Here is a 52,555-nt window from a genome sequence, read left to right on the forward strand (position 1 = left end):
ATACCTTATCAACATGAATGGACAGTCGTACAGAGTTAAAGAAACTAAAAAAATGTTACAACCTGATGAAGAATAAATATCTTTAGCCAATCTCATCCGAGACACTTAGTGGTATACTTTTCAATTACTAAGTGGACTACTTTTCAATTATATTATACAGTTTCCGTAAATAATCTAAAGGATGTTTCTTTGAAGTGACTAAACTAATAAGAAATGTATCCGACAGACATAATGGAAACCCAGTGGCAATTTATCGAAAAAGTTCTATTACTACAAGAAAGAAAAAGAAAACATGAAATCAAAGCCATATGGAATGGCATATTCTATTTAGTACGAACAGGTTGTCAATGGCGGATGCTCCCCAAAGAATATCCTAAATGGGAATTGATCTATTATTACTTTCATAAATGGTCTGATTTAGAGAAATTCGACTTATTATTAAGTAGTTTACGGGAAAAGATTCGGATTAAACGTCATCAAAAAGCGTCCGTCTCTCTGGCTATAATGGATAGTCAAAGTGTACGATGGGGTAATAAACAAGTCACTCAATGGAATTGATGGCAACAAGAAGGTGAAAGGCATAAAACGACATGTTGTAGTTAACAAGAAAAGATTTTAAATAGCAGTAATGGTTACGGTAGCTAATGTTCATGACAGTAAAGCGGCAAGTCTTTTGATGCGTGGGCTTAAAGAATTATGCTCGCCCGTAACAACGATAATCGCTGATAGCGGATATAGAGGAGAACTGGCTGAAAATATAAGGGATACATGTGGATATGTCTTACAAGTGGTCATTAGTGGATATAAGAATCAAGGATTTAGACCAATTAAAAAACGTTGGGTCATTGAACGTACTTTTGCCTGGTTTGATTATAACAGAAGGTTATGTCGAATCTATGAAACAACTTTTGACTCAGCTGAAGAGATGGTCAAAATTGCTTCTATAAAATAATTGTTGAATAAAATTTAAACAGACTCTAAGAAGATTATGTTTTCTGCAAAAGGATTCATAATCTTCTTTTTTAAAAGAAAATCAGTATTTTGTCCAAGACGAAGGAAAATACTATCTCTTCATTCTTGGAAGTTTATTGATCATCATTATAGGTTTGCCCACTCTTCCAAAGTAAATAGATGAGCAATAGCAGTATTAAGAAGTATATCCAGACATAAAATTATATATGTTTTATTAAAAAAAAGATTGCACCCCATGAGCGATACCGAGTTGCATGATTTTTTTTGTATTTGTCACCAACTGACACTCCCTAATCTCTTTCCTCTATATAACCTATAATCTAGGTAAAAATCCATATTTTTTTCAGACTTATGATATTCTAAATTAAAATATACACACCTATAAGTATCTCGAGTATTTATAATGATAGGATTGTTGTCTTTGTTAATTGTCTCTCCAGATTGTCCATATCTTTATTCAGTTTCAAATCAGTTATTTTTGCATAAATTTGAGTTGTTTTAATGTTTGCATGCCCTAGCATTTTAGCCAGACTTTCAATTGGCAAGCCATTTTCAAGCCCAATAGTGGTAGCCATTGTATGACGGGCTACATGGAAGGTTATATCCTTTTTAATATTGCATAGGTCTGCAACCTCTTTCAAATATGCATTAACTTTTTGGTTACTGGGGACAGGAAATAAATATTCTGATTGAGGATCATTATATTTTAGGATTAATTGTTTAGGGATATCAAATAATCTTATACTCGACATTTCTTTTGTTTTCTGTCTGTTTATTCTTATCCATAAGTTTCCGTCGATAGAAGCATATAAGTGTTCTTTCTTAAGGTTTTTCAGATCGATATAAGCTAACCCTGTGAAAGATGAAAAAATAAATAAATCCCGAATAATCTCCAATCGCTTTATTGGAAACTCTTTGTTGATAATCTTCTCTAATTCTTCCATTGTTAAAAATTCTCGATCAACTTGTCGAAGTTTTATTTGATAATTCTGAAAAGGATTTATTTTTATATAATTATCATTCAGTGCTATAATAATAATTCGCTTAAAAAGTTGCATAAATTTAGCTGTGGTATTATGCCCACATTTTGCTTCTGTTTTGAGATAAGTTTCAAAATCGCAGATAAAGCGATAACTTATTCTAGTTATAGGAATATCCTCTGTCTTCCATCCATTCTTAATATAGGAGGCTAAATGTTTACGTGTTACTTCATATTTTTGATATGTTGCCGCAGACTTGCAGATATCAATTTGCTTTTGTATTTTTTCATTATGTTTTGAGAATAGGGATAATATATAATGAAAATCTTTATCTGCACCAGTATAGCAATCTTTAATTGTTTTTGCCGTAGTAGATTCGGCATACAAAGTTTGTTTATAATAAATTTGATTAATTTTAATTCGAACATTGTCCAACGTCCTGTTTTTCTGATTTGTTTCTTTTGTTTTGCCAATAATTTGGTGTCTCTTAGCATTCCACTGATGAATATAACTTTTTACACCTGTATTCACTTCTACACTTTTTCCATTTACGGTAATACGTGCAATAATTGTTTGAGGATATTCCATTTTTGAAGAGTTCTTCTTTATAAAAAACAAGATTGAAAAAGTGTTTCGCATATGACTAGACATTTAATTGTTAGTCAGAAATATATGGAATATCTTCAAAAAAACGATTGGTTTTATCAAATAGTTATAAATATTCATTAAACAATTGATAATAAGACATTAGTGGCTTAATCGTGGGAAATTACTAATTGAAAGAATGTAACGATTTTGTAACGAATTTATGTGAATAAAGGTGCTATTTTATGACTTATTTTGAGAAGATTGAATGTCTTCAACTATCTAAAATATTAATAAACAATCACTTAGATCGTTTAAATCTCCGAGGGTTCGATTCCATACATCTCCTAAAGAAAAACCCTTGAAAATCAATGATTTCCAAGGGTTTACATCTTATCTTTTTGTTCCAGCGGAGAGAGAGGGATTCGAACCCCCGGTACCTCACAGTACAACGGTTTTCAAGACCGCCGCAATCGACCACTCTGCCATCTCTCCAGTGCTTATTAGCACAGTGCTTTCCTTCAAAAGCGATGCAAAGATATGTACTTTTTTTAAACTTCAAAATAAAAACGAAGCTTTTTTATATTTTTCTTCTACAAATCATATCGCCTACCCTACTCCATACTCACAAATAGTAATATATAACATCTAACACACATGCTATTTTGATATCTTTATGTATATTTGCGCTTCGTAATTTAGGGTTATTAGTATAAGTATAAAAAGACATCAAAATAGAACTCATTATATCGGATGAATAGAATACGAAATTTTTGCATCATTGCTCATATCGACCACGGAAAAAGTACACTTGCCGACAGACTACTAGAATATACAAGAACTGTCGAAGGAAAAGAAATGCAAGCCCAAGTGCTTGACAACATGGATTTGGAGCGCGAACGTGGAATCACGATAAAAAGCCATGCCATACAAATGAAATATATCTATAAAGACGAAGAATATATCTTGAATCTTATAGATACTCCCGGGCACGTCGATTTCTCGTACGAAGTGTCACGCTCTATCGCAGCCTGCGAAGGTGCGTTACTTATTGTTGATGCTGCACAAGGAATACAAGCTCAAACAATATCCAATCTATACATGGCGATAGAAAATGATCTTGAGATTATTCCCATACTAAATAAAATAGACCTTCCGAGCGCTATGCCCGATGAAGTAGAAGATCAGATCATCGAACTTCTAGGTTGCAAGCGCGACGAAATAATTAGAGCCAGCGGTAAAACTGGAGAGGGTGTATACACTATACTCGATGCGATTATAGAACGCATACATGCTCCCAAAGGCGACCCTGAAGCTCCCCTGCAAGCTTTGATTTTCGACTCGGTATTTAACTCATTCCGTGGAATCATCGCATACTTCAAAGTAGTCAATGGTAGTATCAAAAAAGGCGATCTTGTAAAATTCTTTGCTACCGGAAAAGAATATAATGCTGACGAAGTAGGTGTTCTTAAACTTACCATGTCACCTCAAAAGGAAGTTACCTGTGGAGATGTAGGTTACATTATATCCGGGATCAAAACATCGAAAGAAGTTAAAGTTGGTGATACGATAACCCATGTGAAAAATCCATGTAAAACTGCAATTGATGGATTCGAGGAAGTAAAACCAATGGTATTTGCCGGAGTATATCCCATCGAAAGTGAAGATTTCGAAGATTTGCGTGCTTCGTTAGAAAAACTTCAACTGAATGATGCTTCCCTTACCTTCCAACCCGAATCATCCGTAGCTCTGGGCTTTGGATTCCGTTGTGGATTCTTAGGTCTATTGCATATGGAGATAATACAGGAGCGATTGGATAGAGAATTCAATATGGATGTGATAACCACTGTACCAAACGTATCGTACCTTGTCCATGACAAAAAAGGAAATGTAAAGGAAGTTCACAACCCATCAGGTCTTCCCGAACCTACCTTGGTTGACTTTATCGAAGAACCATATATACGCGCGTCGGTAATTACCAATACAGCATATATCGGATCGATAATGAGCTTGTGTCTGGGTAAACGAGGAATTTTACTGAAACAAGAATATATATCGGGCGACCGTATCGAAATAACTTACGACATGCCTCTGGGCGAGATTGTAATTGACTTTTACGACAAATTGAAAAGTATATCGAAAGGTTATGCTTCATTCGATTATCATATGAATGACTACCGTGAAGCAAAACTTGTAAAAATGGATATCCTCCTAAATGGCGAGCCTGTAGATGCACTCTCTACGTTGACACACGTAGACAATGCCGTAAACTTTGGTCGTCGTATGTGCGAGAAACTGAAAGAGCTAATCCCACGCCAACAATTTGATATAGCAATACAAGCGGCCATAGGAGCAAAAATAATAGCTCGTGAAACAATTAAGGCTGTACGTAAAGATGTTACGGCAAAATGTTACGGGGGCGATATTTCCCGTAAACGTAAACTATTAGAAAAACAAAAAGAAGGTAAGAAACGAATGAAGCAAGTAGGTAATGTAGAAGTTCCTCAAAAAGCATTCTTGGCAGTATTGAAGTTAGACTAAACAGTATGAGCAATTTCATAGAAAAAGATATAAAGGACTTTACCCTCAATCCATTTGAGATCAAAAATAAATGGATGCTTATCTCGGCACAGAAAGATGGTATAACCAACACCATGACTGCCAGTTGGGGAGGTTTCGGGGTGATGTGGAACAAAGAAGTAGTCTTTGTTGTTATACGTCCACAACGATACACGAAGGAATTTGTAGATAATGCCGATTCGTTTTCGCTTACATTCTTTGATAAAAAACACCTGAAAACACTAAGTTATTTAGGTAAGACATCAGGCCGAGACGAAGATAAAATAGCAAAAGCAGGATTCACTGTTGCTTTAGACAATAATATTCCTTATTTTGAAGAAGCCGAAACAGCTATCTTTGCTAAAAAATTATACGCACAACCTATGGGTGGTGAATTCTTTCTGGATAAAGCAATCATAGATCGCTGGTTTCCCGAAAAAGATTTCCATATATTGTATATAGGTGAAATAACCAAAGTTTTGGAAAATAAATAAGATTATCCACTATTAAAACAGCTTTTTATAGAAAGAAATGAGAAAATGGCGCATTGAGGACTCGATAGAGTTATACAACATCTCGGGATGGGGTATAAATTACTTTTCAATCAACGAGAAAGGTAATGTAATAGTAACACCTAGAAAAGACGGAGTTGCTGTTGATTTGAAAGAGCTTATAGACGAATTACAACTTCGTGATATATCAGCTCCTGTTTTGGTTCGTTTTCCGGATATTCTGGATAACAGAATCGAAAAGATATCGACGTGCTTTAAACAAGCCGCTAAAGAATATAACTACGAAGGACAGAATCACCTTATTTACCCTATTAAAGTAAATCAGATGCGTCCGGTAGTAGAGGAACTTGTAAGTCATGGTAAGAAATTCAATATCGGACTAGAAGCCGGCTCTAAACCCGAACTTCATGCTGTAATAGCAATAAACACCGATCCCAATTCGCTAATTATATGCAACGGATATAAAGATGAAAGCTATATCGAACTTGCCCTTCTTGCACAAAAAATGGGTAAGCGAGTGTTCATTGTGGTTGAAAAACTAAATGAGCTTTCTCTTATAACAAAAATAGCGAAGAGACTTAAAATAGTTCCTAATATAGGTATTCGTATCAAACTAGCCAGCTCTGGTAGTGGTAAATGGGAAGAATCGGGTGGCGATGGTAGCAAGTTCGGATTAAATTCGAGTGAACTATTAGAAGCTCTTGCATTCCTTGAAAAGAATAATATGAAAGAATCACTTCGTCTTATTCATTTCCATATCGGTAGTCAGGTAACTAAAATACGCCGTATAAAAACAGCTCTTCGCGAAGCAGCACAATTTTATGTTCAATTACACGAAATTGGGTATAAAGTAGAGTTTGTCGATATTGGCGGAGGTCTTGGCGTAGACTATGACGGTACACGTTCATCATACAGCGAAAGCAGCGTTAACTATTCGATACAAGAATATGTGAACGACTCTATCGCGACGATGGTAGAAGCTGCAAACAAGAACGAAATCCCACATCCTCATATTATTACAGAATCGGGACGTTCTCTTACAGCCCACCACTCTATTCTTGTTTTCGAGGCGCTTGAAACAACAACGCTTCCTGAATGGAAAGAGGATGAAGAAATCGCAGAAGATGATCACGAACTGGTAAAAGAGTTGTATCAGATATGGGATGATCTAAGCCAATCTCGTATGCTCGAAGCATGGCATGATGCCCAACAAATAAGGGAAGAATCTCTCGATTTGTTCAGTCTTGGTATGCTTACGCTTAAAACAAGAGCGCAAGTAGAACGTTTATACTTCTCTATTGCACGTGAAATATTCCAAATAGCAGGTCGTTCGAAACATTCTCCGGAAGAGTTGAAACAATTGTCGAAACTTCTTCCAGACAAATATTTCTGTAATTTTTCGCTATTTCAATCCTTACCCGATTCGTGGGCAATAGATCAGGTATTCCCAATTATACCGATACATCGTCACGACGAACGTCCTGACAGGACAGCTACACTTCAAGACATTACGTGTGACTCGGATGGCAAGATCGACAACTTCATATCGAATGGTAACCAATCATCTTATCTTCCTGTTCACAACAAGAAGAAGAACGAAAGCTACTACTTGGGTGCATTCCTTGTAGGTGCATATCAAGAGATATTAGGCGATTTACACAATCTATTTGGTGATACCAATGCTGTACACGTTTCGGTAGACGAAAACGGATACAAGATAGAGCAAATGATCGATGGAGAGACTGTAGCCGAAGTACTTGAGTATGCTCAATATAACGCGAAGAAACTTGTACGTACAGTAGAAACTTGGGTTACTACCTGTGTGAAGCAAGGTTCGATCACGGTAGAAGAAGGAAAAGAATTTTTGTCTAATTATCGTTCAGGGCTATACGGATATACTTATTTAGAATAATAGATGAAAACGATACTATATACGCTATTTTTTACTTCCACCTTATTATTAACCAGCTGTTCCATCTATGAAGATGTTTACTTCAAACAGGATGGTCAGGTAAGGTATGAGATAAAATTCGATGCCAGCGAAATACTTGCTATGATCCCCGACGCTGCCGATAAAGCAGGAGACTTACCGTCTGATAGTATCATCTCGGTAGTCGATCTCTTGAAGCAAAAAGGAGGTTCTTCGAAGCTACTGATAGAAAACAAGGAAGATATCGAAAATATTACTCCTCTTTTTCTTGAGATGCGAAACGATAAGGCTAATCAAATTCTTACAATTACTATGTTTGGTGACTTTACGAATGTAGAAGCTCTTAACAAAGCTCTGGTTTCGATTAATAAGTTGCAAGAGAAAGGTAAGAAAGAAGGTATGAAAAATAGTAATATCGGTATTGACAGGCTTACTAATACATCTTCTTTTACATGGGACGGCAAGACAATGAAGAGAAAATTAGATCTTTCTCAGATTGTAAATGAAGCTGCCGGTAACAAGAATGATATGATATCAAAGATGTTTTCGCAAGGTAAGATGACCATTAAGTATCACTTCCCCGAAAAAGTCGATAAAGCAAATAATTCAGATGCTTTAATATCGCAAGATGGAAAGACTGTTATAGTTGAATATTCTGCATCTAAATTCTTAAAGTCAGACAATAGTCTCGACATTGAGATTACTACTAAAAAGTAAAAATCAAACAATTGATAAAGAAAGGCGTAAATTAATTTACGCCTTTCTTATTTTATAATATCTGCATCTTTATTCCAAAAGATAGTCTCAGATAATTCTTCGGTCCCCAATAACTATCTGTAAAAGCGTTAACAAGATAAAGATCATTCGAACTAATCTCATAATAGAAGGTAAATGATTTGGCTATACTGCGCTTGTCATGAGGAATATTATAGGTTATTCGTTGACCTGCATAAATATTAAAACGCATTTTTGTAGAAAAACCATAATAACCCTTCGGGTAACGATCCGGTTCGTGAACCCAAAAATCATCTCCCAGAATAGTATTTACATACAAACCTGTTGCTAAAGGCTCGAATGAGAATTTATCATTTATTTTTGTATTCCAAGGCATAAAATTCTGCCTCAACGTAAACGTAATTTTCGAGTTGTCAGTCGAAAATTTTGGCAGATACTCCATAAATACATCAGTCTCCCATTGCTTATTCTTGCCATAATCCCAACCTGTTCCTAAAGATAAGAAACCCATTCCTCCAGCATATTGCATTTTCATATATCTGGGAATAAGCTTTTGCCACGTAGAATTATATTTTTCAACACGTACATCATAACCGTTCTGAGCAGTAGACACGATGAAAGGAGAAATCGACAATACAAAAACGATGCATATTTTGCGATTAAAATTCAACCACTTCAAAATCATAACTGTTATCAGAGTTTAATGTAAAAAGAAAGTATTTGCGTTTGGCCATACTCGGCGAACCATAATAGATGATTCCATCACCAAACAAGTCGTCTATGTTTATATTATGGTCATGCGCATTCATACAGAATTGTAAATCAGGAAATTTCTTTATATAGTCCTGAAATATTTCGGCAACATTGTTATTAAATTGTTCTGAAGAAGGTCTTACATGCATTGCAAAAACTGTCTTCTCGTGAGCATCGCATTGTTCCTCCAATTGCTCTTTCATAAATGCAAAATCAGGTACGGGGCGGGAATAATCGTATTCTAAAGCATTAGTATTAAGGCATATAAACTTGGTATTGCCTGCCATAAATGAAAAATTCGGATTACCGAATATTTGAGTGAATACCTCCTCTCCATTAGCCAAACAGTCGTGATTACCAATTAATACGACATAAGGAACAACCAATTTGTTCATTATATCTCGTGTCCATATAAATTCTTTGGTAAGTCCGAAGTCAGCTACATCTCCACCGTGTATCACAAAATCGATATCCGTGCGATTATTAATTGTTTTCACGAAATCTTCGGTGTCGGCTAAAGCCCGTTGGGTGTCACCCATGAAAGCATATCGGATAGTCGTTTTTCCGGCACAAGCATTTTCTATACGTACTATGTTTTTGTTGTTGATGTCTGTTTCTCCGGTTATTCGTCCGTCATAAGGATGATATTCAATCATATCACATCCATAGCTCAAAAAAAGGAGTAATGGAATAAGTAAAATTTTGTTCATTGCATGTCTATTAAAATACACACAATGTTACGAATTATTAGGCAGGGAAAGGGTTTGAGCCGTATTCAAAAGAGAATATCGAGGGTATTTTCTCTTTTATTTTAACATAATAATAATGTATAATTGATCTAAATAGGGCAGGTTTAATAAATTAACTCAGGGCTTCTAATGCATCGGCTACAATAAAATTACTACCCCCGATAAATATAAAATCGTTCGGTGCAGCCCATTCTTTTGCAGCAATAATAGCGTCAGCAACAGTAGGATATGAATACCCTGTCAGCCCTAATTTTCGTCCCATAGTTTCTAATTCACGTTCGTTGATAGCCCGTGGAATAGATGCTTTAGTGAAGTAATATATCGCTTTCTTAGGTAGCAAAGATAATACAGACGAAATATCCTTATCGTTCACCATACCCAGCACAATATGCAGCGTGTTGTATTTTTCGTTAACCAACTGTTCAACTATATATTTTATTCCGGCTACATTATGTCCTGTATCACAAACAATCTTAGGGTGCAGCTCTTGAATGATCTGCCAGCGTCCCATCAACCCTGTCAATTCTGTTACGTAAGCAAAACCGCTATAAACAGCCTTCGATGGTATTTTATATCCTATTTTTTGCAGTTCTTTAATGGCACATAATACAGTTGCTGCATTTTTTAGTTGCGCATAACCCGACAGTTCGCCTTTGAGATGCGAATAATGCTTTGTGTCGAACAACCAGCCGCTCGCAGTCTTTAAACTGGATAAAATTAGTTTTTCATCTTCGGCAAAAAAGATAGGAGCTCCTACCCTTTCGGCTGTATTTTCAAAGACTTCTCTTACACTTTCTTTTGCCTCGCCGATAATTACAGGAATATTTTGCTTTATTATACCAGCCTTCTCCACCGCAATCTTTTCGATAGTATCTCCTAAAAACTGAACATGATCGAGGCTGATATTAGTTATCACACTCAAATCGGGTGTAATTATATTCGTACTATCCAATCGTCCGCCTAAACCAACTTCGATGATAGCGACATCTACATCCATTTCGGCAAAATAGAGAAAAGACATCATCATAGTCAATTCAAAAAAAGAAGGTTGAATCGGTTCGAATGCTTCACGGTGTTCCTCGACGAAATCCACAATATACTGTTCCGATATTTTCTCACCGTTAACACGTATGCGTTCTCTGAAATCGACTAAATGAGGTGAAGTATATAATCCGACCTTGTAACCCGATTCCTGCAAAACAGCAGCTAATAAATGTGACGTAGAACCCTTGCCGTTAGTACCTGCCACATGTATGGTTTTGTACTTACGATGGGGATGAGAGAAATAAGCATCTAATTTCAGGCTATTGTCTAGTCCTTCTTTATATGCGAGCCCCCCTACCTTTTGATATACGGGTAGTTGGTTATATAGATATTCAATTGTTTCTTTATATGTCACGACTTTAATTATTAGTTTAAGGAATCTTGCCCGTAGACAATGATGCATATCCTGTTTTCTCTACAAGAGATTGTCCCTGATCGGAAATTATCCAATCTATAAGCTTGGTCACATTTTCGTTTTGGGTATCTAAAGTTACAGCATAGAAGTCACCTACAAAAGGATATTCGTTATTCTTTATAGATGCTTTATCCGGATAAACACCATTTACTTTCAGCAGCTTTATTTGATTATTACCAATCATCTCTGTTGCAAAGAACAGAAAAGTATAACCGATAGCACTATTGAAGTTTTTATATTCCGCCGTTTGATGAATTATACCACCCATCCCTGTTGCCACATCTTTTAGAGGTGGCGATATGAGTGGTGCACCTTCCATTATTTTTTCGAGCATTGTCTGACTTCCGCTATTCTTTGGTCGCTGAAATGCCTTAATATACTGATTATCTCCTCCAAGTTGACGCCAATTCGTTATTTTTCCGGAATATATGTCCTATATCTGTTCCACTGAGAGTTCATCCACAGGATTATTAATATTTACGAAAAATACAAAGGCTTCGCGACCAATGGGACGGAGGATAAAAGTTTTACCTTCACTCTCTGCCTCTTCTATTTGTGCTTTCGATGGCGCAGCACAGAATATAACATCTACTTCTCCATCTAAAAGCCGTCGATAGGCTTCGGGAGTAGTATTACTCATTACAATACTCCTGTATGGGTTATATTCACCCTCAGGATATGTTGCCTGAACGAATGCCGAATATAAAGGATATAACGCTGTCGCTCCATCTATACGTGGTAAGTTGTCTTCAAATTTCAGTGTCGATTCACCATCAAGCAGTGCAACTTTACTGTCTTTATCAAAAGGCTGATAATCAACTAGATTTACACCCTGATCATCTATTGTAGGAATACTATTTATATAGCTCTTCCGAACTTCATATATTGTCACAGCAATGGCGGCAGATAAGAGAATAGCAATAAACGAACCCACTACTATCTTAGTTTTCAAAAACTTCAGTGCCCAAACAATAAGCCATATACTTAACAATGAAAACAATGTAAGTATGAACGGACTATAAAATGCAGATTGTCCGCTAAAAGCAAAACCGATAAGTGCGCAAAAGCCGACAAATGCTAATAGCAATATCAGTACAATCGATACAATAACCCTCAGTGCTTTTTTTTGCATTTTACTTAATTAATAAATTAATTTGCGATAATACAATCATTGAGTATATCCAGAAATTGAGCGACATGCAGCCCATCCATCAACGCATGGTTTACAGTTATCGAAACAGGCAATTTCAAGCATTGCCCATCTTGATACAATTGCCCTGTCGATATCTTTGGCGGAGAACCTACTCTACCAAAAGAAGTTGCATGCTTCATATCTGTAAAACGAAACCACGGAACAGGAGAGAAATGTACCACATCCAGTCTGTTCATATCTTCAGAAAGCATAAGACCCGACGATTTTTTAACCTTTTCAATAGCTTGGTGCGCATTTTCGATAAAGATATCCTTATTTATATCATATTCAAACAACGAAAAGCCAAATGTACCATCATCACGCCCTATCGTCGACGAGATATGAATCTTATCGTAACAAACCACTTTATCATCTTCGATACGATAACGGAATGGTTCCGATTGGTTTACAGCACACATTATGGTGTATAGCGAGTCGATAAAGAATGAACCTTTCTCCCTCTTCGTTTTATTATATACATTCGTAAAATCAACATCGACAGTCAATCCGAAAAATGGATCATCGAAGCCTTTGAAGAAATGAAAATGCTCTTTTCTATTCCACGAATCTATATCTAAATATTTTTTCATCTTAATTTAATCTCCTATCCAAATAATTGTCTGAAAGCTTCTTCGACTTTCCTCACCTGAATAATTTCGATATTAACTTTCGACGTAAATCCTTTCAAATTATTTTGCGGCACTAATATTTTAGAGAAGCCTAATTTCTCAGCTTCCAGAATACGTTGTTCTATACGGTTTACCGGACGTATCTCGCCTGACAAACCAACTTCGCCTGTCATGCAAACATGTTTCTCTATCGAAATATCGAGGCTGGACGACAGTACAGCACTAATAACCGATAAGTCCATTGCAGGATCGTTAACCTTCAATCCTCCTGCTATATTAAGAAATACATCTTTCTGAATAAGCTTAAAACCTGCACGTTTCTCCAATACGGCCAAAAGCATGTTCATGCGGCGAAGATCGAATCCCGTAGCCGAACGCTGTGGCGTACCGTAAGCTGCTGTACTTACCAGTGCTTGTGTCTCTATCAGAAACGGACGAATACCTTCTATAGCAGCAGCAATAGATACGCCGCTAAGCCCTTCGTGATTCTGGGTCAATAGCAATTCAGATGGATTGCTTACTTCACGCAATCCGCTTTGGCGCATTTCGTAAATACCAAGCTCGGCTGTGCTACCAAAACGGTTTTTGATACTGCGAAGAATACGGTACATATAGTGTTGATCACCTTCGAACTGCAATACTGTATCTACAATATGTTCGAGTACTTTAGGACCTGCTATACTACCTTCTTTATTGATGTGACCGATAAGGACTACAGGTGTGCTGGTTTCTTTCGCAAATTTGAGTATCGCTACCGAACACTCGCGTACTTGTGATACGCTACCCGGCGAAGATTCTACAGTATCGGTAAAGATTGTCTGTATAGAATCTATAATAACAAAGTCGGGCTTTGTATTCTGCAAATGGACAAATATTTGTTCCAGATTCGTTTCACAGACAATAAAGCAGTTCTCGCTATTGGAGTTGATACGGTCGGCACGTAGTTTCAACTGGCGTGCGCTCTCCTCTCCCGATATGTAAAGAGTCTTTACATCTTTCAGTCCTAATACCGTTTGTAGAACTAATGTCGATTTACCAATACCCGGTTCACCGCCAATCAATACTAACGACCCCGGTACAAGGCCGCCACCTAATACCCGATTGAATTCGCCATCCTGTAAATCGATACGGGGTTCATCAGCAGTTTCTACATCTTTCAATAGAAGAGGTTTGGCTTTTGATGTCGCAAATATATTGAGTCCACCCTTTGCAAGGCTATCTTTTCCGGTACTTATAATTTCTTCGACATAGCTGTTCCATTCTCCACAGACAGGGCATTTGCCGAGCCATTTAGGAGAATCGTTACCACAGCTGGTGCATACAAATGCTGTCTTCGTTTTAGTCTTTGCCATTCGAGTATTACTTTACCACTTTTTTTGTTTTCGAGATACCACTTTGTGCATCCACTGATACAATATAAACACCTCTATTCCACGCACTGGTAGGAATGCGGTGTGTCGACGAACTAAACTCCCTCTGAGAATAAACTTCGTATCCCGACAGATTATAAACTCTGACTGTTTTTAATATATCTTTTGCTGTTACATAAAGATCTTCACCATCCCAAAAGACTACAACATTTGGTCTGTCAATAGGCTGCGGATCGGGGTCTGTCGCACCCGACGAGTCCATTCCCGACAGCTTTGTTATGCCTGTATTATTAGGGTCTAAGTATTTCTTCATCCAAAGGTCAGGATCACTCGATTTATTCCAATGATAAGCGAATTTACCATAAGAATCTGTGGCAGATGTATTAGTACAACTAGAAGATCCTCCTGTCAGCGTACCTACTACAAGCCCATTCTGATTGAAAATAGGAGAACCCGACGAACCACCCTGAGTAACACCTCTAGAATATCTTACCAACCAATGAGCATTCGGCGCAGACGAACCCTCCGATTCAGCCCAGCTGGTTGTAACTAACGGTGTCGTAAATAAAGCTATTTTTTTTACATCACCTAAAGGATGTTGAATAACAGCACCACTTAGATTTACATAATCCTGATTTTCGGTATCCCATCCATTGTAATGTACCTTCCACGCAGGATCGATCTCTTGTGTCAGTTTTATCAATGCACCATCCGAACCTCCTACTATAGGATTCATCACTAAAGACTCTGCCCCGATCAGTTTCTTTGATTCAGGTCTCGTTGTTTGATTTTCACATGTTACAAACTCATCGTCAAAATATATTTCCGTGCGTTCCATTGTAGCTGTTCTACCATTAACATTGAAACAATGATATGCAGAAAGCAAATAAGGCGTTTTATCTTTATTAGCATTATTTACTAATGTACCTGAACAGAAATAAGTAGAGCTTCCTATTGTTGTTAACAAACGGACAACACCTTTTTTCTGATTCTGCCATTCATCCCCTTCAGGGCAATTGATATTAGGGATACACACATTACGTGAGTCGTTAAACGATCTCAATTTACTATCAGGTGTAACGAAAACATCGCTTAGATCCCTGTACTTATACCCTATGCTACTTATTTGAAACCGTGGCATTTCAGTCTGATCGGAAGAAGTTACATATTCCAATGTTATTTTATCCCCCGACAGTGTTTCAGTAGAATAAAAACCGCCATTGGGATTACTTTTGTGGGCATAAACTTTCGTATCATAAGATGAATCTTCGTTATAAACGTACAATGTACCGCCCTGTGGAATATAAAAATCATCATAACGCACAGTCACACCATGAGATTTAGGTGCCTCTATCGTCAGTTTCCATGTTTTTTTCGAATTGGATAAAACGTCCCATTTACCGATGCTGATAGCATCTAAGAATAAAGGATAAAGAATAGCTATACGCATAGGAGTTCCGATTTGCTTCGCCATTTCATCTTCCTTATCCAATCTGGCTTTGTCTACATCGATCTGGAGTGTAACAACTGATTTATCACTATTAAATGTATGTGCAGTTTGCTGGGCTGATATATTCAGACTAAACAGTAGGAATAAACCTAAAAGCAGTTTATTCACAGAATTATTTCTCATAATTTGGCTATTAATTGTTGAATATATTTGTCCACATCCTCTCTATTGACAAGCTCTTCGGTTTCGAATATTATATCGGCTTTCGAATAGAACGGCTCCCTCTTTTGCAAACTTTCTACCACGAAAGTATACAACTCTTCTTCGTTTTTATCTCTTATGAGGGGTCTTTTTTCTTTACATGTATTGAGCCGCGAGGATAAAGCTTCGGGTGATGCCTTCAAATAAATTGTTGTCCCTACCCGATTCATATAGTCTATGTTGTCAAAAAAACAAGGTGTACCACCACCCGTAGATATAACAACATCTTCAAATTCTCCAACCTCTTTCAGTATATTACTTTCTATCTTTCGGAATTCGGCTTCGCCTACATCTTCAAATAACTGACTGACTGACTTTAAATAGCGAGCTTGAATGAAATGGTCTATATCGACAAACTCCACTCCCAAAGCTTTTGCTAATTCGCGTCCGGCGGTGGTCTTACCGGTTCCCATATATCCGATTAAAAAAATTCTTTTCATTTCATATAAGTAAAAGAATGCATTTAATGTCGCATTTTGAAGCTATAACTACCAATCTTTTTTATACTTGGATAGCAATAATTTAGGTCTGCGACCTTAATATAGTCTAAGCTATTACACAAAAATAGGAAATAATATCTATCAGATATAACGATGAGTAAATATTATGTTATTTTAAAGGGAGAAAAAATAACATAATCACATTTTGGATAATTAACGTGAGTTCAGCATAGGGAAAAGAACAATAAAATCTCGATTCGAAAGAAGCCATCTATTCATTCTAGACCTAAAGAATAGCAGGAGATCTTCGCCGTATATCGCAATGACAAAAAAAGCTGATAAAGAAAACTGGGTATCAACTCATAGATACTTTATTTAATGCTTATCTATTTGATAAATTTAAAATATATAATTATATTTACAACCGTTAAGGATATATAAATAAAACAAATAAAATGAACAATTTATCTCGAAATAAAATAGCTATTTTCTCCATCTTTTCCGCTGAAAATTTGGAGGTTAGCTATATTTTATTAGAGAGAGAGAGAGAGAGAGAGAGAGAGAGAGAGAGAGAGAGAATGATCTACTAATCTACCTATTTTTATTTTTTCTAATTCGTAATAACAATTCTCCTTTTGTTATTTGTTACCATCTCTTTTCACATATTGCGTATATATTACACAATAAAAATTACAAAACAAACTTTCTATATATATTTATTTCTACTAAAAGGGTATGCTGCATTGAGTGTGCCCTTATTTTTTATGCTGCCAACCAAAAGTATGTAGTTGACAGACTTTACATGCCTATATCCAAAATCGTGGATTACTTAACAATCTTAACATCTAAGCAGCTTTATCTGCTATATGCGAACTATAATTTGCTCAAATTAAAAACTTTATTCAAAAACTTTATGAGGAAGACAAAACTATTTTATGTGCTAATTACTGCCTTTTTATTGTCGTGGAAGGTGAATGCCCAGGTAACAATCGGTAGTGGCGAAGCTCCTTCAGCAGGCGCTCTGCTCGATCTGAAGGAAAACAAGGAAGGTATGTCCACTAAGGGGCTAGGTATGCCTCGTGTACCACTTAGTGATTTAACCAATCTTTACCCTATGCTCACAGGTAGTGAAACTGATTATGAGACACTAAAAGCCTCTCATGTCGGTCTGATGGTTTACAATACTACTACACAAGAAACAGCCAATCGTATCTGTCCCGGGCTTCACCTATGGACTGGGGAAAAATGGGAGTCGCTTATCCCCTATCCTATACAACCTGTCGGCAGCAAGATTCTTAAATCGGATAAATTAAATGGTTTTACGTTCCTTGATCCGAATTCGCCTACAAATTGGCCTGCCGATAAAGACCGCAGCCAATACCCTTTAGGCTATATCGGCACATTTACCGACAGCCGTGGGGGCGATACGCCACAGACCTACAATTATACCCGCTTTTATGTCGGTCTGGCTAATCGTACCAAGACTTATGAGGTACAGGAAAATTATTCATGCAGCAATACTCTTGTCTCCGGCAACGCTGTCACTACAATTGAAACAGGCGACTATTTTGAAGATGGTGTATGGATGAATGATAATCTTCGTGCCGAGGTTATCGACCCTGTGCGTGATAACGGCGATATTATTTTGATTCTGACCGAAAATTATACTTACAGTCATTCTGAAACCTATTTTGGTTACCCCAATAAAGTATCTGCCAATAAAAACACGTTAGGTGTACTTTATAATTGGGCGGCAGCCACTAATGGCAAGGGTGGAGCGACGGGTCAGGAAGGTACAGTTAGTGAAGGTGAACTTGCCGAAGGAACTCAAAGACAGGGTATCTGCCCTTCGGGATGGCATTTACCGAGCGACAGGGAGTGGACTAATCTGGAGAATGCGATTATCATTAACACATCTCTTTTCAGTACTACGCCTAATATCGGTAGTGCTAATATATTAGACTACGCTCTTTACAGTTGGCGTGGCACAACCCATGGTACTGCTATGAAATCCACTACATCCGCCGACGGAACCACCGCCACTGGCGGCACATCCAATCCTGTAACGCAAGGCGGCTTCAACGGCCTTCTTTCCGGTAACAGTGATAGCTCGAACAAATTCGGCACGCAAGGCTATTGGTGGTCTAGTAGCAATTCTAGCGCAACTTTGGCTTGGCGTCGGAGTCTCCAGAATACCGAGGCTAAGGGATACCGCTGGAACAACTCTGCGCGGAACGCCATGCACTCGGTTAGGTGTAAGAGAAACTAGTACTTTATAGATTTATCATTTTAACTCTTTAAAGAGATTTTTTTTGTCCGATATCTTTATAAAAGGAGGCATTTGTTATTTTACGATTATAAATAATAAACGCCTCCTTATTTGTTTTAACTAAATATCAAAAGCCAAAGAGGATTCCTCATCCAATACAATTAATATAGTAAAAATTAAAATGATTTTCCATTTTTTCACCTACCTGCTTGACGAATTAAAATATATAATTACATTTACAGTCGTTAAGGACATATAAGTAATTTTCATGAACAATTTTCCTCAGAATAAATTAAGTTTTTCTGTTGTATTTTCATTTGAAAACACAAGAGTTAGCTCTCTTTTATTAAAGAGAGGGTTATCAATATTAATATGACCTACCTATTCTTATTGGTTCTCATTTACAGTAACAAATCTCCTTTGGCTGATTGTCATTGTCTCTTTACATGTATTAAGTATATATTACACTATAAAAACCATAAACCAAACTTTTTAGAAAGATTCCCTTCTTTTATACGGACACGCCAAGCTCAGTGTGTCTTTTTTTACTCATATCCAAATTCTTGAATTTCTTAACTATCTTAACAACTAAGCAGTTCTGTCTGCTTTATTCGAACTATAATTTGCTCAATCCAAAAACTTTATTCCAAAAACTTTATGAAGAAGACAAAACTATTTTATGTGCTGGTTACAGTATTTCTCCTGTCGTGGAAAATGAATGCTCAGATAACCATCGGTAGTGATGAAAGACCTTCGTCTGGCACTCTGCTTGATCTAAAAGAAAATTCTGATGGTATGTCCACTAAAGGTTTGGCTATGCCTCGTGTATCACTTAAAGACTTAACAAACCTTTACCCTATGTTCACCGGTAGCGAGTCGGATTATGCCACACTAAAAACAACCCATGCCGGTTTGATGGTTTATAATACTAAGACACAAGAAACAGCTGATCGTATCTGTCCCGGAATTCATGTATGGACAGGCGATAAGTGGAAACCCTTGGTTTCTTATCCTGTTTGGCCTGCCGAGAGCAAGACGCTTAAATCGGATGTTTTAGTCGGTTTTACGCTTCTTGATCCGAATTCGCCGACAAACTGGCCTGCCGATAAAGACCGTAGCCAATATCCTTTGGGTTATATCGGTACATTTACCGACAGCCGAGCAGGAGATACCCCACAGACTTATAACTATACACGCTTTTATGTCGGTCTGGTAAATCGTAACAAGACCTATGAGGTGCAGGGAAATTATTCATGTGGCACGACTCCTGTCTATGTTTCTACCATTACAACGGAAGCAGAAAATACCTTTGAAGACGGTGTATGGATGAACGACAACCTTCGTGCTGAGATTATGGACCCTGTCCGTGATGACGGTGATCCGGCTTTAACTCTGATTAACAGTACGGCTGGTTCATTTAACATTGCTGCTTGGGGCTATCCCATTAATTCTGCCAACAAAAACACTTTAGGTTTACTTTATAATTGGGCCGCTGCAACCAATGGCAAGGGTGGAGAAACTGGTCAGGAAGGCACTGTTAATGAAGGAGGCCTAGCCGAAGGGGTTAAAAGACAGGGAGTTTGCCCTTCGGGCTGGCATTTACCGAGCGATCGCGAGTGGACTACTCTGGAGAATGCTATTATTACCAATACCTCAATCTTTAGCACTATGCCTACTATCGGCACTATATTAGACTATACATCTAGCAGCCGGGATGGTATAAACCATGGTGCTGCCATGAAATCCACTACATCCACCAACGGAACCACCGCTTCCAACGGCACATCCAATCCTGCGGCACAAGGCGGCTTCAACGGCCTTCTTTCCGGCTATGGCACTGGCATCGTAATGGGTTTCGGCACGGCCGGTTATTGGTGGTCTAGTAGTATCGGTTATCGCGACGTCATCAATAATGTCGAAACGGCCTGGTATCGGACTCTCACTGCTTCCTCCGCTTCGATAATCTGTAATAACGCCACTCGGAGACTCTTGTACTCCGTTAGGTGTAAGAAAAACTAACTCTTTAATCGGCAGAATCCACTTTTTCGCAAAAAAGATATAATTTTTGTTTGATACTTTATACACAGGAAGGCGTTTGTTATTTATAGTGGTAAAATAACAAACACCTTCCTTATTCATTCAATAATGTAATAATTTTCGAGTGACACCAAATATCACAGATCAGTTATCGGCTTAAATTTAGGTGCAAGCGTCTTCATTACCACCCATCCCAACAGATAGGCTACGGCACAGTATCCGAATACGATGGAATAACCCAATGATATATCTCCCCAAACATCTCTTGCATGGTCGAAAAGCCGACCGCTGATAATCATCAGTAAAAATGAACTTACACCTCCTGCCAGACCAGTAGCTGATGTTATAGAAGCAACCGCTTTCTTGGGGAACATATCGCTGCCTGCCGTATAGATATTTGCCGACCATGCCTGATGTCCTGCACAACCGATCCCTATCAATATCACAGGAATCCAATATCCATAATCTCCTAAGAATTCGAGATGTGCCAACGGCTGAGCAAATAGTACAACTAGCGGAATCATGGCTATGAATAACATTGCCCGCATGCGTCCTTCGTATGGCTTCATGCCCTTGTTGATGAAATAAGTAGGAAATTTACCTCCTAATACAGAACCAAATACTGTGATGGTATATAGTACTCCGAGAGGCAATGCTATTTGTGTACCTTTCAGTCCAAATTCAGCGTCTAAGTACGCAGGAGTCCAGAAAAGAAAGAACCACCACACACCGTCTGTTATAAATTTACCTAAAAAAACTGACCAAGTTTGTCTGTAACTCATACATTTTAAGAACGAAACCGATTCTTCTTTCTTTTTGGGATCGGGTGCTTCTATCTCTCCTTTGGCAATCAACTCTTGTTCCAAAATTGTATCCTGATTGATATAGTTGCGTTCAGCATCATTCATATGAGGATTTTTATCCGGTTCTTTATATAGGAGCCACCAAAAACCCAACCAAACAAATCCGATAGCACCAACTATAAGAAATGCAATTTCCCATCCCCATTCTTTTGCAATAAACGGTACGGAAAGCGGAGCTATAATAGCACCGACATTCGCTCCCGAATTGAAAATACCTGTGGCAAACGAACGGTCTCGTTTAGGGAAATACTCTGCCGTAGCTTTTACAGCCGAAGGGAAGTTTCCCGCTTCGCCCACAGCCAGAACTACACGAGCAAAAAGGAAAGCACCCAAACTGACAGTAGCGATAACAGGAACTATACTACCGGTAGCATTTATTAACCCCTCTGCATTTTCAATACCTGTATACCATTCTGTAAATAGTCCGCAAACTGCATGCAAACATGCTCCGAAAGACCAAAGAGTTATAGCATAAGCATATCCTTTTTTTGTACCAACTTTATCTACGAAACTGCCGACAAAAATCATACTGATGGCATAGACTATCGAGAATACACCCGTAATCCAACCAAAATCGGATTCAGACCAATGGAATTCGGCACTCAAATCGCTTTTGAGCAAGCCTATAATCTGACGATCCATATAGTTGATAGTCGTGGCAAAGAATAGTAAAGCGCAGACTTTCCACCTGTATTTGGTCATGGTATCGTTTGCAGCATGTAGTATTTTATTCATAATTATTAGATTTAGGTTTCTTTTTTCTCACTTCTTAAAAATAGCGATTTGCTTTTGCATGCTATTTTTCTCATGCTAATTGTTAATCAGAATTTAAAGAAATTCTTTGCATTATAGTATGATATATTCTCGACCATCTTACCTAGAAATTCGATTTCGGAAGCGGGTAAAAATCCTTTTTCAACATCTCTGCCGATAAGATTACAAAGAATACGACGAAAATATTCGTGGCGGGGGTACGACAAGAAACTACGCGAATCGGTGAGCATACCCACAAAACGGCTCAACAACCCTTGATTAGATAACGAATTTATCTGTGCTTCCATACCGTCTTTCTGATCGAGAAACCACCAACCCGAACCAAACTGAATTTTGCCTGCAACAGTTCCATCCTGAAAGTTACCGACCATAGTAGCCACCAGATCGTTATCACGGGGATTGAGATTATAAAGTATCGTTTTAGCGAGTTTATCTTTTGAATCAAGCCTATCCAGAAATTTAGCCATATTAAGGGCTTGCGAAAAGTCGGCGATTGAATCTCCGCCAACATCTGCTCCAAGTTTATTAAATAAGCGACTACTATTGTTTCGAACTACTCCAAAATGGAATTGCTGCGTCCAGCCCTTTTCCCAATCCATTATAGCACCTTCGTAGAGCAGACCCGATTTAAATTTCAAGCATTCTTCGATTGTAAGTTCATTCCCTCCATATACTTTATTGAATATCCTGTCAATTTCTACATCTGTATAATCTTCTGCAAAAAAATGAGCTATTCCATGATCTGACAGTTTACAGCCAACCTCTGCAAAAAAGTCGTGGCGTTTGCGAAGTGCAGTCAGCAGATCGGTAAAATTAGAAATAGATACACCCGATGCTTGAGACAGTTTTTCCATGTAGGCTCTGAATTGAGTAGGATTTTCGACAGCCATAGCCCTATCGGGTCGCCAAGTAGGAAGTACTTTTATCTCAAAACCTTCTTTCTTCAAAGCGAGATGATGCTCCAAAGAATCAGCCGGATCATCAGTTGTACAAACTACCTCAACTTTGTAATGCTTCATCAAGCCACGAGCCGAAAATTCTTTAGTACGAAGTTTCTCTGTACACTCATCATATATTTCTCTTGCGGTTTCGGGTTTAAGAAGTTTAGTTACCCCGAAAGCTGTTTTCAGTTCCAGATGTGTCCAATGATAGAGAGGATTGCGCATTGTATAAGGTACAGTTTCTGACCATTTTTCAAATTTCGCCCAATCGGTAGTATCTTTTCCTGTTATATATCGCTCGTCTACCCCATTGGCTCTCAATGCACGCCATTTATAATGATCGCCTCCCAGCCAGATTTCACCCAGATTGTCGAACTGATAATCTTCGGCAATCATTTTAGGATCGAGGTGACAATGGTAATCTATGATGGGCTGATGCTTGGCATGTTGATGATAGAGCAATTCAGCCACACTGTTCTCTAATACAAAGTTATCGTCTAAAAAATCTTTCATGGTATTCTCTCCTTTATTTATAAAGTGTTTTCGCTATCCCCATTTCCAAGCCTCGCAATTCTGCAAGACCACGCAAACGACCTATCGCTGAATAACCGGGATTGGTTTTCTTGTTCAAGTCGTCTAACATTTGGTGACCGTGATCGGGACGGAAAGGAATAGAAATTCCACGTTTGTTTTGTATTTCGAGAAAGCCTTTCATTACTCCATACATATCTACATCGCCTTCTAAGTGATTGGCCTCGTAAAAATTGCCCTGATCGTCACGCTTTGTAGAACGAAGATGTACAAAATTGATCCTGTCCTCCAGTTCCACAATCATTTCAGGCAGATCGTTGTCAGCACGTACACCGAATGAGCCTGTGCAAAAACACAGACCATTAGATTGATTAGGCACAGCTTCTACTAATGCCTGAAAATCCGATTTCGTACTAAGAATACGGGGCAAACCAAGAATAGCATAAGGAGGATCATCAGGATGTATAGCCAGTTTAGCACCGACCTCATCGGCAACGGGAGCTATCTCTTTGAGAAAGTCGATGAGATTTTGCCTTAATCGGTCTTCGCTCACATTATTGTATCTATCCAACTGTTTTTGAAATTCTTCTAAAGTAAAACTCTCTTCTGCTCCCGGTAAGCCTGCAATCATATTTTTGACAATCAAATCTTTGTCAGCCTGCGACATATTCTCAAAACGTTTCTTTGCTCTGGTCTGTTCTTCTGCTGTATAACTTTTTTCGGCATCAGGGCGCTTTAAGATATACAAGTCGAATGCCATAAAAGCATCCTTTTCGAATCGTAATGCTTTAGAGCCATCGGGCATTGTGAAGGCGAGATCGGTACGAGTCCAATCTAATACGGGCATGAAATTGTAGGTGATAATCTTCACGCCACATTTAGCCAGATTGCGAATACTCTGTTTATAGTTTTCTATATATTTCTTATAATCTCCTTCTTGTGTCTTGATATGTTCGTGCACAGGGATACTTTCGACAACAGACCAAATGAGTCCTGCATCTTCTATCGTCTGCTTGCGTTTTTGGATTTCCTCCACCGTCCACACCTCTCCATTTTTGATATGGTGAAGCGCCGTTACAATTCCTGTCGCTCCGGCTTGCTTTATATCAGCCAACGATACAGGATCGTTGGGGCCATACCATCTCCATGTTTGCTCACTTAGTATCATGTTTTTTTTGTTTTATCTTAAATAGAAAATGCGTTGAATCCTCCATCTACAACAAGTACAGTCCCTGTTACAAATTTAGAAGCATCGCTTACCAGAAAGTGAATCGCTCCATGCAGTTCTTCGGCTTCGCCAAATCTACGAAATGGAGTATGCGCTATAATCGTTTTACCTCTGTCGGTAAACGATCCGTCGGGATTTGTCAAAAGAGCTCTGTTTTGTTCTGTCAGGAAAAAACCGGGGGCAAGTGCGTTCACTCTGAATTTTTCGCCAAACTTAGTCGCCAATTCGCCAGCCATATATTGCGTATAGTTAGACACTGCCGCTTTGGCTGCACCATAACCGGCAACACGTGTCAATGGACGGAGTGCCGACATAGACGAGAAGTTGACAATATTACCTTCGCCACCATCGACCATAGCTTTGGCAAAAACAGACGTAGGTAATGCCGTACCAAAAAGATTGAGGTCTACTACTGTTTTGAAATCATCTAATTTGAGGTCAAAAATATTTTTGTCGGGGCCAATGGTCGCACCCGGCATATTACCTCCTGCCGCATTGATAAGTACATCGATTTTACCATACTTCTTCAGAATATCTTCTCTGTTCCGAATGAGGACTTCTTCGGCCATCACGTCAGATTCTAAGAAAAGGGCTTCGCCTCCGCCAGCTTTTATCTCTTTCCCAAGAGCATCACCCTTTATTTTGTTTCGTCCAAGTACTACAACTTTGGCTCCTTGTGCTGCCAGATATTTGGAAATGCTTGTTCCCAAAACTCCATAGCCTCCTGTGATAAGAATTACTTTATCTTGGATATTAAACAAATCTGTCTTCATGTGCTTCATGTTGTTTTTATCTTCAATTCAGGTTAAATGCGCATACACATATCAAAGCTATAAGATAAATACTTATACCCTATAATTGCGGTCACATACAAATATACTAATTATTGTGTAAGCATTCGATCTGTCTAATCTCTTATTTACACCTATTTTCAATAGTTTATAAATAATTTATTTACAGTTAGTTACCCCTTATATATGCTTTTCGAAACAGACAGAACTTGTAAATTTGCACTATTTTTGTGTTTGTGTAAAACAAAAAAAGCCCGAAATGGATTCCTCCAATTCGGGTAAAATACCTCTGTTGCTTATACTACAACTATAGTGATTTTATAGAATGTCTCGAAATAAGGATTTGCTGACAGGCACTCTACTTTTGCTTTTTTTCAAAAACGCTGACTAACTATCAATTTCTTTTGATGGTGATTCTTGTTTCATTTCTTCTATCGATACCCCGAATCTTTTAAGTTTCGCTTTCAGGACTTTTAGTTGAACGGCAAAGTCATCATCATCGATAGCAACATCCGAACCCATTATTATCGACATATCATTCCTGTTATACCCACAACAAATGAGGATAAATATCAGCAGTTGTTTGTCGTTTAAATTCTTAATTGTTTGTTCCTTAACATCGGCTTCTCGTAAATGGATTCTCGCATTTTCGATTAACTGTTGGTTAGATTTGTTTCTGAGTTCGTCAATAATTTGCTGAATTTTATCCAGCAAAATTGGACGTTCTTCTGCTCCGAATTCGTTAGCTAGTTCTTTTATTTCTTCTTCTACTTTAGCCCAATCATAAATTATATTCTGATGAATACTTTGCAGGAATAAAAGGCTTTCTTCGCTGTGTCTCAACAATCTGTCTTTGGACTCTGACAATTTATTTGTTTCTAATTCTTTCTCGAATTTCAGACGCTTATTCCTTAATAACAAAACGGCTATGAAAACAAGGAAAAGAGCCACTCCGAACACCACACCAAGTATTGTTATCAATTTTTGGCGAGCTTCAGCAGATTCTTTGTCTACAATATATCGCTGATGCCTTTCTTCTGCAATGACTAATTTATCTAACCCTTTTTCTTCACTGATTTGTTGATTAATCTTCCCTATTAGCTTTTCGTAATATATAGCTTCTTTATAATCTGCATTTAATGTATAGAAATCGACCAAAGAGGTATATACGCTTCGCAATCCGATATTGCCATTAATTTTAGATAATCCGTTTTTTATCTCGTCAATGTGAAATTGTGCTGCATCTTGTTTACCAATTTTTATATATAACCTCGCTAAATTAAGGCGTATTTTTAAAGCTTCTTCGTCATTTTTAGTTTCTTCGAGAGCCTTATATAAGTATTCTTCTGATTGCTTATAGTCTTCTTTTTCCCATAAGACCATACCCTTTAAAAAAATGAAAGTGGTTTCATAGTCGGAGTCATTAAGCTGCATTGCCAACACCGATCCCTTTTCGAAATAGACCAAAGCACTATCTAAATTGTGCATATCTTCATATGTTCGCCCAATCTGCTGATAAAGTAAGAGCCTATTCTTTTCTGCACCTTTTGTTTTTATATAATAACTATTCGCCTCTTTATAACGAACTATTGCAGAATCCATACTTTGTTTAATAAAATATAAATTACCTATGCTATGCAGGCTTCTGGCAATCAACAGGTCATCATTTGTTTTACGTGCATAATACTCAGCCTTCAAATATGATTCAAGTGCCCTGTCATCAATTTTTCTTTCAAAATATACATAACCCGCAACATAGTTAGCTAAACCAGCTTTTTGCGGATTATTTTTGAAGTAGTTTTGGGCTTTAAAGATTAAGGAATCATTTGTTATATCATGACCTGCTTTATATTTCGCCTGTGTATAAGTCACAATGTACTGCATATAGTCGTCCTTGTCCAAGTCACTCTCAGGAGTTTGTATAGAATCTAAGTACAATAGTGCGTTTTCAGGATATTGCTCAACTATAATTTGAGCTTTACTCAATAATTCGCTCGAAAGTGAGCGCTTACTTTCTATACAAGAGAATAAAACAATAGTTAACAAGATTAGAAGATATTTTGTCCGATCGGGTTTTAAAATTTTCATAAATCGATAGTTATGTCTAAAGCATGCTATTTTGAAACTCTTTAACAGAAATTATTATTTGTTTTTCATCTATTAAGTTTAATAATCCTTAGTTTGATGTGACTGAATTATAAAACTATTGATAGCACATTATTCATAAGTTATGGATTATTATGCTATCTCTTTCTATTTCCATAGATAACGTATCCGTAATCACTAAGTCATTTATACTCGGCGGTTTGGGTCTATCACCACCACTTCCACCTGAATCCGATTCATCGTCTCCTAGCTTATCGCAGGACGACAAGCAGAATAGTAATCCGCCAAGCAGTGTCATTATTAAAAATAGTCTTTTTATTTCCATAGTGTTAGAATTAGTATATTATGTAAGTAGTAGGTGTAAAAGTATTCCAATATAACAGCCCAAGCAATACCCTCCCATCAATGTGAGAGGTAATAAATATATAATATTTTATATATAAGCAATTTAAGATATAACAAGATGTAATTTATGATAAGAATGTTATGGCTGATTCAAGCTATTTCCTCATGTTTTTAACAAAAAAAACAGATCCTTCCTTTCAATTTGGTATAATAAGTTCTTCGGAAATTTTATTAGTTACTCTTTCTTTCCTTATATCAAACTCACACATACTATGATAAAAAATGAGGGTGTGTCACAAGTAATTTTTTTACAAAATTCTATCATTCCAAACGGAGAAAAGGATCTCTTATCGAGAGTTGGGATTCTTCACTTAGTTCAGAATGACAGAAGAGTTTAACACTTTGGCTGTGTACTTTTACTTATGATACACCCTCATGCATATTTCTTTGTTCTGGGCTTATCAGAAGGAGCGATCAATTCATCGAACTGGCTATTGTAGCCGCAAATGCGCCCCAGAAAACAACCGTTAACACAATACCGATGATCATAAAAATCAAGCTGGCCTTTGCCCAGTTGGATTTACTCTCGGCAGTGCCACCACCAAAAGCCCATATAAAAAGCATTATTATATTAACTACAGGGATAAGCATTAGAATCATAGTGATAATCCAATCGCCAACACTTACAACAGACTTATTCCTTTGAGGAAATTGCTCTAAATTTTCCATACTATCTATACATTATTAAATTAATATCTTCACTTCACAAATATATAGATATTTTTATATTTAAGTCGTCTTGACTTTTCAAAATATTTTCTTTTTTGTTTGTTTTTTACTCTCTTTGTCATGCTGAACGATAGTGAAGCATCTCCTAACCGAGATCCTTCGTTCCTCAGGATGACAAAATAATACGAAAAATAAAAAGTTAAGATAACTTCATTAATAAACAAATAGATAAAACAATAACTTTTCAGTTAATAAACAACCCCCCAAAACTATGCCATAGCTTTGGAGGGTTGTTTATTATTGTAACTAATATATTAGACGATTTTCAAACGGTGGTTTACCATTCGTCAGTTTCTTGTTTTAAGGCACCATCTTTGATGGATTTTTCTAACGAATCTATTGTCGCATTCATACTACCCACTAAATTAATAAAAGCCTCTGTTTGCTTACCTTTATCAACAAACCTTTTATTGGTAAATGGCGCATAATCTATAATATAACCTTCATCAGACGACCTAGCTCCTTTTCCAGTAACCTTATATAAAAACCATTCGTCTGCACTACAAATAACCCTAATTCGTCCATCTTTAATATCTACTCTAAGTATGTGATAAGCACTTAGGAGGCTCTTTGTTCCAAATAGATCGGTCCATTCTTTCAATTCCGGAAAACTTCCTTTGCCTATTATTACACCTGATTCTTTGTCATCAGTTTGTAGTACAGAGTTAGCGTCTTTGTAATTTCGAGCGAAAAAGTTCTTTGTTTTAATGTAAATTTCGTCTTTTGTACCGGGTACGTTATCTATAACTTTTGATACAACTATGTTCTTTCCATCAATTGTGTACATTGATTTATCGCTTTCAAATTTTTCCATCAACTCTTTTGACTGAGAGTTGCAGAATCCAATAAATCCGAATGAAAATAAAATAATAAACAGTAATTTTTTCATAGTAATGTTAGGTGTTTAGTTTATAAAGGAAGACAAAAATAGAATTAATTCTTAAACATTATTTCTTTAATATATTAATTCTTTCGAACTAATAGTTAAATATCTAACATTTAACAAATTAAGGCTATTAAATATATTGAGAAATGAGTGATTCTACACCGTGATTCAGAAAGCCATTGAAATCCAATTCAAAGTTTGTAGTGAAGATATTTTTACCCAGTTGCGACCTTATCTCGTCAATCGTCCAGAAACGACCATCCGATACCTCATCGTTATCAATATTGAAATCCCCATCGTAAATAGTGTAGAAGCAGTAACTCAGTTCGCGCTCTATATCCGTTTCGATAATATATTTAGTAATAAAGTGCGGTTCCAGATTTTTCAGTCCCAATTCTTCCCATGCTTCACGAACAGCAGCTACTTCAGATGTTTCATTCAAATCGATATGACCTGCCACAGACGAATCCCACCTGTTGGGCTGTACATCTTTCTTAGCGGAACGCTTTTGGAGGAAAAGCTTACCTTCGGAATTGAAGATATGCAAGTGAATAACAGGATGTAATACTTTAGAGCCATTGTGACAGACACTGCGGGGTGCTTGCCCGATAACATTGCCTGCCTCATCGACAAGAGGGAAGATTTCTTCGTGCATAATTATACTTTAAACAAAAGACTTTTAGATTTACCTTTCTTGAAAATCATAGCATCGTTGTGCTTACCTTTTCGTAAATCTTTTCGTTGTTCTTCGGGCAAAGATACAATTTCCTTGCATGTATCGGAACAACAGCCTTTCATTTTATCAGCACATTCGTCGCACTGTATAAAGAGTAAGTGACAACCATCGTTCAAACAGTTGGTATGTGTATCGCAAGGTTTACCACACTGATGACAATGGGCAATTACATCTTCTGTAATACGTTCGCCCAAACGATTGTCGAATACGAAATTTTTACCTATAAACTTAGAGTCTAATCCTTCGGCTTTTACTTGTCGGGTATATTCTATTATTCCGCCTTCGAGTTGATAGACATTCTTGAAACCCTTATGTTTGAAGTAAGCACTCGCTTTTTCGCAACGAATACCACCTGTGCAATACATCAGTAGATTCTTATTATCCTTATAATCTTTCAATTGATCGTCGATGATAGGCAGCGATTCGCGGAATGTATCGACATCGGGAGTAATAGCTCCTGTGAAATGACCTATCTCGCTTTCGTAATGATTACGCATATCGATCACAATCGTATCGGGATCTTCCATCATTCGGTTAAAGTCTTTGGCTTTGAGGTGTATGCCAATATCAGTTGGGTCGAATGTATCATCATTCAAACCATCTGCTACTATCTTGTCTCTGACTTTCACTTTTAGCTTAAGGAACGATTTATTATCATGCTCCACAGCAACATTCAATCTGATATCTTTCATGAACGAATAAGTATCCAAAAATTCCTTGAATGCAGCAAAATTGGGTGCAGGCAACGAGAGTTGAGCATTGATACCTTCGTGGGCTACATAGATACGACCAAGTACATCTAACTGGCTCCAGCGAATAAATAGTTCGTCTCTGAATTGTTGGGGGTCTGCTATCTGTGCATAGGTATAAAAAGACAATGTCAGCCGTTGAAGTCCGGCTTCATCGATGAGTTTGGCTCTCTCATCAGCACTTAATGTATTATATAATTGCATTTTATATAAATTAGAATAATTATAAATAAAATGCAAAGATAGTATGTGTATTCTCTATATTGGGAGATTGCCTATTGATTGTATTTATAGGTTATAGATAGAATATGATTACAGTTACTTATTCAATACGCCTCTCAATTCTTCATCGGATAAATTCTCAACTGTACCATCGAAATTCAATCTGAAAGTACAACCGCTTTTCCATTCGGAGCAGCCATAAGCCGACTTACCTTTCAGAATAGTTCCTTTTTTGCAAAGCGGACAAATTAATGGTGCCGCTTCAACTTTTTCTATTTTTGCTTCAACCGTTTTCTTTTCAGCCTTTGGTTTCTTTTCTTTAGGAGGGGATTTCTTCTTAGGCTTAGCCTCTTTCACCTCTTCCTTTACAGCTTCTTCTATTGTGATTCTACTTCCCCAATCGCTTTTCACATTGGCAACTATCTGGGTAAGCATATCTTTGAGTTCGTCTATAAACTGACGGGGATCGTATTCGCTCCTCTCTATCTGGCGCAGTTTCTTTTCCCAAAGACCTGTCAGTTCAGCCGATTTAAGAAGCTCTTCTTTAATCGTACCAATCAATTCCACTCCTGTTTGTGTAGCAAGAAGATTCTTTCGCTCTTTACGTATATAGTTACGTTTGAAAAGTGTTTCGATTACAGCCGCACGAGTAGATGGGCGACCTATACCATTCTCTTTCAAAGCATCACGAAGCTCATCGTTATCGACAAGCTTACCTGCTGTTTCCATTGCCCGCAACAAAGTCGCCTCAGTATAGAATTTAGGCGGTTGCGTCCATTTCTCATTCAATGCCGGTTCATGAGGCCCTGTTTCGCCTTTTTCGAAAGCAGGAAGAATATTATCGTCTTCTTTATCTGCTTCGTCATCATCCTGATTATTCGATTTGTCGAATACTACACGCCATCCCGGATCGAGTATTTGTTTGCCCGTTACTTTAAATTCAACCTTATTTACTTCGCCCAACACCGTTGTTGTAGATATTTTACAATTAGGGTAAAAGACGGCTATAAAACGGCGTGTGATAAGATCGTAAACCTTACGTTCGTTATCAGAAACATTGTTAGCTCGTACGCCTGTGGGGATAATAGCGTGGTGATCCGTCACTTTACTGTTGTCGAATACCTTCTTCGATTTCTTTATCTTGTCTGTAAGTAATGGTTTTACCAGTTCTTCATACCCTGCCAATCCTCGCAAAATAGCGGGAACTTTAGGATACATATCATCACTCAGATAGGTAGTATCCACACGTGGGTAAGTGGTCAGTTTCTTTTCGTAGAGCGTCTGGATGGTCTTTAACGTATCCTCTGCCGAGAAAGCAAATTTCTTATTACATTCTACCTGCAAGGCTGTTAAGTCGAACAAACGAGGGGGTAACTCCTCCCCTTTTTTTGTTGTAACATCTGTTACTTCAAAGTCTGCTTGCTTTATTTCTTCGAGAAACTTTTCACCTTCTTCTTGTGTCGAAAAACGCCCTTTAGTAGCCGAAAAAGTAGTTTCACGATATATGGTTTTCAGTTCCCAATATGGTTCGGGAACAAAGTTTTCAATCTCTAACTGACGGTTAACTATCAGTGCTAATGTAGGTGTTTGCACACGCCCGATAGACAGTACCGATTTATTCTGCCCGTATTTCACTGTATAAAGGCGGGTCGCGTTCATACCAAGCAACCAGTCACCTATCGCACGGGATAATCCTGCTTCGTATAGTTTATCGAACTCCGATTGTTCTCTTAATTTCTGAAAGCCTTCGCGAATAGACTCTTCTGTCAATGAGGAAATCCACAGACGCTTAACAGGACATTTGCAATTGGCTTTCTGCATCACCCATCGCTGAATGAGCTCCCCTTCCTGTCCCGCATCACCACAATTAATTACCTCATCAGCTTCTGCCATCAATTTTTCTATTACGGCAAATTGCTTGACAACACCATCGTTTTCGAGTAGCTTAATGCCGAAACGTGGCGGAATCATGGGCAAGAGGTCTAACGACCAACGCTTCCATTGCGGAGCATATTCATGCGGTTCTTTAAGCGTACAAAAGTGACCGAAAGTCCATGTTACCTGATAACCGTTACCTTCGAAATATCCGTCGCGTCGGGCATTTGCTCCTAAAATTGTGGCTATTTCGCGTGCAACACTTGGTTTTTCGGCTATACAAACTTTCATCTATACTGTTTATGGATTAATAACTTTCATTCGCATTCGGAAAATCCGAAGTCTTCACATCTTTGATATAATTCTCAACAGCATCTTTTATAACTGTATGCAGATCGGCATAACGGCGAAGAAATTTAGGGGAGAAGTCTTTATTTATACCCAGCATATCATGCATAACAAGCACCTGACCATCGGTATGAGATCCACCACCGATACCAATAGTGGGGATAAATAACTGTTCAGAAACTTCTTTTCCCAAGTCGGATGGAATTTTCTCGAGTACCATACCGAAGCAACCAACTTCTTGCAACAGCAAAGCATCTTTTATCAATTTATCAGCCTCACCTTTATCTTTTGCCCTCACATTGTAAGTACCATATTTGTTGATGGATTGAGGCATAAGACCCAAGTGTCCCATAACAGGAATACCGGCATCGATAATTTTCTTTATATCGGGAATAATTTCTTCACCACCTTCGATCTTTAAAGCATCTGCTCCCGTTTCTTTCATCATGCGGATTGCATATTCCAACGATTTAAGAGGATCGCCCGAACATGTGCCGAATGGCATATCGACAATCACCAATGCACGCTTTACACCATTTACAACTGAACGACCATGATAAATCATTTGCTCCATTGTCATCGGTATAGTGGTAACATTACCCACCATTACGTTCGATGCCGAATCGCCGACTAAGATAACGTCCATTCCGGCCTGATCGATAATAGATGCCATCGAATAATCGTAGGCTGTAAGCATCGATATTTTTTCGCCACGCTCTTTCATTTCGATAAGACGGCGTGTTGTAACCTTACGGTTGTCTTCTGTGTATGTTGACATAACTTTGTTTTTTATATTAGCTATCTATAGATAAACTTGCGGCAAAGTTATGAAATTAAAAAACGAATGTGCCTGCAAATATTTTATAATTTAGTTCCTTTTTATCAAATTTCGTTTATTCGAGTATCATTCAGCGTATTCTATAAACAATACGATCTAATACATAATTATATACTTATCTCAATACAGATTGCTATACGCAAGCCCATAGCATATATAAATATTATATAATAATTAGTCGACTTTATATTCTATAATATCTCCTGGCTGACATTCTAACGCCTTGCAAATTGCCTCCAAAGTTGATAGTCGGATTGCCTTTGCTTTTCCATTTTTCAATATTGAAATATTAGCCATAGTTATTCCAACTTTCTCGGTAAGCTCAGTAACACTCATCTTTCGCTTTGCGAGCATCACATCTATGTTGATTATAATTGCCAATTTCTTTTCCTCTTTAAATTGTTAAGTCATTTTCAGATTTCATATCTACGGCATTTTGTAAGATTTTTTCAAATACAGCCGCGGCAGCGCCAATTATGATACAAACAAAAGTAGTCATGATACAGATGGCAAGAAAACCCGCAGGATCATCCTCTTTATTATGGAATATTCTTATGTATAGCCCTGCCATTACAATTAAAATGCTTAGTATGATTGCACAATACTTTATACTCTTTAAAGCCATAACAGAGTTTGATGAGAAGACTTTATCTTGTCCAATGTATCCAAGTAATTTGAACGCCTTATACAGAGCAACAAAAAAAGCGATTGATGCCGCGTATCCATACAAGATGAACGGATCTAAGTAAATGCTAAACAAGTCTAAGTTTGTGGCTCTTCCCTCAGTTAAGGGAAGCCAAATCAAAAGGACAAGTGCCACAATGCCGATGAGGACAACGACTACCTGAAGAAATATTGTTGAAATTTTTTTCATAATGATTATTAATTGGTCATTACAGTTTAATCAAAGATTTATCGATTACAAATATATAAATATTTATCGTTTATCAATATATTATTATTGTTTTTCTACTGGTAGATGTGCTTATTTTAAATGTGGGTTTGTAGTAGTATTCTGAGTATCTTTTGGGATACTCAATACCTGACACAACATAAGACTAACTCTACTACTGTTTCTAATACACAATCCGATACCATATATATATAAATATATATTTAGAGTATTAGTAATAATATATAACTATATTATTATAATTATTAATATACATATATTTGAAATTATTATTTAAATAAAAGAACGTATTAAATATCATATTTTGAAGTGGAGCTTTTAGTTCGGAATGACAGAAAGAAACCAGTTCATAATTAATTCACAAAATGTTAAATATTTCAATAGAAATACAACATCATTATCTATACACAAAAAGATGCCATGATGTTATTATCCCTGCCAAGAAAAATACGTTTAAAGCTTATTTTCTTTTTTTCGTATGTTATAAAACCCAAAGTAAGACAGCAAAAAGTATGGGTATGTTATTTATTATCTTTCTTTTTACTAATTTTGTGCTTCAAATCAAATATCCCAACTGAATTGAAATTATCTGCTCTACAAGAAGTTTTTGACTCTCATAAAAATATCCCCGCAGTTGTTAGTCTTTTGGCAAAAGACAAAAACATCCACATTAAAGGTTTACAAGGCTCTTCGGATGCCATGTTTGCGGCATCATTATTCAATAAAACCAAAGATTGTTATCTCTATATTCTCAATGATAGCGAGAGTGCCGGATACTTTTATCACGACTTACAGCAAATATTGGGAGGGGATAATGCTTTGTTTTTCCCATCAGCATACAAAAGAGCAATCAAATACGGTCAGATAGATGCGTCGAACGAGATTCTCCGTACCGAAGTACTGACCAAGTTGCAAAGTAATAGCAAGCATTTTATCATTGTTTCTTATCCCGAAGCCATAGCGGAGAGAGTTGTATCGAAAAATATCTTGCAAGAGAACACACTGCATGTTGTTGTAAACAAAGAGGTAGAACGCGGATATATTTCAGAAAGGTTAGACGGTTTCGGTTTCGAATATGTAGATTACGTCTATGAACCCGGTCAATATGCCATTCGTGGTAGTATCCTCGACGTATTTTCCTTTTCTCACGAATTTCCTTATCGTATCGATTTTTTTGGCGACGAAGTGAGTTCAATCCGTACATTCGAAGTAGAGACCCAGTTATCGAAAGACAGATTGCAACAGATACAGATCATACCCGATATGCAAAAAGGTGATCTGGAACGCGAATCTATTTTAAATTTGTTATTGAATAATACAATTGTAGGATTCAAAGATTTTGATTGGTCGGCAGAAAAAGTAGAAGCAGTTTATAATGACTCCACTCTATTGGATAATCCCGAGTACGAGAAAGACATACAGAATAAGCTTATTACTCAAAAAGAATACCTTAGCAAAGTAAATAGTTTCAAACATATACACATCGGTGTGAAGCCGCATAGTCTACCCGATAGTACGATTAGTTTCGAAACATTTCAACAACCCTTATTTCATAAAAATTTCGATCTGATAAGTGAGTCATTAGGCAACTATATCCAAAAAGGATTCACTATTTACATATTGAGTGACAGCGAGAAGCAACAAGCCCGCCTTAAATCGATATTTGAAGACAGGGGCGATAACATACAGTTTACAGCTGTAGACAGAACCCTATCGCAAGGATTTGGTGACGAACAGCTAAAAATATGTTGCTTTACCGATCATCAGATATTCGATCGTTTCCACAAATTCAATCTCAAGACAGAACGTGTCCGATCGGGCAAAATAGCACTATCGGTAAAGGAAATACATCAATTTCAGATCGGAGATTATATAGTACATATAGACCATGGTATTGGTCAGTTTGGTGGACTTGTGCGTTCCAATATGAATGGAAAAATGCAGGAGTTAATCAAACTTATCTATCTTAATAACGACTCTATATTCGTTTCGCTTCATTCCCTGCACAAAATATCGAAATACAGAGGAAAAGAAGGAACACCACCACGCGTAAACAAGCTGGGCAGCGGTGCATGGAACAGAGTAAAAGAAGGAGCTAAAGCCAAGGTAAAAGATATAGCCCGCGACCTTATCGCTCTATACGCCAAGCGAAAAAATGAAAAAGGATTTCAGTTTTCTCCCGACTCTTTTCTTCAACACGAACTGGAAGCATCATTCGTATACGAGGATACGCCTGATCAATTCAAGGCGACCATCGATATTAAGCACGATATGGAAAATATCAAACCTATGGATCGTCTGGTATGTGGTGACGTAGGTTTCGGGAAAACGGAGGTAGCTATGCGTGCAGCATTCAAGGCTGTGGCCGATAATAAACAGGTGGCAGTTCTGGTTCCCACAACAGTACTAGCCTACCAACATTATCAAACATTTAAGAATCGTTTCAAAGACTTTCCGTGTAAAGTCGACTATATAAGCAGAGCACGTACGGCTAAAGAAATAAAAGCAATATTAAAAGAACTTGAAGAAGGCAAAATTGATGTACTTATCGGTACACATCGAATAGTTAGCAACGATATATTGTTTAAAGACCTCGGATTGCTAGTCATAGACGAAGAACAAAAATTCGGAGTGGCGGTGAAAGAAAAATTGAAAAAAATGAAGGTGAATATCGACACACTTACTATGTCGGCAACACCTATTCCACGTACACTTCAGTTTTCGCTGATGGGTGCACGTGACCTTTCGACAATCGAGACTCCCCCACCCAACCGATATCCGATACAGACCGAAGTGCATACCTTCGAGCCTGAGATTATACGTGAAGCTATCGAATTCGAAATGAGCCGTAACGGACAGGTATTCTTTATCCACAACAGAATAAAAAGCATCCACGAACTCGAAGATATTGTTCGTCGCGAAGTACCTGATGCACGCATTGTGGTAGGACACGGACAAATGCCGCCCAACAAGCTGGAATCTATCCTAGTCGATTTTATCAATTACGAATATGACGTGCTTATTTCGACTTCCATTATAGAATCGGGAATCGATGTATCGAATGCCAATACTATTATAATAGATAATGCGCAAAACTTCGGGCTAAGTGATCTGCATCAATTGCGTGGACGTGTAGGCCGTAGCAACAAAAAAGCATTTGCTTATCTGTTAGCTCCTCCGCTGCATACACTTTCGGCCGAAGGGCGCAGACGTTTGCAAGCAATTGAAAATTTTTCCGATTTAGGGCACGGTATCCATATTGCGATGCAAGATCTGGACATACGTGGTGCAGGAAATCTTTTAGGTGCAGAACAGAGTGGGTTTATTGCTGACTTAGGGTACGAAGTATATCAAAAGATATTGAACGAAGCAGTCAACGAACTCAAAAACGAAGAATTTGCAGATGTTTATCATGAGGTAAATGAGGATAACAAAATAATAGGAGACAATTTTGTAGAAGACGTGCAGATAGACAGTGATCTTGAATTACTATTCGCCGCCACTTATATTCCTAACGATTCGGAACGTATTACCCTCTACCGCGAGTTAGATAATATGAACAGCGAGCTGGATGTTATGAACTTCATCGGCAGACTGGAAGACCGCTTCGGTAAAATACCACAAGAAGGGCGCGAGCTGATACTTGTTGTCCGCCTGAGAATATTAGCAAAAGCACTGGGAATAGAGAAAGTAACACTTAAGAACGAACGTATGAGTTTATTCCTCATTTCGAACATAGAATCTCCTTATTACCAATCGGAAGCATTCGATAAACTGTTAACCTATGTGCAAAGATATCATCGCAACTGTGAATTGAAGGAGAAAAACGGCAAACGTTCTGTTAGTATCAAGAATGTACCAAGTGTAGAGACAGCTTGCATGATATTAGACGAGATTTCGAAAGTAAACCAAATAACATAATAAAATTAGTAACAAACAAATGAAAGACACACAACGGATTGATGTGGCAGATGCCCTGAGAGGATTTGCTGTAATGGGAATAGTGCTAATTCACTGTCTCGAAAACTATAACTTATTTAACTTTACACCTATTGATAACGATTGGATGAAGTTTGCCGATACAGCTATAAACAGTTCGGTATTTTTTATTTTTGGAGGGAAAGCTTACGGAATGTTTGCTTTGCTATTCGGATTCAGTTTCTTTATTCAGGATAATAATCAACTGAAACGAGGAAATGATTTCAGACTTCGTTTCCTTTGGCGATTAGTTTTATTATTTATTTGGGGTATGCTCAACTCGCTTATTTATACAGGCGATGTTCTTTCGCAATACGCTCTCATTGGTATCTCACTTATATTGGTATGCCGCTTCTCTACAAAAACGGTTTTGATTATTGCCACAATTCTTGTCCTGCAACCGACAGAATGGTTTAAAGTTTTTTCCGCATTATTCAATCCCGATTATGTACCTGCTCAAAGTATGGTGGGTTATCATTACGATCCGCTGACCAAAGTATTACTCAATGGTAATTTTATGGAATCTCTCAAAGTTATGGTTGAGCATAGCCAACTAGGAACTTCAACGTGGGCTTTCGAAAATGGGCGATTCCCTCAGATTGCAGCTTTATTTATGTTCGGAATGGTGATTGGACGGAAAGGATTTTTCTTGCTTAACGATGAGAATACAAAGAAATGGATACGCGGAATGGTAATTGCAGTTATATGTTTTTTCCCTCTAATGGGATTAGTAGGTATGCTACCTAATTATATTACAAACTCATATATTCTGACACCATTACAAGTAATAATCAAATCGTATGCAAATGTTGCATTTATGACTTTTCTTATATTACTTATTCTCTTAATCTTTTATAAGACAGTGAAAGGGCACAAAGCTCTGGCTCTATTGATACCTTATGGAAAAATGAGCCTTACAAACTATCTTGTACAATCTGTTATCGGCGGATTTATATTTTACAGTTGGGGATTGGGGCTTTCTACATCTATAACTATATCATTCCTGATAGGTATCGCTATATTCTTAGTACAGTGTTCATTCAGTCATTGGTGGATGAAGCGATACAGACATGGACCATTGGAGTATATATGGAAAAAAGCAACTTGGATAGGTACTAAAAAACAATAGATAGAATCAAGCTATTGTATTATATAAAAGAAGAAGGCTATTGGTAATTCCAATAGCCTTCTTGATCAAGCAAAAGCGTCTTCATTTATCATACTCTTCTACGCTCTGTCTTAGTAGTGTTAGTGTTTTTAGCATTCATAGTTATTTCTCTTTTTTCTTCTCTATATTTTGTACGTAGTTCTTCTATCCTGCGAGCTTGCTCTTCAGGAGCTATACGGCTCATTTCTATTGCTTGCTTCTCTTTCTTAAAATTGCTCTTCAAGCTATCCAATTTAGCAACAGTTTGCGCATCCAGATTTCGTCTGCCGCCGGAACGCTTTCCGCCATGCTTTCTAAATTCTCTCGACGGTTTTCCTTGCTCTTTCATCTTAGCTTGTTGCTCAGGGGTAAGGATGGCATTAACAGCAGCGCGATGTTGCTCTCTCGATTCTTTCGATTTCGATCTGAATTCTTCATTCAATGCTCTTATCTGTACCTCCTGATCGGCTGTTAAATTCATCTCTTTAGAGAATCTTTCTCCTGATCTTTTTCTTCCGTCAGATCTGCTATCCGATTGCTGAGCAAGGTCTTTATTACGTCTCGATTTTCTATTCTCTCTCTTATCTGTTTGTTTGTTAAGGTCGGAAAGTCTACTTCTTTGTTCCGTTGTTAGTACATTTTGCACTTGTACTTTGTGCTGTTTAGCCAGCTCTTGTCGTTTTGCTCGTTTGTTTTCTTTCGTAATACTTGTATCTGCTCTTAGTGCTTCAAACTGTGTTTTAAAATCGGCATCTAACGATTCTACTTTCTTTTGTTGTTCATCCGATAAACTTAATTCCTTAGGTAGAACAGTTTTTCCTCTGTTGCCAGCTTTGCCTTTTTGTTGTCCGGCAAAAACTGTTAGTGATGCACTTAAAAATATTGCTAGTGATAAAAATACTTTTTTCATGATCTATAATTATTTTATTTGTTTGTTATTATTTCTCGTTTCTGTAAGTTAGATGAGAAAAGGTAGGCAAGGTTTAATAGATTTACATTCTTTAGTATTTATCAAAAATATAAACCGAAAGCAAAAAAGCGTTTATATGACACATCTCAGATATAGTTTAATCATATTTGGCAATGGCTATTTTTTAACTTTCATAAAGATAAATACCGGCATATATATTAGACAGATTAATAATGGTGTTTTCCAAAATTCCAAATGTTTTTTTTTGAAATTCCAAACGTAAGTTACACATTCATACATTTGGAATTATAATATACATTTGGAATTATAGCTACGAATGCAGATGTTTTTTCCTTCACTTTATATTATATATTTGCTGTAAATTAAGTGTAATGTTTACTTTCTATGGCTATATAGAAGGAGTATGCTCTATTGCCTTTTGTATGGAGTACTAGTAAAAAGAAAGCCCCTTTTGGGGCTTCTCTCTCATCATTTCACAAACTTATACAGCATCATATCTTTATATCCAGCTGTTTTATTTAATGTTACATTCTGTATGTTTAATACAGAGTTTTCAAATGGATTGCCGATATTCCGATTATCAGCAAACCATTCACACAACTCAATTAATGAACTCTTATTCGAAGTAAAGAATACATAGTTTGAACCTGTTAATACATTCAATACATCCAAATAATCCCGGAGCTTCCAATACTTGTCTGAAAGATATGTTTTTGTATCAGTTGTTAGGTAAGGAGGATCAACTAAGAACAGTACACCCGGCACATCCTTGTATAGCTCATATAGTTGCTTGTAATCACATCGGACAATATCCAGACCACTCAGGTACTCTTCAGCATCAAAGTCATAGTCTGATGCTTTAACGTTGTGATATAAAGTCTCTTTTTTCAGTTCTGCAAGGTTAGTAACATATTTTGCTGAAAACAACAAAGATGAAGACAGGGTAACATAATCCACATAGCCGGCTTTATCTTCCAGTTCTACACGTTCAATTATTAAATCCCGGTAATTAGTTTCTATCTTTTTTTCTTTGGACTGATCGACTAAAATAACCCGGATATCAGCCAACAACTTATTAGTACGATCTATACTTCGTAGCCGTTGACTATAATTATCAAAATCATTATAAATAACTTTGCATTCAGGGAATATTTGTTTTGCCGTATGTGATAGCAAACCACTACCTCCAAACAGATCGACTATTATACTCACTTCCTTATTAGCTTTGAGTTCCTGTAATGCGATTCCAAAACCATTTACAAATCTCCTTTTCTGTCCTTGAAAAGGTAGCGGTGCTACTTTGTAGCTTTTTTGTTTCTTAAATTCCATTTAATTTCTATTTAATTAGTGTTTAAAACTTATCTTTGTATTCTCACCACGTACAAAAAAATGCGACAACACGTAACACAATGGCATATTAAGCCCTCGGTTATGCGTGTTGTCGCATCTATTTTATTATAGTGTTAGTACGTGGTGAGATACTACTAACGACTGAGGGCTTTCTTTATCCCTCTATATTTTATTTACAAGAACGTACCAAAGTTTCTACCAACGGCATCGCCTTTCGTGATTGATATAGTATTTAATTCGCTCAACTCACTAGCTGACTCGAATACACTTGTATTAATACTAACCGCCGTAACTTCATTTCTAACCTCTACATCATTAAAAACCGCTTTGGTTATAGACACACCCGAAACAGATGTGTCCGATATGTCGGTTATAGGCGGCAATCCATTTTCATACTCTGCCATAATATTAAATTCTAATAGGGTTTAGCGTTGAAATATCAATGCGATACTGAACAAATGAACCATGTATTGTAAACGATGGAACGATCACGCCGCCATCACCGCCAGCCAGTGCGTAAAAATCATTATGACCAGAGGTCAAGTAATTACCATCAGCCCCGCGCTTCATTTCGTTGGCAAAGTCATGATTATTTTGCATCAGGCATCGCGTATCGTTCGGCACAACATCACACCACAACGGTTTTTGCCTGTTAGTCCAAAATGCTTTGTCGGTTGCGTCACTTTCTGCATAGTTCTTATTCCAGCATCGGCGCAAATGGCAATTACCAGTAATAGCGAATGTCAATGTAGCACTAGTAACCAAGAATGAACCAAAACACGGATATACAACATTGTTATAGGTTACAGTTCCGCTTGTGTCATTTAAGTTATTCGGAGCAACGAAGTACCAATAATCAGCCTGTAAGTTCCCGCTGGTGATTAAACCGTCGGGTAAGTCATTCACGACGCGCATTTTGACAGTTTGCGCCCGCGCAAGGTCTAACACTTCAAATACTTGTACATTACCGCTAACAACCGCAAAAGACGCTACACCAGCCACACCGATAAATGTATTATTACGAGTCGTTAATGAAGTAGAATAAGTCGAACCGTTATAAGTGATTGACGCGAATTGCTTATCGGACGAACGTACCAAATAAACCCAGCCCGCGCGGATTACAGTTACAGGCGTTGAGCCTATATCTCGCGTGCCATCACTTGTCACACCTAAATACATAGGCAAATTACCAAATATACCGACCTCGTTTATTTTATTCTTACCACCCAGCCACATCACATTCGATTCTATATAACCGCTTGCCGCGTCTGTTATATCTACATTCGCGGGTAACTGTAACGAGTTTTCACCAACAAGTAAACCGCTGTTAGGATTTGTCGTACTGATCGAGGCGGGTATATTCTTAGACAATGTAATCGGTATGCGTTCTATCCGGTTGATTGTGTGTCCTAGAATGATGAATAAACGTTCTTCAAAAAGATGAAAGATAGAACCTTTAATAATCGCACCATCGATCGTCGATCCGTTATCGAACACCCAGCGCCCAACCTTATTGGTAACGTCATAATCGGTCACACTTGGAACGGTCAAGCCTTGTGCCTCGCATCTGCTAACAAAATCAGCACGTAACGTTGCCTCTGTATTTCCGATTAATGGCGTAAAACCCAACTCACTCCCTATTTTGAATCGACATGAATCGAAGCCTTTATAACTTGTATTATAACTCGTTAAATCCGCTTGCGAAACAACAACGTCACAATTGTTTACAATCGAAAGATTTGTAAATAATAATGTTTGTATCACCGTATTTGAAAAGGTATTGTTTGTTCCGCGCGTACCAACAATACTGCTTTGTATTTTCACAATACATCTGGTTGCATTAGTTACCGTTTTGTTAAAACCACTTTCAATCACACAATTGTCAAAGCGATACGTAATCGCTTGTGTTGCAGATACAAGATCGAGAGCGTTCAACGTTAAATCCTTAAACCGTATATGAGTGAAATTATCGGATATAAGCGAGAAGTTTATTTTTGTTGCGTGCATACCCATACCGATAAGATCGCGGTAATGACCATCACCACTCACGGCGAGGCGCAAAAGGTACTCTCCGCCCGAAAGCAGATTACAAGTCTTACCGCCACCATTACCGACATTGAGGTGAGACACTGCAACGTGATAAGGATTATCGCGTGTACCTACACCACTTTTTGAGGTCGCTATCTGACTGAAATAGTAAATAAACCTATAATCAACATCATAGATGTTTAGCTGATCATAGTTTATATAGTAGTCTTTAAATTTATTATTCATAATCTTCTATTTTATCATTAACTACTATTTTATCAGTACTCAAAACCATCACTTCACAATTATCGAACAGTGCAACATTATATGTACGTTGATTTTCTGAAAAGACTTTTTGAAATTTCGGTGACTGATTGCGAAAAAACACATTGTCGTCGATCTCGAATGTATCTTGATCTTTGTTTATTGTATATATCATATCACATTGTTATTTTGCCAAACAGATAAAGAAACAAATCATTATCAATTGTTTGTCGGGTTACTGAAAATGTTACCACCGCGTTTGCTGGTATTTTAAAATCAATCGTTTGGTTCACTGCAACGATTTGAGCAACATTATTTATTACCAATTCCAACGAATTTACATTGATACCAGCTATTTTGTAGATGGTAAGCGCCTCTGCAAAGAACATACTCATTGTATTGTCTTCCATTCCGAAAGATATACGGCGCTCTAATTGCAGACTCGACGCGGCATCGTCCAATTTTTCAAGCGCATCACCTACAACCCTGTTAACCTCTGTGAGCGCATTACCTACAACCCTGTTAACTTCTGTGAGTGTATTATCTAATTGCTGGGTCGTGGCGAAATTGCCTAAAACATCATCCAGCCGATCAATGTTTTCGATCGGGATAGGATCGTCTTTATGCCAAAAGGAATCAAGCCATGCGGAAAATTGAGCCGCCAAAGGTTTTGAGCCACGCGTAAACCAGCTTTTTATCGTATTTATATCCGTTGTTGCCATAATTAAAGACGTATGATTGTGTACATTGCATAATAGTTATCACCGAGACCAAGTTTACTTGGATCATAAGTTATATCGAGATAAGTGTCGCCATTCAAGATGCGAGAGATTCCAGCCTCGACATCATGCGTAACCAAATAATCCATAGTGGTTGTAAATCCTTGTCGCACAAAGTTTAGTTTGACTAGCAAAAGAAAACGCGAAAAGTCTAGTGTGTTATCACCTATTTTTATTTTAAGTATAGTTTTACTTAAATCTATTTTCTCAACACCCGATTTAAAGACATTGTTCGTTTTTGCGAATGCCGCGCCAACCATTTTACTTGTTGCTAAAATAGCACTATTCGACACGTTCGGATCGTCTGTTATAGCATTCGGTATATTCCCAAGTTGTATCTGTTGTTTTGTTACTCCGTGCGGGTTGGCTTTATTATCTGTATGCGCTTTGAGTGCGGCGGCGGCGAGACTTGCGTTTGAGGTGTCAGCAGCTTTATAAGCAACATTAACAGTATTAACCGCTTTACTCGTTGCTAAAACAGCACTATTCGACACGTTCGGATCGTCTGTTATAGCATTCGGTATATTTCCAAGTTGTATCTGTTGTTTTGTCGTTCCATGCGGATTATCAACCCTATTAACGTGATTAGAGATTGTCAGCAACGAATTTAAGCGGGTAAGGCTCGACCATGCAATCGCACCCGTACCCGATCCGAATTGACAAAAACGGCTAAACTGTACATTCCTGTTTTCACCATCTTTGAATTTTAGAGGTGTTGTCGTTTGACGAATCATAAAAGTAGTCTGTGTTCCGGTCGATGATGATAAGAATGGTAATAATTCACCATTGACAATGACCCACCCATCAGTAACATTCGTTCCGGAAACAACACATCCTGATAAGATAACATTTCCACCGGCATGGGAGACTAAACCTTTAACAATATCGGTATATGCTTCTTGCATATACTGGAGTCTGGCTTGATTAAAAGGAAATCCAGCCAGTTGACTAAAATCAAAACCTTTATGTATCATTTTTTATCTATTTTATATGTTTTACTAGCTAACTTGTACATGTCTATTATTGCTTTCATTTCAGCATCATTATATTGTAGATCGAGAGGTACATTTACAATAAAGTCTACACTTTCGGATCCGGATTCCTGTTCTGTAAAAAGATAAAGGTCTTCTCCACCTTCACCATCTATAAAAATGTCTAGTTCTTCATCTTGAGTGAATATATATACCTGGTCGAAAAAATTACCATTACTTATATATATACGCCGTTGACTTGAATCAAACCGATCATTCAGAACTTTCTCCAGATAACATATTTGTCCTGTTATACCTAGGTGATAAATATTAGCAGACCTATTTTGCATAAAGAGATTATGTAGCCGGCTTATTGGAGATGTTAATACTCTTAAAAAAGCCATTATCAACTCCTTTCGGAAAACAACAGGCAGTAGCTGCTGTATCAGCCTTATATAATTTATATTAAAGTATTTCATTGTAATATTTCACTTTGAGGTATATAATTTATTATTAGATTGGCATCATCTATACGCAGATAACCGGAATAAGGTTGATATTTTACACTGATATTCAACCAGTCCAACGCTCCATATTTATACCAGGCTGATACAACATGAGGAATAACCACGCCATCTACTTGCTGTAAAGCGTCAGTTAAAAAAGCAAGAACCAACTCACCATTAAAGGGTAAAATTCTTAGATAGGCGCGAACAGCATCTCCTACAGGAGTCATGGAAGTACCGTCTAGGCGGTGACCTTGTGAGTTTAGAACCAATGGGTTGTAATATATATCCAGTGCCAGCTTTAGCTGATCGGCTTTTTCACTTATGCTTTCTACATCGACACCGGCATATCGAAACCGTTCTATAAATTCATCCAGTGCTGTTTTCTCGTCTTTGCTTAGTGGCTCCAAGTCGCTACCATTCGATTTAGCAGTTTTAATAATCAGCTTTTTATCACGTTCTACAACCGCTGAATGAGCCACGATCTTACTCTGTGTTATTTCTTGATCTGTACGCCCGGTATTATCAAACTGATCAGAATCGGGCAATAAATTAAATCCAAATTGAAAAGACCTAACCATATTAGCGTACCATCGGGTTGTACCTGGTTTGAGATTTCCAATTATATTATTTACTTCTATCCGGTGAAGGTCAAAAAGCTTTTCAAGCGTCCATATAGCAGATGCCACATGATAAAACAGAGTAGCCTCAAGTGATGAAGGTGAGAACTGATCGCTAAAGGTTTTATTATCTTCAAGTCCATAAAACACTTTAATTATACTGATAGAAATAAAACTATCTGTAATCTCATTATATATTTCGTTTATTGTTCTAGCCATATTAACTAACTATAAAATCATATTCAATGTACCAATACTCTATACCTTCCTGGAGTAATCCTCTATCTTCTGTAGCTGGGATAAGACCTTTTACATAAAAGAAATCAGTTATTTGTCGTTCTATTATGTCCGGATCCACAAGCTCCTGTCCCGGTTCCAAATAATCGGTAATACTCAAGTCGTTTTTTACAGCCAGATCGAAAATCCCTTCTATGGATCCGGATGCCTGAATAGCGACATCTATTAATGTCTGATTATCCTTTACTTTAATCATACCCGCCAATTATTACAAGTTTACCTTCCGGATTAAATCCACACGAATTAACAGTTTGACCATCATCGCGAAGATTTACACGAACTTCGCGAAGTAGTAGAGAAGGCTCATCATCATCCAGGAATGAAGCAATACCGACACCAAGTAAAAGAGAGGGTTTAATTTCTCCTTTTTCGGATGTTAGAATAGTGCGTTGGTTTTGATTTGTCACATCACCTATTACCAAACCGCCTGTTATCAATCCATTTGAATCACGTCTGACATCGATTGCAATGTCGCCGGTATCATCTAACAATATGCCTGTACTCCTGTTTGCCATCAGTGTTTAATCTTTTTATTTTCAATACCGGAAAAGTTTTCTTTATCAGTCAACTTCTCCAGGTTAGCTACTATCGTTGTTTGCAATGCAGCACCTCCATCGCTCGCAACCGGCACACCACTCTTAATAGCTGTTATTATCCCATCGACACGCGCTGTTAGTTTAGCCAACTGAGTAACAAGTTCCGGTGTGATCGATAGACCACCATTTTTACCACCATCGATAATAACACTTTCCAGATCTGACCACATCTCAATAAATAACTCATCAGAGTTACCAATTCGACTTACAATAACCGATGATCCGGACGCTGGTGTAATAATTATCCCGGCTGTAGCTTCAGAGAGTGAAGCGCGTTTACGAACACCGGGATAAAGCGTACCGTTCAAATCTTTAACATCCACAAAATCCTTATCAGGATAGTTGTTTACAACGTTAGCGATGAATGTACTTTCACCTTTATCACTAAGGTTCTTTAAACCTCTTAATACTTGTTGTTCGATTGTCATATCTTTATAGTAAATTCAACGGTTCGACGTCCACCACTCTTGTCGGCTTTTACTTTTGTCGAGGTTATATAATACGTACCATCACGTTCAGCATATTTAGGGTCACTCAACTCACCTTTCATACCTGGTTTAGCAAATGGCTGTAAAAAAGTCGTTATCTTACCTTCATATCCTGAATACCGGTATTTCTTTATTTCTTCTTTTGCCAGCTTCTCCAGTTCGCTTTTACTGGATACATTATAGAAAAACAAGGTTCTCAAACTTCCTTTAGGATCACCCACTTCAGCTTCAATTTTTGTATTATCCGGTTTAATCCAAACCGCTTTAATACGAAGCCTCACATCATCAGCGTTTCTGTATTTGAGATCATCATCCTTTATTGTATTCCATCCTAGCCGGTATTTTACAACACCGTGATCGATAGTGTATGCTAATCCGGCATACAATGTATTATCAGTAAAGAAAATAGTCATACCATACTTTTCTTTGACCATCTGCAATGCTTCGAGCCGTGTCATATTAGCCGGAATAATATATCTTGTAAAATTCACTTCAGGAATCTTATCATTCAGCACAATGCCGGTATCTTTGATAATATACTGGACAACTTCTTTCATTGTCGTTTTAGTCCATGTTTTAGTTTCGCATGGGCTTCGCAATAAAAATTCGTACCCTTCGCACTCTACTTCTAAAGGAGTAGTATAGTTTAACCTGGAAATAAATCCGGTAAATTCTTTTTCAAGCTCACCATTGTAACCAAGCTTAACTACAATCTTGTCTCCTCTAGCAAAATGCTTTGCCGTTTGGACTATCTGACCATATTTGCCGTTGTTGAACTGCAACCGGGATGATGTAGGTAACTTTATTTTACAGGAAGAATTGATCTTAAACATATCAATCTCGATCTCCACTGAATTGAAAGCCCCGAATGTCAGTTTTTTTCCATCAGCCCTTACTATCTCTATATGTCCTTCCAATTTCAAATACATTGCCTATTCGATTTTCAGTGCAAATGGTATGTCGCTCGATAAATCCATTTCAAACGCTTGTACGTTTCGCATGCCTTTTATTTCAGGAAATCTTAAAGAACGAATAACTACTTGTTCAGAAGTATCTTTCAACACTATGGCTGATCGTACATTCTGAATACCTAGAACAACGCCTAAATCATATAATTCTTTTAGTGCTGTTACATCATCTTCAGGATAATCCATATCAATAGATACTATCAGCCCTTTTATATTTATATCCCAATCATTAACCGATATTTCCTCTTTTACAGTTCCCTGTCTGTTTACCAATGGTGTTTCCACTATTGTTTTTTTATTAGTAAACGATGAAACTGTATTTTGAAGTAGCATTTGGCTACGATCTGGTCGGATCAGCCAGATAGGTAGAAACATTTCATTACCGTTGTTATTATTGGCATAATATGGAACTGATAATCGACTGTACTCACGTCTTTCAGGTACCGGATCAAAACTATATTCATCAGATGAAGTATGCTTCTTGAATATGGCATTCTCGATCATAGACTGTAAAGAGAATAAGAACGGAGGTGCCGTATATCCCCAGACACTTCTAAATATATCTGCTAAATCATGTTCGTTAAATCGATATCCGTTTTCCATTATTCAAAAGCTAATCTATTGGCACTATTTAATACTTGAGCTAACGCTTGCATCATCAAAGTCTTTACTTCATCGGCACCTTGAGACATTGTAACCGGATTGATTGTTATTTGCCCTACCATTTCTTTATTTAAGTTCACCGTTATGTTAGTAGGTCTGGATCCACCCCCGGCAACACCTTTAATTTTATCGCTTGGATCATAAGTAGAGGCTGGCACGATTGGTGTTACTGATTGTTGTAAAACTGTTGTCGGTGTAATGCCTGAAGGTTTATCCGGTTTGTCCGGTCTAGTTGGGAGTGGTTTATCTGGTTTGTCCGGGGTTAATGCTTTACCCTTATTGTCACTACCTTTCAGAAACCGGTAAGCACTTTCAATGCCATTAAGAATAGGCATTACAACATTGTCAAATAACCAACCCAAGCTTTCCACTAAGAAACTAACTACATCATAGAGCATACCGGCAAAAGTAGCTACAGCACTAAATATATCCTTTAATAGTTCTGACCTGGACACAAATTCACCGAGTTTCATGCCTATGTTTTTTATTACATTCCAGGTTGTTGTTAGTAAGGGTAAATAGTGGTTTCTAAACAAATCCACTATGGGTGTTAGATAAGACATCCAGACTCCTGTACTACCTGATGCCTGGTGTATCCAACCGACAATATTTTGTACGCCTGTTGTCAGTGGTGGTATTACACCTTCAATAATAGGTAAGATACTGGATGCAAAATCCAGAGCCATCGATACCAAAGGCATTAATGCAGCCCCGGCACTTATCTTAAATTCATCCCATGCACCAGATAATTGCTGAACTTTGCCGGCTGGTGTTTCAGCTATTTTACCCAGCATATTATCAAATCGACCACCTTCAGAAGTTGCTTGTTTAAATGCCTGTTGTACGGCTGCAAAAGGTATTAAACCTTTTTCCATTTGTTCCTTCAGCTGACCGATGCTTTTACCCGTTGTCTTGGATATTTGTTCAAGTGGATTAAAGCCGGCATTAACTAACTGGAGTAAATCCTGACCGGTTAATTTCCCGGCTGCTTTAATTTGTGAGAATGCCAGTGTAAGACTTTGTAATGTATAATATAATTGAAAAGTAGTCCACTAAAATAATTGAAAAGTATACCACCGGTTAAGTAAAATCCGCTAGAGCTTCTAATAAAGCCCTGCATTTTACTAACAAATATTAACATTATAAATTCCT

At 37.6% G+C, this 52,555-nt stretch carries 46 protein-coding genes, 1 tRNA gene and 2 pseudogenes; 10 read left to right on the forward strand and 39 right to left on the reverse strand.

What is annotated here, in order from left to right:
- Nucleotides 1-213: 213 nt before the first annotated feature.
- On the forward strand, nt 214-558 hold the full coding sequence (locus tag G7Y56_RS18665; protein WP_255498768.1) for a transposase: 345 nt from the start codon (nt 214-216) through the stop codon (nt 556-558).
- 70 nt (nt 559-628) lie between these two features.
- Nucleotides 629-952 carry a transposase gene (locus G7Y56_RS18670; RefSeq protein WP_255498769.1) on the forward strand — a complete coding sequence of 108 codons (324 nt, stop codon included), beginning with the start codon at nt 629-631 and terminating at the stop codon, nt 950-952.
- A 418-nt stretch (nt 953-1,370) separates the two neighbouring features.
- Here the strand turns inward: G7Y56_RS18670 and G7Y56_RS14610 are convergent, their stop codons facing one another.
- A complete protein-coding gene (locus G7Y56_RS14610; RefSeq protein ID WP_255498770.1) occupies nt 1,371-2,540 on the reverse strand; it encodes a site-specific integrase in 1,170 nt (389 codons plus the stop codon).
- 407 nt (nt 2,541-2,947) lie between these two features.
- Nucleotides 2,948-3,032 (reverse strand) — tRNA-Ser (locus G7Y56_RS14615).
- Nucleotides 3,033-3,290: 258 nt separating this feature from the next.
- Here G7Y56_RS14615 and lepA point away from each other — a divergent pair.
- The 4 genes from lepA to G7Y56_RS14635 are packed head-to-tail and all read left to right on the forward strand — an operon-like array spanning nt 3,291 to nt 8,255.
- Nucleotides 3,291-5,078 carry a translation elongation factor 4 gene (gene lepA, locus G7Y56_RS14620; RefSeq protein WP_165026113.1) on the forward strand — a complete coding sequence of 596 codons (1,788 nt, stop codon included), beginning with the start codon at nt 3,291-3,293 and terminating at the stop codon, nt 5,076-5,078.
- Nucleotides 5,079-5,083: 5 nt separating this feature from the next.
- Complete coding sequence (locus G7Y56_RS14625; protein WP_165044583.1) at nt 5,084-5,590, forward strand: flavin reductase; 507 nt, start codon at nt 5,084-5,086, stop codon at nt 5,588-5,590.
- Between the two features lie 37 nt (nt 5,591-5,627).
- Nucleotides 5,628-7,520 (forward strand): biosynthetic arginine decarboxylase, encoded by a 1,893-nt coding sequence (gene speA / locus G7Y56_RS14630; protein WP_165026108.1) that lies wholly within the window; start codon nt 5,628-5,630, stop codon nt 7,518-7,520.
- A 3-nt stretch (nt 7,521-7,523) separates the two neighbouring features.
- Nucleotides 7,524-8,255, forward strand: a complete 732-nt coding sequence (locus tag G7Y56_RS14635; RefSeq protein WP_165044585.1) for a hypothetical protein — start codon at nt 7,524-7,526, stop codon at nt 8,253-8,255.
- Nucleotides 8,256-8,307: 52 nt separating this feature from the next.
- On the opposite strand, the gene G7Y56_RS14640 is transcribed toward G7Y56_RS14635, so the two are convergent.
- The 8 genes and pseudogenes from G7Y56_RS14640 to G7Y56_RS14675 all read right to left on the reverse strand — a co-directional run bounded on the left by G7Y56_RS14640 (nt 8,308) and on the right by G7Y56_RS14675 (nt 16,576).
- On the reverse strand, nt 8,308-8,958 hold the full coding sequence (locus tag G7Y56_RS14640) for a hypothetical protein (protein WP_165044587.1): 651 nt from the start codon (nt 8,956-8,958) through the stop codon (nt 8,308-8,310).
- Entirely contained in the window at nt 8,933-9,736 is an 804-nt protein-coding gene (locus G7Y56_RS14645) for a metallophosphoesterase (protein ID WP_165044589.1), read from the reverse strand. The genes G7Y56_RS14640 and G7Y56_RS14645 overlap by 26 nt, the downstream gene beginning before the upstream one ends.
- 151 nt (nt 9,737-9,887) lie before the next feature.
- Nucleotides 9,888-11,174: a folylpolyglutamate synthase/dihydrofolate synthase family protein gene (locus tag G7Y56_RS14650; RefSeq protein ID WP_165044591.1), complete on the reverse strand. Its 1,287-nt coding sequence runs from the start codon at nt 11,172-11,174 to the stop codon at nt 9,888-9,890.
- Nucleotides 11,175-11,190: 16 nt separating this feature from the next.
- Nucleotides 11,191-12,366: pseudogene (locus G7Y56_RS18675) on the reverse strand (substrate-binding domain-containing protein).
- 17 nt (nt 12,367-12,383) lie between these two features.
- Entirely contained in the window at nt 12,384-13,016 is a 633-nt protein-coding gene (locus G7Y56_RS14660; RefSeq protein ID WP_165044593.1) for a chloramphenicol acetyltransferase, read from the reverse strand.
- Nucleotides 13,017-13,030: 14 nt separating this feature from the next.
- Complete coding sequence (gene radA / locus G7Y56_RS14665; RefSeq protein ID WP_165044595.1) at nt 13,031-14,407, reverse strand: DNA repair protein RadA; 1,377 nt, start codon at nt 14,405-14,407, stop codon at nt 13,031-13,033.
- 7 nt (nt 14,408-14,414) lie between these two features.
- Nucleotides 14,415-16,058, reverse strand: a complete 1,644-nt coding sequence (locus G7Y56_RS14670; protein WP_165044597.1) for a trypsin-like peptidase domain-containing protein — start codon at nt 16,056-16,058, stop codon at nt 14,415-14,417.
- Nucleotides 16,055-16,576 (reverse strand): shikimate kinase, encoded by a 522-nt coding sequence (locus G7Y56_RS14675; RefSeq protein ID WP_165044599.1) that lies wholly within the window; start codon nt 16,574-16,576, stop codon nt 16,055-16,057. Before G7Y56_RS14675 ends, G7Y56_RS14670 begins: the two co-directional genes overlap by 4 nt.
- A 913-nt stretch (nt 16,577-17,489) precedes the next feature.
- Between G7Y56_RS14675 and G7Y56_RS14680 the strand changes: the two genes are divergently transcribed.
- Both G7Y56_RS14680 and G7Y56_RS14685 read left to right on the forward strand, forming a co-directional pair.
- Nucleotides 17,490-18,845, forward strand: coding sequence for an FISUMP domain-containing protein (locus tag G7Y56_RS14680; protein WP_165026087.1), 1,356 nt, complete (start codon nt 17,490-17,492; stop codon nt 18,843-18,845).
- Between the two features lie 657 nt (nt 18,846-19,502).
- Nucleotides 19,503-20,864, forward strand: coding sequence for an FISUMP domain-containing protein (locus G7Y56_RS14685; RefSeq protein WP_165044601.1), 1,362 nt, complete (start codon nt 19,503-19,505; stop codon nt 20,862-20,864).
- Nucleotides 20,865-21,019: 155 nt separating this feature from the next.
- Here G7Y56_RS14685 and G7Y56_RS14690 read toward each other — a convergent pair whose 3' ends face one another.
- From G7Y56_RS14690 to G7Y56_RS14755, 14 genes are all read right to left on the reverse strand, one after another.
- Nucleotides 21,020-22,480, reverse strand: coding sequence for an MFS transporter (locus G7Y56_RS14690; protein WP_165044603.1), 1,461 nt, complete (start codon nt 22,478-22,480; stop codon nt 21,020-21,022).
- A gap of 86 nt (nt 22,481-22,566) precedes the next feature.
- Nucleotides 22,567-23,973, reverse strand: a complete 1,407-nt coding sequence (gene uxaC / locus G7Y56_RS14695; RefSeq protein WP_165044605.1) for a glucuronate isomerase — start codon at nt 23,971-23,973, stop codon at nt 22,567-22,569.
- A gap of 13 nt (nt 23,974-23,986) precedes the next feature.
- The gene (uxuA, locus tag G7Y56_RS14700; RefSeq protein WP_165044607.1) at nt 23,987-25,159 is read right to left on the reverse strand and encodes a mannonate dehydratase; all 1,173 of its coding nucleotides are present in this window, start codon (nt 25,157-25,159) and stop codon (nt 23,987-23,989) included.
- A 17-nt stretch (nt 25,160-25,176) separates the two neighbouring features.
- A complete protein-coding gene (locus G7Y56_RS14705) occupies nt 25,177-25,992 on the reverse strand; it encodes an SDR family oxidoreductase (RefSeq protein WP_165044609.1) in 816 nt (271 codons plus the stop codon).
- Between the two features lie 405 nt (nt 25,993-26,397).
- Nucleotides 26,398-28,098: a lipopolysaccharide assembly protein LapB gene (locus tag G7Y56_RS14710; protein WP_165044611.1), complete on the reverse strand. Its 1,701-nt coding sequence runs from the start codon at nt 28,096-28,098 to the stop codon at nt 26,398-26,400.
- Between the two features lie 133 nt (nt 28,099-28,231).
- Nucleotides 28,232-28,441 (reverse strand): hypothetical protein, encoded by a 210-nt coding sequence (locus tag G7Y56_RS14715; protein WP_165026070.1) that lies wholly within the window; start codon nt 28,439-28,441, stop codon nt 28,232-28,234.
- A 494-nt stretch (nt 28,442-28,935) separates the two neighbouring features.
- A complete protein-coding gene (locus G7Y56_RS14720) occupies nt 28,936-29,190 on the reverse strand; it encodes a hypothetical protein (protein ID WP_165044613.1) in 255 nt (84 codons plus the stop codon).
- Between the two features lie 337 nt (nt 29,191-29,527).
- On the reverse strand, nt 29,528-30,139 hold the full coding sequence (locus tag G7Y56_RS14725) for a DUF4468 domain-containing protein (protein ID WP_165026067.1): 612 nt from the start codon (nt 30,137-30,139) through the stop codon (nt 29,528-29,530).
- Between the two features lie 127 nt (nt 30,140-30,266).
- Nucleotides 30,267-30,791 (reverse strand): NUDIX domain-containing protein, encoded by a 525-nt coding sequence (locus G7Y56_RS14730; protein ID WP_165044615.1) that lies wholly within the window; start codon nt 30,789-30,791, stop codon nt 30,267-30,269.
- A 2-nt stretch (nt 30,792-30,793) separates the two neighbouring features.
- Nucleotides 30,794-31,825 (reverse strand): rhodanese-related sulfurtransferase, encoded by a 1,032-nt coding sequence (locus G7Y56_RS14735; RefSeq protein ID WP_165044617.1) that lies wholly within the window; start codon nt 31,823-31,825, stop codon nt 30,794-30,796.
- A gap of 114 nt (nt 31,826-31,939) precedes the next feature.
- Nucleotides 31,940-34,009, reverse strand: coding sequence for a DNA topoisomerase 3 (locus G7Y56_RS14740; RefSeq protein WP_165044619.1), 2,070 nt, complete (start codon nt 34,007-34,009; stop codon nt 31,940-31,942).
- Nucleotides 34,010-34,025: 16 nt separating this feature from the next.
- Nucleotides 34,026-34,844 carry a 3-methyl-2-oxobutanoate hydroxymethyltransferase gene (gene panB / locus G7Y56_RS14745; RefSeq protein WP_165026061.1) on the reverse strand — a complete coding sequence of 273 codons (819 nt, stop codon included), beginning with the start codon at nt 34,842-34,844 and terminating at the stop codon, nt 34,026-34,028.
- Between the two features lie 234 nt (nt 34,845-35,078).
- Entirely contained in the window at nt 35,079-35,285 is a 207-nt protein-coding gene (locus G7Y56_RS14750) for a helix-turn-helix transcriptional regulator (protein WP_165044621.1), read from the reverse strand.
- A gap of 13 nt (nt 35,286-35,298) precedes the next feature.
- Complete coding sequence (locus G7Y56_RS14755; RefSeq protein WP_165026057.1) at nt 35,299-35,778, reverse strand: DUF2975 domain-containing protein; 480 nt, start codon at nt 35,776-35,778, stop codon at nt 35,299-35,301.
- Between the two features lie 618 nt (nt 35,779-36,396).
- On the opposite strand from G7Y56_RS14755, the gene mfd reads away from it, so the two are divergent.
- Both mfd and G7Y56_RS14765 read left to right on the forward strand, forming a co-directional pair.
- Nucleotides 36,397-39,738, forward strand: a complete 3,342-nt coding sequence (gene mfd, locus G7Y56_RS14760; RefSeq protein WP_165044623.1) for a transcription-repair coupling factor — start codon at nt 36,397-36,399, stop codon at nt 39,736-39,738.
- Nucleotides 39,739-39,757: 19 nt separating this feature from the next.
- On the forward strand, nt 39,758-40,924 hold the full coding sequence (locus G7Y56_RS14765) for a DUF418 domain-containing protein (RefSeq protein WP_165044625.1): 1,167 nt from the start codon (nt 39,758-39,760) through the stop codon (nt 40,922-40,924).
- An 88-nt stretch (nt 40,925-41,012) separates the two neighbouring features.
- Here the strand turns inward: G7Y56_RS14765 and G7Y56_RS14770 are convergent, their stop codons facing one another.
- The 15 genes and pseudogenes from G7Y56_RS14770 to G7Y56_RS18885 all read right to left on the reverse strand — a co-directional run.
- Nucleotides 41,013-41,852, reverse strand: a complete 840-nt coding sequence (locus tag G7Y56_RS14770; RefSeq protein ID WP_165044627.1) for a hypothetical protein — start codon at nt 41,850-41,852, stop codon at nt 41,013-41,015.
- A gap of 489 nt (nt 41,853-42,341) precedes the next feature.
- Nucleotides 42,342-43,202, reverse strand: coding sequence for a DNA adenine methylase (locus G7Y56_RS14775; RefSeq protein ID WP_165044629.1), 861 nt, complete (start codon nt 43,200-43,202; stop codon nt 42,342-42,344).
- A 194-nt stretch (nt 43,203-43,396) separates the two neighbouring features.
- The gene (locus G7Y56_RS14780; RefSeq protein WP_165044631.1) at nt 43,397-43,627 is read right to left on the reverse strand and encodes a hypothetical protein; all 231 of its coding nucleotides are present in this window, start codon (nt 43,625-43,627) and stop codon (nt 43,397-43,399) included.
- Nucleotides 43,628-43,631: 4 nt separating this feature from the next.
- Nucleotides 43,632-45,497: a hypothetical protein gene (locus tag G7Y56_RS14785; protein WP_165044633.1), complete on the reverse strand. Its 1,866-nt coding sequence runs from the start codon at nt 45,495-45,497 to the stop codon at nt 43,632-43,634.
- Nucleotides 45,490-45,690, reverse strand: a complete 201-nt coding sequence (locus G7Y56_RS14790) for a hypothetical protein (RefSeq protein WP_165025672.1) — start codon at nt 45,688-45,690, stop codon at nt 45,490-45,492. Before G7Y56_RS14790 ends, G7Y56_RS14785 begins: the two co-directional genes overlap by 8 nt.
- Before the next feature lies 1 nt (nt 45,691).
- The gene (locus tag G7Y56_RS14795) at nt 45,692-46,237 is read right to left on the reverse strand and encodes a hypothetical protein (protein ID WP_165044635.1); all 546 of its coding nucleotides are present in this window, start codon (nt 46,235-46,237) and stop codon (nt 45,692-45,694) included.
- Between the two features lie 2 nt (nt 46,238-46,239).
- Nucleotides 46,240-47,268 (reverse strand): hypothetical protein, encoded by a 1,029-nt coding sequence (locus G7Y56_RS14800; RefSeq protein ID WP_165044637.1) that lies wholly within the window; start codon nt 47,266-47,268, stop codon nt 46,240-46,242.
- The gene (locus G7Y56_RS14805) at nt 47,265-47,615 is read right to left on the reverse strand and encodes a hypothetical protein (protein WP_165044639.1); all 351 of its coding nucleotides are present in this window, start codon (nt 47,613-47,615) and stop codon (nt 47,265-47,267) included. Before G7Y56_RS14805 ends, G7Y56_RS14800 begins: the two co-directional genes overlap by 4 nt.
- 125 nt (nt 47,616-47,740) lie before the next feature.
- Nucleotides 47,741-48,610 carry a nucleotidyltransferase gene (locus tag G7Y56_RS14810; RefSeq protein ID WP_165044641.1) on the reverse strand — a complete coding sequence of 290 codons (870 nt, stop codon included), beginning with the start codon at nt 48,608-48,610 and terminating at the stop codon, nt 47,741-47,743.
- Nucleotide 48,611: 1 nt separating this feature from the next.
- Nucleotides 48,612-48,884, reverse strand: coding sequence for a hypothetical protein (locus G7Y56_RS14815; protein WP_165044643.1), 273 nt, complete (start codon nt 48,882-48,884; stop codon nt 48,612-48,614).
- Nucleotides 48,877-49,203, reverse strand: coding sequence for a hypothetical protein (locus tag G7Y56_RS14820; RefSeq protein WP_165044645.1), 327 nt, complete (start codon nt 49,201-49,203; stop codon nt 48,877-48,879). Before G7Y56_RS14820 ends, G7Y56_RS14815 begins: the two co-directional genes overlap by 8 nt.
- Nucleotides 49,203-49,712 carry a hypothetical protein gene (locus G7Y56_RS14825; RefSeq protein WP_165044648.1) on the reverse strand — a complete coding sequence of 170 codons (510 nt, stop codon included), beginning with the start codon at nt 49,710-49,712 and terminating at the stop codon, nt 49,203-49,205. The genes G7Y56_RS14820 and G7Y56_RS14825 overlap by 1 nt, the downstream gene beginning before the upstream one ends.
- A complete protein-coding gene (locus tag G7Y56_RS14830; protein ID WP_165027102.1) occupies nt 49,709-50,701 on the reverse strand; it encodes a hypothetical protein in 993 nt (330 codons plus the stop codon). Before G7Y56_RS14830 ends, G7Y56_RS14825 begins: the two co-directional genes overlap by 4 nt.
- A 3-nt stretch (nt 50,702-50,704) precedes the next feature.
- Nucleotides 50,705-51,343, reverse strand: a complete 639-nt coding sequence (locus G7Y56_RS14835; RefSeq protein WP_165044650.1) for a DUF6046 domain-containing protein — start codon at nt 51,341-51,343, stop codon at nt 50,705-50,707.
- An 842-nt stretch (nt 51,344-52,185) separates the two neighbouring features.
- Nucleotides 52,186-52,422: pseudogene (locus G7Y56_RS18885) on the reverse strand (tape measure protein); the annotation flags it as partial.
- Nucleotides 52,423-52,555 lie beyond the last annotated feature (133 nt).

It is taken from the genome of Dysgonomonas sp. ZJ709, from assembly GCF_011039195.1.
Classification (GTDB): domain Bacteria; phylum Bacteroidota; class Bacteroidia; order Bacteroidales; family Dysgonomonadaceae; genus Dysgonomonas.

Excerpts from the sequence above, each read along its gene's own strand:
- G7Y56_RS18665 (WP_255498768.1), top strand. The coding sequence starts at position 214 with ATGTATCCGACAGACATAATGGAAACCCAGTGGCAATTTATCGAAAAA.
- G7Y56_RS18670 (WP_255498769.1), top strand. The coding sequence starts at position 629 with ATGGTTACGGTAGCTAATGTTCATGACAGTAAAGCGGCAAGTCTTTTG.
- G7Y56_RS14610 (WP_255498770.1), bottom strand. The coding sequence starts at position 2,540 with ATGGAATATCCTCAAACAATTATTGCACGTATTACCGTAAATGGAAAA.
- lepA (WP_165026113.1), top strand. The coding sequence starts at position 3,291 with ATGAATAGAATACGAAATTTTTGCATCATTGCTCATATCGACCACGGA.
- G7Y56_RS14625 (WP_165044583.1), top strand. The coding sequence starts at position 5,084 with ATGAGCAATTTCATAGAAAAAGATATAAAGGACTTTACCCTCAATCCA.
- speA (WP_165026108.1), top strand. The coding sequence starts at position 5,628 with ATGAGAAAATGGCGCATTGAGGACTCGATAGAGTTATACAACATCTCG.
- G7Y56_RS14635 (WP_165044585.1), top strand. The coding sequence starts at position 7,524 with ATGAAAACGATACTATATACGCTATTTTTTACTTCCACCTTATTATTA.
- G7Y56_RS14640 (WP_165044587.1), bottom strand. The coding sequence starts at position 8,958 with ATGATTTTGAAGTGGTTGAATTTTAATCGCAAAATATGCATCGTTTTT.
- G7Y56_RS14645 (WP_165044589.1), bottom strand. The coding sequence starts at position 9,736 with ATGAACAAAATTTTACTTATTCCATTACTCCTTTTTTTGAGCTATGGA.
- G7Y56_RS14660 (WP_165044593.1), bottom strand. The coding sequence starts at position 13,016 with ATGAAAAAATATTTAGATATAGATTCGTGGAATAGAAAAGAGCATTTT.
- radA (WP_165044595.1), bottom strand. The coding sequence starts at position 14,407 with ATGGCAAAGACTAAAACGAAGACAGCATTTGTATGCACCAGCTGTGGT.
- G7Y56_RS14670 (WP_165044597.1), bottom strand. The coding sequence starts at position 16,058 with ATGAGAAATAATTCTGTGAATAAACTGCTTTTAGGTTTATTCCTACTG.
- G7Y56_RS14675 (WP_165044599.1), bottom strand. The coding sequence starts at position 16,576 with ATGAAAAGAATTTTTTTAATCGGATATATGGGAACCGGTAAGACCACC.
- G7Y56_RS14680 (WP_165026087.1), top strand. The coding sequence starts at position 17,490 with ATGAGGAAGACAAAACTATTTTATGTGCTAATTACTGCCTTTTTATTG.
- G7Y56_RS14685 (WP_165044601.1), top strand. The coding sequence starts at position 19,503 with ATGAAGAAGACAAAACTATTTTATGTGCTGGTTACAGTATTTCTCCTG.
- G7Y56_RS14690 (WP_165044603.1), bottom strand. The coding sequence starts at position 22,480 with ATGAATAAAATACTACATGCTGCAAACGATACCATGACCAAATACAGG.
- uxaC (WP_165044605.1), bottom strand. The coding sequence starts at position 23,973 with ATGAAAGATTTTTTAGACGATAACTTTGTATTAGAGAACAGTGTGGCT.
- uxuA (WP_165044607.1), bottom strand. The coding sequence starts at position 25,159 with ATGATACTAAGTGAGCAAACATGGAGATGGTATGGCCCCAACGATCCT.
- G7Y56_RS14705 (WP_165044609.1), bottom strand. The coding sequence starts at position 25,992 with ATGAAGACAGATTTGTTTAATATCCAAGATAAAGTAATTCTTATCACA.
- G7Y56_RS14710 (WP_165044611.1), bottom strand. The coding sequence starts at position 28,098 with ATGAAAATTTTAAAACCCGATCGGACAAAATATCTTCTAATCTTGTTA.
- G7Y56_RS14715 (WP_165026070.1), bottom strand. The coding sequence starts at position 28,441 with ATGGAAATAAAAAGACTATTTTTAATAATGACACTGCTTGGCGGATTA.
- G7Y56_RS14720 (WP_165044613.1), bottom strand. The coding sequence starts at position 29,190 with ATGGAAAATTTAGAGCAATTTCCTCAAAGGAATAAGTCTGTTGTAAGT.
- G7Y56_RS14725 (WP_165026067.1), bottom strand. The coding sequence starts at position 30,139 with ATGAAAAAATTACTGTTTATTATTTTATTTTCATTCGGATTTATTGGA.
- G7Y56_RS14730 (WP_165044615.1), bottom strand. The coding sequence starts at position 30,791 with ATGCACGAAGAAATCTTCCCTCTTGTCGATGAGGCAGGCAATGTTATC.
- G7Y56_RS14735 (WP_165044617.1), bottom strand. The coding sequence starts at position 31,825 with ATGCAATTATATAATACATTAAGTGCTGATGAGAGAGCCAAACTCATC.
- G7Y56_RS14740 (WP_165044619.1), bottom strand. The coding sequence starts at position 34,009 with ATGAAAGTTTGTATAGCCGAAAAACCAAGTGTTGCACGCGAAATAGCC.
- panB (WP_165026061.1), bottom strand. The coding sequence starts at position 34,844 with ATGTCAACATACACAGAAGACAACCGTAAGGTTACAACACGCCGTCTT.
- G7Y56_RS14755 (WP_165026057.1), bottom strand. The coding sequence starts at position 35,778 with ATGAAAAAAATTTCAACAATATTTCTTCAGGTAGTCGTTGTCCTCATC.
- G7Y56_RS14765 (WP_165044625.1), top strand. The coding sequence starts at position 39,758 with ATGAAAGACACACAACGGATTGATGTGGCAGATGCCCTGAGAGGATTT.
- G7Y56_RS14770 (WP_165044627.1), bottom strand. The coding sequence starts at position 41,852 with ATGAAAAAAGTATTTTTATCACTAGCAATATTTTTAAGTGCATCACTA.
- G7Y56_RS14775 (WP_165044629.1), bottom strand. The coding sequence starts at position 43,202 with ATGGAATTTAAGAAACAAAAAAGCTACAAAGTAGCACCGCTACCTTTT.
- G7Y56_RS14780 (WP_165044631.1), bottom strand. The coding sequence starts at position 43,627 with ATGGCAGAGTATGAAAATGGATTGCCGCCTATAACCGACATATCGGAC.
- G7Y56_RS14785 (WP_165044633.1), bottom strand. The coding sequence starts at position 45,497 with ATGAATAATAAATTTAAAGACTACTATATAAACTATGATCAGCTAAAC.
- G7Y56_RS14790 (WP_165025672.1), bottom strand. The coding sequence starts at position 45,690 with ATGATATATACAATAAACAAAGATCAAGATACATTCGAGATCGACGAC.
- G7Y56_RS14795 (WP_165044635.1), bottom strand. The coding sequence starts at position 46,237 with ATGGCAACAACGGATATAAATACGATAAAAAGCTGGTTTACGCGTGGC.
- G7Y56_RS14800 (WP_165044637.1), bottom strand. The coding sequence starts at position 47,268 with ATGATACATAAAGGTTTTGATTTTAGTCAACTGGCTGGATTTCCTTTT.
- G7Y56_RS14805 (WP_165044639.1), bottom strand. The coding sequence starts at position 47,615 with ATGCAAAATAGGTCTGCTAATATTTATCACCTAGGTATAACAGGACAA.
- G7Y56_RS14810 (WP_165044641.1), bottom strand. The coding sequence starts at position 48,610 with ATGGCTAGAACAATAAACGAAATATATAATGAGATTACAGATAGTTTT.
- G7Y56_RS14815 (WP_165044643.1), bottom strand. The coding sequence starts at position 48,884 with ATGATTAAAGTAAAGGATAATCAGACATTAATAGATGTCGCTATTCAG.
- G7Y56_RS14820 (WP_165044645.1), bottom strand. The coding sequence starts at position 49,203 with ATGGCAAACAGGAGTACAGGCATATTGTTAGATGATACCGGCGACATT.
- G7Y56_RS14825 (WP_165044648.1), bottom strand. The coding sequence starts at position 49,712 with ATGACAATCGAACAACAAGTATTAAGAGGTTTAAAGAACCTTAGTGAT.
- G7Y56_RS14830 (WP_165027102.1), bottom strand. The coding sequence starts at position 50,701 with ATGTATTTGAAATTGGAAGGACATATAGAGATAGTAAGGGCTGATGGA.
- G7Y56_RS14835 (WP_165044650.1), bottom strand. The coding sequence starts at position 51,343 with ATGGAAAACGGATATCGATTTAACGAACATGATTTAGCAGATATATTT.